Annotated in this window: 48 protein-coding genes (1 of these 48 only partly in view); 35 read left to right on the top strand and 13 right to left on the bottom strand. The window is 50.4% G+C overall.

Translation table 11 applies throughout. From position 1 onward, the window contains the following. The 16 genes from ACTS3T_RS02535 to ACTS3T_RS02460 all read left to right on the top strand — a co-directional run. Positions 1-1,850: the 3' portion of a calcium-binding protein gene (locus tag ACTS3T_RS02535; RefSeq protein ID WP_462934720.1), read on the top strand. The gene continues 259 nt to the left of window position 1, outside the view; 1,850 of the gene's 2,109 nt are visible here — the last part of the coding sequence; its start codon lies off the left edge, out of view; it ends in the stop codon at positions 1,848-1,850. A 605-nt stretch (positions 1,851-2,455) separates the two neighbouring features. Next, a complete protein-coding gene (hemF, locus tag ACTS3T_RS02530) occupies positions 2,456-3,454 on the top strand; it encodes an oxygen-dependent coproporphyrinogen oxidase (RefSeq protein ID WP_377964574.1) in 999 nt (332 codons plus the stop codon). Between the two features lie 375 nt (positions 3,455-3,829). Beyond that, complete coding sequence (locus ACTS3T_RS02525; RefSeq protein ID WP_377964576.1) at positions 3,830-4,450, top strand: helix-turn-helix domain-containing protein; 621 nt, start codon at positions 3,830-3,832, stop codon at positions 4,448-4,450. A 104-nt stretch (positions 4,451-4,554) separates the two neighbouring features. Next, a complete protein-coding gene (locus ACTS3T_RS02520) occupies positions 4,555-6,138 on the top strand; it encodes an FAD-binding protein (RefSeq protein ID WP_377964578.1) in 1,584 nt (527 codons plus the stop codon). Between the two features lie 133 nt (positions 6,139-6,271). Next, entirely contained in the window at positions 6,272-7,585 is a 1,314-nt protein-coding gene (locus ACTS3T_RS02515; protein WP_377964655.1) for a glutamyl-tRNA reductase, read from the top strand. A gap of 43 nt (positions 7,586-7,628) precedes the next feature. Next, positions 7,629-8,708 (top strand): aromatic ring-hydroxylating dioxygenase subunit alpha, encoded by a 1,080-nt coding sequence (locus ACTS3T_RS02510; protein WP_377964580.1) that lies wholly within the window; start codon positions 7,629-7,631, stop codon positions 8,706-8,708. A 37-nt stretch (positions 8,709-8,745) separates the two neighbouring features. Continuing rightward, the gene (locus ACTS3T_RS02505) at positions 8,746-9,825 is read left to right on the top strand and encodes an aromatic ring-hydroxylating dioxygenase subunit alpha (protein ID WP_377964582.1); all 1,080 of its coding nucleotides are present in this window, start codon (positions 8,746-8,748) and stop codon (positions 9,823-9,825) included. Positions 9,826-9,918: 93 nt separating this feature from the next. After that, on the top strand, positions 9,919-10,971 hold the full coding sequence (hemE, locus tag ACTS3T_RS02500; protein ID WP_377964584.1) for a uroporphyrinogen decarboxylase: 1,053 nt from the start codon (positions 9,919-9,921) through the stop codon (positions 10,969-10,971). A gap of 5 nt (positions 10,972-10,976) precedes the next feature. Beyond that, a complete protein-coding gene (gene hemC, locus ACTS3T_RS02495; RefSeq protein WP_462934719.1) occupies positions 10,977-11,963 on the top strand; it encodes a hydroxymethylbilane synthase in 987 nt (328 codons plus the stop codon). A gap of 6 nt (positions 11,964-11,969) precedes the next feature. After that, positions 11,970-12,962, top strand: coding sequence for a porphobilinogen synthase (gene hemB / locus ACTS3T_RS02490; protein ID WP_377964588.1), 993 nt, complete (start codon positions 11,970-11,972; stop codon positions 12,960-12,962). Positions 12,963-13,079: 117 nt separating this feature from the next. Beyond that, positions 13,080-14,120, top strand: a complete 1,041-nt coding sequence (gene hemF, locus ACTS3T_RS02485; protein ID WP_377964589.1) for an oxygen-dependent coproporphyrinogen oxidase — start codon at positions 13,080-13,082, stop codon at positions 14,118-14,120. Between the two features lie 60 nt (positions 14,121-14,180). Further along, the gene (locus ACTS3T_RS02480; RefSeq protein ID WP_377964591.1) at positions 14,181-15,383 is read left to right on the top strand and encodes an ABC exporter membrane fusion protein; all 1,203 of its coding nucleotides are present in this window, start codon (positions 14,181-14,183) and stop codon (positions 15,381-15,383) included. Between the two features lie 21 nt (positions 15,384-15,404). Continuing rightward, positions 15,405-16,571 carry an ABC transporter permease DevC gene (gene devC / locus ACTS3T_RS02475; RefSeq protein ID WP_377964593.1) on the top strand — a complete coding sequence of 389 codons (1,167 nt, stop codon included), beginning with the start codon at positions 15,405-15,407 and terminating at the stop codon, positions 16,569-16,571. Positions 16,572-16,598: 27 nt separating this feature from the next. After that, entirely contained in the window at positions 16,599-17,336 is a 738-nt protein-coding gene (locus ACTS3T_RS02470; RefSeq protein WP_377964595.1) for a DevA family ABC transporter ATP-binding protein, read from the top strand. 57 nt (positions 17,337-17,393) lie between these two features. Further along, positions 17,394-17,837 (top strand): SRPBCC family protein, encoded by a 444-nt coding sequence (locus tag ACTS3T_RS02465; protein WP_377964597.1) that lies wholly within the window; start codon positions 17,394-17,396, stop codon positions 17,835-17,837. Positions 17,838-18,026: 189 nt separating this feature from the next. Then, on the top strand, positions 18,027-18,305 hold the full coding sequence (locus tag ACTS3T_RS02460; protein ID WP_377964599.1) for a hypothetical protein: 279 nt from the start codon (positions 18,027-18,029) through the stop codon (positions 18,303-18,305). Between the two features lie 5 nt (positions 18,306-18,310). Here ACTS3T_RS02460 and ACTS3T_RS02455 read toward each other — a convergent pair whose 3' ends face one another. Then, positions 18,311-24,949, bottom strand: a complete 6,639-nt coding sequence (locus tag ACTS3T_RS02455) for an ATP-binding sensor histidine kinase (RefSeq protein WP_377964601.1) — start codon at positions 24,947-24,949, stop codon at positions 18,311-18,313. Between the two features lie 615 nt (positions 24,950-25,564). Beyond that, on the bottom strand, positions 25,565-26,083 hold the full coding sequence (locus ACTS3T_RS02450) for a DUF411 domain-containing protein (protein WP_377964603.1): 519 nt from the start codon (positions 26,081-26,083) through the stop codon (positions 25,565-25,567). Here ACTS3T_RS02450 and ACTS3T_RS02445 point away from each other — a divergent pair. Together ACTS3T_RS02445 and trpD are read left to right on the top strand one after the other, a co-directional pair. After that, entirely contained in the window at positions 26,078-26,287 is a 210-nt protein-coding gene (locus tag ACTS3T_RS02445) for a hypothetical protein (RefSeq protein WP_377964605.1), read from the top strand. The genes ACTS3T_RS02450 and ACTS3T_RS02445 overlap by 6 nt on opposite strands. 5 nt (positions 26,288-26,292) lie before the next feature. Next, entirely contained in the window at positions 26,293-27,372 is a 1,080-nt protein-coding gene (gene trpD, locus ACTS3T_RS02440) for an anthranilate phosphoribosyltransferase (protein WP_377964607.1), read from the top strand. Positions 27,373-27,443: 71 nt separating this feature from the next. Here the strand turns inward: trpD and ACTS3T_RS02435 are convergent, their stop codons facing one another. After that, positions 27,444-28,358, bottom strand: a complete 915-nt coding sequence (locus tag ACTS3T_RS02435) for a retropepsin-like aspartic protease family protein (protein WP_377964609.1) — start codon at positions 28,356-28,358, stop codon at positions 27,444-27,446. 298 nt (positions 28,359-28,656) lie between these two features. Continuing rightward, the gene (locus ACTS3T_RS02430; protein WP_377964611.1) at positions 28,657-29,565 is read right to left on the bottom strand and encodes a retropepsin-like aspartic protease family protein; all 909 of its coding nucleotides are present in this window, start codon (positions 29,563-29,565) and stop codon (positions 28,657-28,659) included. Between the two features lie 69 nt (positions 29,566-29,634). Here ACTS3T_RS02430 and carA point away from each other — a divergent pair, with 69 nt between their 5' ends. The 5 genes from carA (at position 29,635) to ACTS3T_RS02405 (ending at position 33,426) form a co-directional block, all read left to right on the top strand. Then, on the top strand, positions 29,635-30,804 hold the full coding sequence (carA, locus tag ACTS3T_RS02425; protein ID WP_377964613.1) for a glutamine-hydrolyzing carbamoyl-phosphate synthase small subunit: 1,170 nt from the start codon (positions 29,635-29,637) through the stop codon (positions 30,802-30,804). 261 nt (positions 30,805-31,065) lie between these two features. Further along, complete coding sequence (locus ACTS3T_RS02420; protein WP_377964657.1) at positions 31,066-31,440, top strand: STAS domain-containing protein; 375 nt, start codon at positions 31,066-31,068, stop codon at positions 31,438-31,440. Between the two features lie 157 nt (positions 31,441-31,597). Further along, the gene (locus ACTS3T_RS02415) at positions 31,598-32,059 is read left to right on the top strand and encodes a Mini-ribonuclease 3 (protein ID WP_377964615.1); all 462 of its coding nucleotides are present in this window, start codon (positions 31,598-31,600) and stop codon (positions 32,057-32,059) included. A gap of 52 nt (positions 32,060-32,111) precedes the next feature. After that, on the top strand, positions 32,112-33,071 hold the full coding sequence (gene rlmB, locus ACTS3T_RS02410; protein ID WP_377964617.1) for a 23S rRNA (guanosine(2251)-2'-O)-methyltransferase RlmB: 960 nt from the start codon (positions 32,112-32,114) through the stop codon (positions 33,069-33,071). Positions 33,072-33,150: 79 nt separating this feature from the next. Further along, positions 33,151-33,426 carry a DUF1816 domain-containing protein gene (locus tag ACTS3T_RS02405; RefSeq protein WP_377964619.1) on the top strand — a complete coding sequence of 92 codons (276 nt, stop codon included), beginning with the start codon at positions 33,151-33,153 and terminating at the stop codon, positions 33,424-33,426. 192 nt (positions 33,427-33,618) lie between these two features. Here the strand turns inward: ACTS3T_RS02405 and ACTS3T_RS02400 are convergent, their stop codons facing one another. Together ACTS3T_RS02400 and ACTS3T_RS02395 are read right to left on the bottom strand one after the other, a co-directional pair. Further along, on the bottom strand, positions 33,619-34,449 hold the full coding sequence (locus ACTS3T_RS02400) for an alpha/beta fold hydrolase (RefSeq protein ID WP_377964621.1): 831 nt from the start codon (positions 34,447-34,449) through the stop codon (positions 33,619-33,621). Then, positions 34,450-35,424, bottom strand: a complete 975-nt coding sequence (locus ACTS3T_RS02395; protein WP_377964623.1) for an ABC transporter ATP-binding protein — start codon at positions 35,422-35,424, stop codon at positions 34,450-34,452. A gap of 67 nt (positions 35,425-35,491) precedes the next feature. Between ACTS3T_RS02395 and ACTS3T_RS02390 the strand changes: the two genes are divergently transcribed. Further along, on the top strand, positions 35,492-35,710 hold the full coding sequence (locus ACTS3T_RS02390) for a hypothetical protein (protein WP_377964625.1): 219 nt from the start codon (positions 35,492-35,494) through the stop codon (positions 35,708-35,710). Here ACTS3T_RS02390 and ACTS3T_RS02385 read toward each other — a convergent pair. From ACTS3T_RS02385 to ACTS3T_RS02365, 5 genes are all read right to left on the bottom strand, one after another. Then, on the bottom strand, positions 35,681-37,210 hold the full coding sequence (locus tag ACTS3T_RS02385; RefSeq protein ID WP_377964627.1) for a YcjF family protein: 1,530 nt from the start codon (positions 37,208-37,210) through the stop codon (positions 35,681-35,683). The two genes, ACTS3T_RS02390 and ACTS3T_RS02385, sit on opposite strands and share 30 nt — an antisense overlap. A gap of 149 nt (positions 37,211-37,359) precedes the next feature. After that, positions 37,360-37,644 carry an RNA recognition motif domain-containing protein gene (locus ACTS3T_RS02380; RefSeq protein WP_377964628.1) on the bottom strand — a complete coding sequence of 95 codons (285 nt, stop codon included), beginning with the start codon at positions 37,642-37,644 and terminating at the stop codon, positions 37,360-37,362. A gap of 199 nt (positions 37,645-37,843) precedes the next feature. After that, on the bottom strand, positions 37,844-40,450 hold the full coding sequence (locus ACTS3T_RS02375; RefSeq protein WP_377964659.1) for a chloride channel protein: 2,607 nt from the start codon (positions 40,448-40,450) through the stop codon (positions 37,844-37,846). Positions 40,451-40,496: 46 nt separating this feature from the next. Continuing rightward, positions 40,497-41,801 carry a TldD/PmbA family protein gene (locus ACTS3T_RS02370; RefSeq protein ID WP_377964630.1) on the bottom strand — a complete coding sequence of 435 codons (1,305 nt, stop codon included), beginning with the start codon at positions 41,799-41,801 and terminating at the stop codon, positions 40,497-40,499. A 124-nt stretch (positions 41,802-41,925) separates the two neighbouring features. Further along, positions 41,926-42,750 (bottom strand): tetratricopeptide repeat protein, encoded by an 825-nt coding sequence (locus ACTS3T_RS02365; RefSeq protein WP_377964632.1) that lies wholly within the window; start codon positions 42,748-42,750, stop codon positions 41,926-41,928. Positions 42,751-42,922: 172 nt separating this feature from the next. On the opposite strand from ACTS3T_RS02365, the gene ACTS3T_RS02360 reads away from it, so the two are divergent. Together ACTS3T_RS02360 and ACTS3T_RS02355 are read left to right on the top strand one after the other, a co-directional pair. After that, positions 42,923-44,335: an aspartate ammonia-lyase gene (locus tag ACTS3T_RS02360; protein ID WP_377964634.1), complete on the top strand. Its 1,413-nt coding sequence runs from the start codon at positions 42,923-42,925 to the stop codon at positions 44,333-44,335. A gap of 243 nt (positions 44,336-44,578) precedes the next feature. Then, positions 44,579-45,406, top strand: coding sequence for an SWIM zinc finger family protein (locus ACTS3T_RS02355; protein WP_377964636.1), 828 nt, complete (start codon positions 44,579-44,581; stop codon positions 45,404-45,406). 19 nt (positions 45,407-45,425) lie between these two features. Here ACTS3T_RS02355 and hpsJ-B read toward each other — a convergent pair whose 3' ends face one another. Next, positions 45,426-46,208 (bottom strand): hormogonium polysaccharide biosynthesis protein HpsJ, encoded by a 783-nt coding sequence (hpsJ-B, locus tag ACTS3T_RS02350; RefSeq protein ID WP_377964638.1) that lies wholly within the window; start codon positions 46,206-46,208, stop codon positions 45,426-45,428. 360 nt (positions 46,209-46,568) lie between these two features. Here hpsJ-B and pgl point away from each other — a divergent pair, with 360 nt between their 5' ends. The 9 genes from pgl to ACTS3T_RS02305 all read left to right on the top strand — a co-directional run bounded on the left by pgl (position 46,569) and on the right by ACTS3T_RS02305 (position 57,293). After that, a complete protein-coding gene (pgl, locus tag ACTS3T_RS02345; RefSeq protein WP_377964640.1) occupies positions 46,569-47,300 on the top strand; it encodes a 6-phosphogluconolactonase in 732 nt (243 codons plus the stop codon). A gap of 114 nt (positions 47,301-47,414) precedes the next feature. Further along, the gene (locus ACTS3T_RS02340; protein ID WP_377964642.1) at positions 47,415-48,134 is read left to right on the top strand and encodes an FHA domain-containing protein; all 720 of its coding nucleotides are present in this window, start codon (positions 47,415-47,417) and stop codon (positions 48,132-48,134) included. Between the two features lie 55 nt (positions 48,135-48,189). After that, positions 48,190-48,687, top strand: a complete 498-nt coding sequence (locus ACTS3T_RS02335) for an FHA domain-containing protein (RefSeq protein ID WP_377964661.1) — start codon at positions 48,190-48,192, stop codon at positions 48,685-48,687. Positions 48,688-48,696: 9 nt separating this feature from the next. Then, positions 48,697-49,380, top strand: coding sequence for a lecithin retinol acyltransferase family protein (locus ACTS3T_RS02330; protein WP_377964644.1), 684 nt, complete (start codon positions 48,697-48,699; stop codon positions 49,378-49,380). A gap of 86 nt (positions 49,381-49,466) precedes the next feature. Then, positions 49,467-51,830, top strand: a complete 2,364-nt coding sequence (locus tag ACTS3T_RS02325; protein ID WP_377964646.1) for a PAS domain S-box protein — start codon at positions 49,467-49,469, stop codon at positions 51,828-51,830. Between the two features lie 412 nt (positions 51,831-52,242). Continuing rightward, entirely contained in the window at positions 52,243-52,695 is a 453-nt protein-coding gene (locus tag ACTS3T_RS02320) for a response regulator (protein WP_377964648.1), read from the top strand. Positions 52,696-52,746: 51 nt separating this feature from the next. After that, positions 52,747-54,246, top strand: coding sequence for an ATP-binding protein (locus ACTS3T_RS02315; protein WP_377964650.1), 1,500 nt, complete (start codon positions 52,747-52,749; stop codon positions 54,244-54,246). Positions 54,247-54,407: 161 nt separating this feature from the next. Next, a complete protein-coding gene (locus tag ACTS3T_RS02310; protein WP_377964652.1) occupies positions 54,408-56,411 on the top strand; it encodes a response regulator in 2,004 nt (667 codons plus the stop codon). 456 nt (positions 56,412-56,867) lie between these two features. Further along, positions 56,868-57,293, top strand: a complete 426-nt coding sequence (locus tag ACTS3T_RS02305; RefSeq protein ID WP_377964654.1) for a hypothetical protein — start codon at positions 56,868-56,870, stop codon at positions 57,291-57,293. An 18-nt stretch (positions 57,294-57,311) separates the two neighbouring features. Here ACTS3T_RS02305 and ACTS3T_RS02300 read toward each other — a convergent pair. Further along, a partial coding sequence (locus ACTS3T_RS02300) for a tetratricopeptide repeat protein (protein ID WP_462934718.1) occupies positions 57,312-57,671 on the bottom strand: 360 nt, incomplete at its 5' end.

Here is a 57,671-nt window from a genome sequence, read left to right as displayed (position 1 = left end):
AAGCAGGACAAGCGCCCAGCGTTCCCATCTCAGGTAACGACACCCTCATCGGCGGCTGGGGCAATGACTTGCTCTTTGGTGGCTTGGGTAATGACTTGCTCTTGGGCGGTTTGGGTAACGATACCCTGTTTGGCCAAGCGGGCGACGACATTCTGGAGGGCAATCAAGGAGATGACTACCTCAACAGCGGCAATGGTGATGATGTCATTAGCGGCGGTGCGGGTAACGATCGCTTCTTTGCAGGCCCCGGTAATGACCAGTTGTTTGGCGATGCTGGAGATGACCGCCTCAATGGGGATGAAGGTGATGACTTCATCAGCGGTGGCAGCGGTGATGACATTGTTTTGGGTGAAGCTGGCAATGACCAGCTTTGGGGCAATGCCGGAGATGACGAGCTAATTGGCTTTGCGGGCAATGACGTTCTTGATGGCGGCAAGGGACGCGATCGCCTCACAGGTGCTAATCCCATCCCAGGCCCCCCCGACTTCAGCAGTGAGCAAGATGTTCTCACAGGCGGTCGAGGTGCAGACACCTTTGTCTTGGGGGCAGGCCCCTTTGCCTTCTACAGCAGCCAGGGCAACAGCGACTATGCCCTAATTACTGACTTTTCGCTGGCAGAAGATGTGATTGAGCTACCGGGTTTTGCCCCAGGTACTTACACGTTGGGGGTAGCGCCTGACGGGGTACCTCAAGGCGCAGGTATCTTCTTTAACAACGACTTGGTAGCTGTTTTAGCAGAGGTTGACCCAGAGCAACTTAATCTTAACAGCGCTAATTTTGTTTTCAATCCAGACCTCAACGGGGGACAGCCTATCTCCTCACGAGCTTTGACCTTGGTGCCGAGTGTTGAGGATGACAACCTGTTTGGCAGCTTTGACGATGACGTTATTGATGCCCTTGCCGGAGACGACATTGTCATCGCTCTGGCAGGTAACGACACCGTCTTTGGTGGCCTGGGCAATGACCTGATTTTCGGCGTAGAAGGAGATGACGTTCTCATCGGTGGCTTAGGGGATGACCAACTCGTCGGTGACTTCGACCTGCTCTTTGGCGCACCCGAAGCAGGACAAGCGCCCAGCGTTCCCATCTCAGGTAACGACACCCTCATCGGCGGCTGGGGCAATGACTTGCTCTTTGGTGGCTTGGGTAATGACTTGCTCTTGGGCGGTTTGGGTAACGATACCCTGTTTGGCCAAGCGGGCGACGACATTCTGGAGGGCAATCAAGGAGATGACTACCTCAACAGCGGCAATGGTGATGATGTCATTAGCGGCGGTGCGGGTAACGATCGCTTCTTTGCAGGCCCCGGTAATGACCAGTTGTTTGGCGATGCTGGAGATGACCGCCTCAATGGGGATGAAGGTGATGACTTCATCAGCGGTGGCAGCGGTGATGACATTGTTTTGGGTGAAGCTGGCAATGACCAGCTTTGGGGCAATGCCGGAGATGACGAGCTAATTGGCTTTGCGGGCAATGACGTTCTTGATGGCGGCAAGGGACGCGATCGCCTCACAGGTGCTAATCCCATCCCAGGCCCCCCCGACTTCAGCAGTGAGCAAGATGTTCTCACAGGCGGTCGAGGTGCAGACACCTTTGTCTTGGGGGCAGGCCCCTTTGCCTTCTACAGCAGCCAGGGCAACAGCGACTATGCCCTAATTACTGACTTTTCGCTGGCAGAAGATGTGATTGAGCTACCGGGTTTTGCCCCAGGTACTTACACGTTGGGGGTAGCGCCTGACGGGGTACCTCAAGGCGCAGGTATCTTCTTTAACAACGACTTGGTAGCTGTTTTAGCAGAGGTTGACCCAGAACAACTCAATCTTAACAGCGCTAATTTTAGCTTTGTCTAATTCTTTACCTAAACTTTCTGGCAAAAATGACCCAAAAACTTATGACTTTCAAATGGCTGTTTTCAATGAGTCATCGAGTCTTTGAAGGTAAACAATTCATTTTTATACGGTCATGCATGTGTGACCTTTTTTAACACGCTTAGATAAGTAGATCGTAAAACGGTTTAAGCAGTTTTACGGAGACAAAAACGTTCTACTTACTAACTAATTATCTGTCAATAAGAGGTGTTACTACCGATGACCTGAAAAATCAATGTAGCCAAATTATTTTAGACATTCGTAAATACCCTCTAAAGGTAAAAAGGTAGCGTTCTTTAAATCACGCTAACTAACTTTACTGTTGTTGATTTAGCCTCAGACTTTTGTATCTCCCAGCTACATTTATCAATTGGTTCCCGCAAAAACAAAATTTTTATTATTTTTCCCAAAAGCTTGACACGCACTATGAATAAAAGATAGAACTTTGCATATAGACGCTATAAGAAATTATCTTGAATTCATTTTCTAGTCGCTGCTAGAGTTCTAAAATCGGCAGTTTATTTAGGCTTAAAAAATTTTGCCTATTGTCTTCTAAACAATTATCGACTCCGACGAGGATGAAGATTATGCTCACAACCCTAGAGCCTAAACAGCAACAAGAAAATTTGCTCAAAGCCACAAAAAGTGTATTCAGACAAATGTTTGATGATACATGTCAGGCGATTGAGCAGTTAGATGGTACAGCCTTCACTGAGCAACCCTGGACTCGTGAAAATAATACTTGGGTTATGGGAGAGAGCAAAGGAGACTCAATATATATTGATCGAGCCTTACTAGGGGGTACAGTTTTTGAAAAAATTGGCGTTAACTACGTCGCTATCAATGGTGAACTTCCTCCCGGAATGACCTTTCAAAAAGCCGGGGCACTGGCGACTGACGAAGCTGACCAAATTGATAGTGAAAAAGGCACCCCCTTCTTTGCAACGGGTACTAGCTTTGTCATTCATCCCCGCAATCCGATGGTGCCAATTGTTCACTGTAACTATCGTTACTTTCAGGTCGGCAAAATTTCTGAACCCCAGTATTGGTGGTTTGGCGGTGGAGCAGATCTAACCCCGGCCTATCTTTTTGAGGAAGATGCTGTACATTTCCACAAAGCTCACAAAGCCGTTTGTGATCAGTATGATGTCGCTTATTATCCACGCTTTAAGAAGTGGTGCGATGACTATTTCCACATTTCTCACCGGGGAGAAAGCAGAGGCATTGGTGGTATCTTTTTCGATCAGTTAAATCACCTTCCGGCTGAGCAATTGCTTGAATTTGTGACCGACTGCACCAAGGTATTTCCTCAAGCTTATTTACCGATTGTTGAGCGGTGTAAGGATATGAGCTTCACTGAAGAAAACAAACAGTGGCAGCGTATTGTCCGAGGTCGTTATGTAGAGTTTATTTTGACTTCTGATCGAGGCGCTCGCTTTGGTTTAGCCAGCGGCATGGTTAACCATCAAAGCATTTTTAATTGTATGCCACCCGCTGCTTCTTGGACGTATGACGATCAACCTAATCTAGGTAGCCAAGAAGCTAGCCTCAGAGCGGTTTTGAAGCAGCCCAGAGAGTGGGTATAAAGCGGCTGACAACTGCAATCTGGCAGCTATTAAGCCCAGCATGATTAACCCCCGCAAATCAGTGACATTGGTGCCATGAAAAAAACGCAACTGCTAACCCTGAAAGGAATGAGAGCTAGGAACAATTTCATGCATCGATTCAAAATCAACAGAAAGTTGCTGTCTGTCATAGAAAATCATGGCAGTTTTGGGCAGGCTGGAAAACTTAAGCGGATTGCTAGAAGACGAGAAGTTGACATTGTATTGGGGTATTGCAATGTCCTGAGATACATTGCGCTAGTGGTTATTTTGTCTTACTTGTTCTCTAGCAAATAAGGCTGTTAAAGGTTGATGGCGGTTAGCTGCACTAAAGCGTGTTGAGAGTAAGGAGCAAACATGGAGGAGAAAAGGGGGCAAGGCGATCTACGCATCGAAGACATCTTGACCTTTGATGAATCGAAAGCTAACAGCCTGTTTAGAAAGCGATTCGTTCGGTACCAGAAATTAGCAGCCGAGATCGGAGATGACGCTGCTTATGAAGCGATGCTTGAAAAGTATCCGGCTCAGCAAAAAGCGCTTATGGGAACATTTATTGACCATGCTCCTTTAGCTGAAGGGTTTAGTAAGGCAGTGCCGCTTTTAGCTTTGATGGGCTTTCAAACAGAAGTGGTGGATGTTTCCCAAAATGGCATTGATGCCACGTTAGAAATTCAGCGGGTCTGCCCTTTTTTGGGGCTGGATAAAGAGTATGGGTTTGAAACACCCTGCCGACTTTTTTGTGAGATGGAGCAGGAAGCGGCTAGACGGGCTTTCCCAGGGTTAAAAGCTGAGATTTTAAGCAAAAAAGCTGAAGGAGCCTGTGTCTGCGTCTTTAAATACGAAAGAGCGGCTCAAACTATGACAGCACCCGCTACAACTGCGCCGAATCTGATTGCTCGCCTGGTTGGTTTTGTCCGCTTGGTGCCTAGTTTGATTCAGGTTGGCATCAGAATGCTGAAGATGCGCTTCTCAAGCTAGAAATATTTTGCCAAAGCTCAGTTTCTCGGCGATCGCGATTGAGAAAAAAGAGCGTTTCAACTGGTTTCTACCAGGTTTGCCCAGGTAATTTACCAAGGTTTTGTATGAAGAGTGTTGTATCGGATTTAAAGCCGATAATTGCGGGTGAAGTCAGCAGTGCGGCAGACGATCTAGCCGCCGTTTCTCGCGATTTTGGTGGAGTTGCTTATAAACAGCCTCAGGTCGTTGTTCGACCTCAAAGTTCGTCTGATGTGGCTCAAGTCGTTAAGTATGCAGCGGCGCAAGGATTGACCATTGCATCGCGTGCTGCCGGACATTCGCTCAACGGCCAGGCTCTCAGCGAAGGGGGCATTTTGCTCGATATGAGAAGCCTGAATCAACTCCATGAGCTACAGGCAGATCACTTGTGGTTTAAAGCCGATGCCGGAGCCACCTGGCAGCAAATTGTGGAGGCTTCTTTGCCAGCAGGCGTGGTTCCTCCGGTATTGACCAACAATTTGGACGTGACGTTAGGTGGCACGCACTCTGCGGCTGGTTTGGGGCAAAACTCATTTCGCTATGGTTCTCAAGCCGATAACTGCTTGGGTTTAGAAGTGGTGACGGCTACAGGTGATGTGGTCTGGTGTTCGCCAACCGAAAATAGCGAGTTGTTTAACCACGTTTTGTGTGGGTTTGGGCAGTTTGGCATTATTACTCAAGTACAGCACCGCCTGAGAAAATATCGATCGCGGACGCGCACTTACTTTTTGTGTTATGACGATTTAGATTTAGCGCTTCAAGATCAGCGATCGCTGGTTCAAGCCGAGCAGGTCGATGCTTTGCTAACGCTATTTTCGCCTTGTGTGCTGGGCTTTTCTAGAGCGGGGGGAGGCATTCGACCGCTGATTCAATGGTTTTATCGCATCCAGGCGACCTTTGAATTTGAGTCTGAAGATGAAATCAAAGAAGATGCTTTTTTCGCTGATCTCAACTTTTACCGCCATATTCACACCGAAGATTTGGCCTTTACCCAATATGTGCAGCCTTTAATGCAGGTTCCCCATCCGGTGGAAACTGCGAATCCGTGGCTAGATGTGTTGCTACCCGCCTCGGCAGCCAAAGAGTTTTTTGAAACGGCGCTGAATCTGGTTCCTTCATTTATTGACTTTCGCACGACTCCAATGGGGTCGTTTAGTTTATTGTCTCGCAACACCCACATGCCGATGTTTTCTCTGCCCCAAGCGGAGCTAATTCTGGCTTTTGGCATGTATCCAACCGTGCCCAAAGCTCGGCTGGAACCCGTACTGAAGCAGCTAGATCATCTCACCGAGGTTGGTTTCCAAAAAGGCGGAAAGCGCTATCTGGTGAGTTGGGTAGATTTTGAACGCGCTCAGTGGCAAAAACAGTTTGGCGAGTATTGGCCTCAGGTCAACGCCATGAAGCAGAAATATGATCCCCAAGGTCTGTTCAACCCTGGTTTTATTCAATACGAAGCGGCGATCGCGGCTAACTTTAACCAGCCTTTACCGCTAGCCGTTAGCGCTGACCCCTTGCCAGCCGCAGCGCCCCAAGCGGCGATCGCTAATACCGCCAATCGCGGCAAGCTGCCAGCTAAGGCGATCGCTTTGACGACCGTGTTAATGATTTTGCTTTTCCTGATCTTGGGCGAATTTTCGTTTGACTTTGCTTTTTTGGGGGGAACTCCCTAAAGAGCGCTTGGCCAACCCTTTTGAGGCAAGCGACTCCAAGTGGCGCAAACGCGATGTCCTCGCCAAGATCACCAACCCTGACTCGACTGAAGTTACGTCTAGCTGTGAGAAGGACAACCTCAAGGAAGGAGACATGACCGTTGTCATTGTGGGCTTGAGTCATAAGACTGCGCCCGTAGAAGTGCGCGAAAAGCTCAGCATTGCAGAGCCACAAATAGAAGCGGCGATCGCTTATCTGTGCAGCTACCCTCATATCCAAGAGGCCGCAATTCTGAGCACCTGTAACCGTCTTGAAATATACGTGGCCGTTTTGGCTCTAGAGCGGGCGACACAAGAAGTCATTGAGTTTATGTGTCAGTACAGCCAACTGTCTGCACCAGAGCTGCAAGAACACCTTTTTACCCTGTCTCAACAAGAAGCCGTTTGCCATCTCATGCAGGTTGCTTCTGGGCTAGACAGTTTGGTACTAGGCGAAGGGCAAATTCTGGCGCAAGTCAAACGGGCTTATCAAATGGCTCAAGCCTGCAAAGGCATCAAACTGGTGCTCAACCAGCTCTTTAAGCAAGCCATTACGATCGCCAAACGCGTTCGGACGGAAACTTCAATTTGCACCGGGGCTATTTCGGTCAGTGCCGCCGCTGTAGAGCTAGCCGCCATCAAAACCGAAGATTTGTCTAGCCGTCGGATCACGATTGTCGGGGCAGGCAAGATGGCTCAGCTCTTAGTTAAGCACCTGATTGCTAAAGGCGTTCAGCAAATTGCTGTGGTCAATCGTTCACGCGAGCGGGCTGAAGAATTTGCCCACCAATTTGATCAAGCTCAAATACACTGCCACAGCTTAAACGACCTGATGGCGGTCGTCGCCGCCTCTGATATTGTTTTTACCAGCACAGCGGCAACCGAACCGTTAATCAATCAAGCCCAACTGCAAGCGGTTTTAGAACCTCAGCAGTTGTTGATGCTAATTGACATTTCAGTACCGCGAAACGTCGCGGCTGATGTCAACCAGTTAATTGGCGTCTACGTTTTCAACGTTGATGATTTAAAGAGCGTCCTGGCGCAAAACCAAGAAAGCCGTCGCCAAGCGGCTCTAGAAGCTCAACAACTGATTGCCGCAGAAGCCGAAACATTTCGCAACTGGCTGCGATCGCGAGAGGCAGTTTCAACCATTAGCTGCCTGCGGGAAAAAGTAGAAACAATTCGCGCTCAAGAACTCGAAAAAGCCTTATCGCGGCTTGGTTCAGAGTTTGGCAAAAAGCAAAAAGATGTCATCGAAGCCCTCACCCGAGGCATCGTCAACAAAATTTTGCACGATCCCATGGTGCAGCTACGAGCCCAACGCGACATCGAATCCCAGCGACTTGAGATTCAAACCCTACAGCGGTTGTTCAACCTAGAAACCGCAGAACAACCCAGCCCAACGGCTAAAACCCCTTCTAAGGTTTAACCTTCAACCCCCTGCAAAAATTCTCTATTGCTGGAGTGTAAGCATGTTAAAAAACTTCTGGTACGCCTGTGAATTCAGCTCAGCCGTGAGCGATCAGCCCAAACCAATCAAAATGCTAGGGCAAAATTTTGTGCTTTACCGCGATGCCCAAGGACAAGTTGCTGTGCTAAGCGATCGCTGTCCTCACCGAGGAGCCGCCCTTTCTTTAGGTTGGGTCGAAGACAATTGCATTCGCTGCCCCTATCACGGCTGGAAGTTTCAAGCAGACGGCCAATGCATCGACATTCCGGCCAACGGTCAAGATCATCCCATTCCGAAAAAGGCTCAAACCGCCTCCTATCCAGTTCAAGAAAAATACGGCTTTATCTGGATGTTCTATGGCGACTTGCCCGCAGCCGAGCGCCCGCCTATTCCGCCCTTACCAGAATACGACGACCCTAACTTTCACCCCATCTTTGTAGAAGTTAAGTTCAACGCTCACTACACCCGCGTGATCGAAAACGCCCTTTGCCCAGCCCACATGGCTACGGTACATGCCAAGTCATTTGGGGCTGGCTTTGCTCAAGATCCACGGGTTGCGCCCTACGAAGTAAAAGAAGAAAACTGGGGGATTAGCGCCAAGTTAAAGTACGCCAACTTTACCCAGCCCAAAGGCATTTTCAAACTCTTTTTCCGCCCTTCGCGCACGGAGCTTAACGCCAAAACCACCTTTTATTTACCCAACATCACCATCGTAGAAAGTGACTTTGTCCGCGGCAAAATGGTGAACTATGCCATTCACGTACCCGTAGACGAAACCACAACCATCAGCAAGCGAATTCAGTTTCGCAGTGTCTTCAAACAAAAGTGGGCTGATCCTCTCTTCGTCAAGTTTCACTACAAAGTTTGTGAAGAAGATCGCGGCGTCAGCGAATCCCAATATCCCCCCGTCATTCCTGACAGCTTTACCGCAGAAGTGCACACCCCTTCAGATGCTTTGCCGCTGGCTTACCGTAAACTGCGGCAAAAATGTATGGCTATGGGCTGGGGGCTTAACGCTAAACCAACCGCTGCCGACTTCTCTTTGCCAACCAACGGTCATACAACGCCGACGGCTGAACTCACCTCAAGTTCAGTCCACTAAAACCCGCTTATCACCATCGCTGCAACGAGAAGTCAACATGTTGAAAAACTTTTGGTACGCCTGCGAGTTTAGCTCTGCTGTCACCAGCCAACCCAAGCAGGTGCAGATGCTAAACCAGAGATTTGTGCTTTACCGCCACAGCCAAGGGCAGGTGATTGCTCTACAAGACCAGTGCCCTCATCGTGGCGCGGCGCTGTCTTTAGGCTCCGTCAAAGACGATTGCCTCCACTGCCCCTATCATGGCTGGAAGTTTCAAGCCAATGGCCGCTGCATCAACATTCCCTCCAATGGGCCAGACCTGCCCATTCCCCCCCAAGCGCAGGTTAAGACCTATCCGGTTCAAGAAAAGTATGGCTATGTCTGGCTGTTTTACGGCGACCTACCCGAAGCAGAACGCCATCCACTGCCAACGTTTCCAGCCGACCTAGCTGGTATGCATCCGGTGGAACATGAAGCGATCGAACATGCCAGCTATACCCGGCTAATGCAGGCCAATATCGACTTTGCCCATGTCATTGCTATTCATAAAAAGTCGTTCGGGCAGCGCATTCCCCTGCATACCGTCATTCGCTATCCGGTAGAGTCGGATGCTTGGAGTGCGGTAGCCTCGGTCAAATATGCGTCGCTGAGCAATTCCAAAAGTACGCTGAACACGCTGCTGGGCAAACGCCCCGATCTCACCACGCGCCTCAGCTTTTATTTGCCCAATGTCACCCTGGCAGAAATCAGCATCGGTAAAGGGGCAAAGTCGGATATTCGCTTCGGTATTTTGGTCGCTTTCGTCCCGATTGACGACCACACAACCTGTGCTAAGCGGATGCTGTATCGCAACGTCTTGCCGCTCCCCCTATTGGATGGGTGGGTGAAAAAGCTGGACTACAAACTGGCTTACGAAGACACCCTTGTGGTAGAGACTATCCCCGACCAAGTTTTGCCGCGCATTTCGGCAGAACAACACGTCGCCGCTGATGCCCTGGATTTGACCTTCCGCAAGCTACGGCAAAAATATTTAGCGATGGGCTGGGGTTTAGGTGCTCAAGCCCCAGCCGCCCCTGAAGCTGAGTTGCTGACAGCCGCCAACGGCCAATCAGCCGTTCCTTCGCTATTGGCGCATTAAAGATGGGGCAAGGGGGCAAACCCGCAACCAAAATTGCCAGTGGCTTTGTCGCTGGACTTGAATGTATAAAACTTGCTGATGGAGAGAGCCTGTATGGAGAACACAAAACTGCTGCAAGCGGCCAGAGGGGAAGCGGTAGACCGCCCTCCGGTTTGGATGATGCGTCAGGCCGGACGCTATATGAAGGTTTACCGAGACTTACGGCAGAAATATCCTTCCTTTCGCGAACGCTCTGAAAATCCTGATTTGGCAGTAGAAATTTCTCTTCAGCCTTTCCAAGCTTTTCGGCCTGATGGGGTGATTATGTTTTCAGACATTCTCACACCGTTACCCGGCATAGGCATTCCGTTTGACATTGTAGAAAGCAAAGGGCCAATCTTTGAAAAGCCAATTCGCACTCAGGCGCAACTAGATGCTTTAACGCCTCTAGATCCCTATACGTCTTTGCCCTTTGTGCATCAGATTTTACAAACGCTGCGGCATGAGGTGCAGGCAGAAGCTACGGTTCTAGGGTTTGTGGGCGCTCCCTGGACGCTGGCGGCTTATGCCATTGAAGGTAAAAGTTCAAAAGATTACGCCGTGATCAAGCAGATGGCCTATGCGCAGCCCGCGATGTTGCATCAGTTTTTAGACAAGCTAGCAACAGCGATCGCTACTTATGCGTGCTACCAGATTGAGTCGGGGGCGCAGGTTGTGCAGCTATTTGACTCTTGGGCCGGACAGCTCAGCCCCAGCGATTTTAAAACGTTTTCTTTGCCTTATTTGCAGCAGGTGGTGCGGCAGGTCAAAGCTACCTATCCAGATACGCCGCTGATTTTATACATCAACCACAGCGCTGGCATTTTAGAGTTTATGGCTGAGTCGGGCGTTGATATTGTCAGCGTTGACTGGACAGTCGATATGACCACGGCGCGGCAACGCCTCGGCCGCAAGCTAGGGGTGCAAGGCAACATGGATCCCTGTGTATTGTTTGGCCCTCAAGAGTTTATCCGCCAGACCATTCTTGAGACGATTCGGCAGGCGGGTCGGCAAAAACACATTATGAATCTCGGTCATGGGGTGTTGCAAAACACGCCAGAAGAGAACGTGGCCTTTTTCTTTGAAACTGTTAAGCAGTTTAGCTATTCTTCTGCAGATTTGAACTAATGGCGATGACCCCACCCAATTCAGCTACGCTTACCCTGTCGCGCCCGACCCGTACTATCCGTATTGGCTCTCGCAAAAGTCAGCTAGCGCTGGTGCAAACCGAGTGGATTTGCCAGCAGCTACAGCGTCACTTTCCAGAGCGGGTTTTTGAGGTTCATACCCTGTCTACCCAGGGCGACAAAATTTTAGATGTGGCACTGGCCAAAATTGGTGACAAGGGCCTTTTCACCAAAGAACTAGAACTGGCCATGTTGCAACAGGAGATTGACCTGGCGGTGCATTCGCTGAAGGACTTGCCCACTCAGCTTCCCACTGGGCTGACTTTAGCAGCCATCACCGAACGCGAAAATCCGGCAGATGCTCTGGTTTTAAATGCTCAGCACCAAGGCAAACAAATTGATACGCTCCCAGTAGGCGCAGTGATTGGCACCTCGTCGTTGCGGCGCTTGGCTCAGTTGCGGCATCGCTTTCCTCGCTATCAGTTCAAAGATGTGCGCGGCAATGTCAACTCTCGTTTAGCCAAGCTAGATGCGGGCGATTATGATGCTTTGATTCTGGCGGTGGCCGGGTTGCAGCGGTTGGGATTAAGCGATCGCATTGACCAGGTCTTACCGCTAGATCTGTCTCTTTACGCCGTTGGCCAGGGTGCTTTGGGCATTGAGTGTCGGGCGGATGATGCAGAGGTGATTGATTTGCTTCAGACGATTGAGCATATCCCGACTCGCGATCGCACGTTGGCGGAGCGAGCCTTTTTGCGATCGCTCGAAGGGGGCTGTCAGGTACCCATTGGGGTTCATTCGCAGCTAGCGGGCGATCGCCTCACCTTAAAAGGCGTTGTAGCTAGTTTGCAGGGCGATCGCTTGATTAAAGATGAAGTCACCGGAGCCGCGATCGCAGCCGAAGCTTTAGGGCAACAACTGGCTCAAAAGCTACGCCAGCAGGGTGCCCAAGCCATTTTAGACGAAATTTTTACAGCGGTTCAGCGGAGTTAAGCGACTATGTTTCCAACTCATCGACCGCGGCGTTTGCGCAGCGGAGCCACCATGCGACGCCTCGTGCGGGAAACGGTTTTAACCGTTAACGACTTGATCTATCCCTTATTTGCCGTGCCGGGGGCTAGCATTGCCCAGCCCGTCAAGTCCATGCCAGGGGTTTATCAGCTTTCCGTCGATAAAATCGTGGAGGAAGCCAAAGCCGTTTACGACCTCGGCATTCCTGCCATTATTTTGTTTGGCATTCCGGAAACCAAAGACTTAGAAGCCACTGGCGCGTGGCACGACTGCGGCATTGTTCAAAAAGCAGCCGCAGCGGTTAAGCAAGCTGTGCCAGGGCTGATCGTCATCGCCGATACCTGTCTGTGTGAATATACCCGTCATGGACACTGCGGCTATTTAGACGTCAACGACCTCAGCGGTCGGGTTTTGAATGATCCGACCCTGGCACTACTGCAAAAAACAGCCGTTTCTCAAGCTCAAGCTGGCGTAGATATTATTGCCCCCTCTGGCATGATGGACGGGTTTGTGCAGGCAATTCGCGCTGGGTTAGACGACGCTGGTTTTGCCGAAACGCCTATTCTTTCTTATGCGGCCAAGTATGCTTCTGCCTACTACGGGCCTTTTCGCGATGCGGCTGACTCGGCACCGCAATTTGGCGATCGCCGAACCTATCAAATGGATCCTGGCAACGCCCGCGAAGCCCTCAAAGAAGTTGAGCTAGACATTGCCGAAGGGGCAGACATGCTAATGGTGAAGCCAGCTTTGGCTTATATGGACATTATCTGGCAGGTTAAGCAAGCTACCCGCCTGCCCGTTGCTGCCTATAACGTGTCGGGTGAATATTCGATGGTTAAAGCGGCGGCGCTCAACGGCTGGATTGATGAAAAACAGGTGGTCATAGAAACCCTGACCAGCTTCAAGCGAGCCGGAGCCGATTTAATTTTGACCTACCACGCCAAAGAGGCCGCCCAGTGGTTGGCTCAGGCCGGGGATTAGCCCCCCGCCACCCACCTCTTTTGCCAGAAAAACCGCCGCTAGCAGCGCTGTCTGCCAAGCAGCCCTGTTTCAGCCCAGCCTGAAATTGCCAGCACTTTTGTTAAGGAGATCTCAGCGATGATCACAGCCGCTTCAACCCCTCAAGCAACCCTATCTCCCTCGCTACCGCCACCAGCGGCTAAAGCCCAAGTTAGCCAGTGGATGCAGCAGCTACAAGACCAAATTTGCCACGCCTTGCAGCGTCTAGACGGCGAGGGGCAATTTCAAGAAGATACCTGGGAGCGTCCGGAAGGCGGCGGTGGGCGATCGCGAGTGATGCGGGGCGGCACGGTTTTTGAGCAAGGCGGTGTCAACTTTTCTGAAGTTTGGGGCGATCATTTGCCTGCCTCAATTTTGACCCAACGCCCCGAAGCGGCAGGACATCGATTTTACGCTACGGGTACTTCGCTGGTACTGCACCCGCACAATCCCTATGTACCGACCGTTCATCTCAACTACCGCTATTTTGAAGCTGGCCCGGTGTGGTGGTTTGGCGGAGGAGCCGATTTGACCCCCTACTACCCCTTTGCAGAAGATGCGGCTCACTTTCACACCACTTTTAAGCAGAGCTGCGATCGCCATCAGCCTGAGTACTACCCGGTATTTAAGCGCTGGTGTGATGAGTATTTTTATCTCAAACACCGCCAGGAAACACGGGGAGTTGGGGGGGTGTTTTTTGACTACCAAGACGGCCAAGGCGCGTTGTATCGTGGTCCTCAGCCAGAAGGCACTGCCGCCGCCTACAGCGCCCAAGTGGGTGAGTTGCCGCCGCGCAGTTGGGAGCAAATTTTTGCCTTTGTCCAAAGCTGCGGTGAAGCCTTTTTACCGGCCTACTTACCCATTGTCGAACGTCGTCAAGCAATGGCTTACAGCGATCGCCAGCGTCATTTTCAGCTTTATCGGCGTGGTCGTTATGTTGAATTCAACTTGGTGTACGACCGGGGCACCATCTTTGGGTTGCAAACCAATGGCCGCACCGAATCTATTTTGATGTCTTTACCTCCCCTGGTGCGCTGGGAATATGGCTACCAGCCCGAACCCGACTCTCCCGAAGCCGAACTGTACCGCACCTTCTTAAAGCCGCAAGACTGGGCTAACTGGTCAACAACTGCCGCTTAAGCTGTCTGGCTGAAAACAGCCCCTCAACTGAACCGTTTGCTATTGGTTAGCTATTCCCCCATGAACTTTCAAACGCTGGCTAAGCCTAATTATCGCTGGATCCTGATATTAATCGCGATCGCGACCGCTGTTTCTGGAGCAATTGCCCTTTATGGCATTGCTCAACTCAGGCAACCCAGCCAGCCCCCAGCCCCTGCCGAGGCCAAAGCTGATGTCGTTGAGCAAGTCACGGCTTTAGGACGGCTAGAACCTGCTACTGAAGTGATTCAAGTGTCTGTTCCGGCTACCTTAGGCAACGACCGCGTTGCGGAACTGCAAGTGGAGCAAGGCGATCGCGTTGAAGTCGGCCAGGTCATTGCGGTGCTAGAGTCTCGCGATCGCCTGCAAAACGCCGTGCTAGAAGCTGAAGCCCAGGTAGGGGTTGCCCAGGCAGAGCTAGCCAGAGTGCAAGCGGGCGCAAAAGTAGGAGAAATTGCGGCTCAAGAAGCTGAAATTATGCGGCTACAGCGAGAGCTAACAGGCGATATTGCTACCCAACAGGCCACCATTGCGCGGCGGCAGGCAGAACTTAAAACGGCTGAAGCCGAATACAATCGCTACCGCTCGCTGTATCAGTCGGGGGCGATTTCCGCATCGGAGCTAGCGCAAAGACAACTGACGCTAGATACCAGTCAAGCCCAACTCAACGAAGCCAGAGCCACGCAAAGCCGCAGTCAAGCCAGCCTGCAAGAGCAAATCAAACAAGCTCAGGCGACCCTTGCTCAAATTGCCGAAGTTCGTCCGGTGGATGTACAAGCCGCCCAAGCAGAAGTCGAACGGGCGATCGCCGCTGTTAAAAGGGCTGAAGCCGATCTGGCGGAAGTCTACATTCGTGCCCCTATTGCTGGCCGTATCCTCAATATTTATACGCGCCCTGGCGAAGTGGTAGCGGGCAACGGCATTGTCGAACTCGGCGAGACTGACCAAATGCAGGTCGTCGCTGAAGTCTATCAAACAGACATTAGCAAAATTCGAGAAGGTCAAACGGCTCTCATCACCAGCGAATCTTTTACAGGTGAATTACGCGGTGTGGTTCGTCTGATTGGCTTACAAGTGCTGCAACAAGAAGTCACCAGTGGCGAACCCGGTGAAAATCTCGATCGCAAGGTGATTCAAGTCAAAATTCGCCTTAATCCAGCGGATAGCCAACGGGTAGCCAATCTCACCAACCTGCAAGTGCAGGTAGATTTACCTGTCGAAACATCCGTCCTTAGCTTGCCATAAACCTTCTCATTAGAATGATTCATGTTGGGTAATTTCTTTCGCAAAACGCCCTTAGCATGGCTACAAATGAGCCGTCAAAAAACGCGCCTTTTAGCCGCCATTGCCGGGATTACGTTTGCCGATTTTTTGATGTTTTTTCAACTGGGGGTTCGAGATGCCCTGTTTGATTCGCAGGTCAGCCCTTACACAACGTTGCAAGGGGATTTGTTTTTAATTAATCGGTTGTCAGACAATCTGGCTTCGGTTAAAAGTTTTTCGCGAGATGACCTGTATCGCGCGGCGGGTGTCGAGGGAGTGGGTTCTATCAGTCCGCTCTACATTGGTCAGGCCACCTGGCGCAATCCCGATAATGGCGCTAGTCGGCAAATTTTTGTTTATGGCATTGACCCGATTCGGCCAGCTTTTGATTCACCTGAAATCAATCAAAATCTGGCTAAACTGAAGCTTTTAAACCGGGCACTTTTTGATCGCGGTAGTCTGCCCCAACTGGGTGGCGTGGCCAAATTGCTGGAAACGGACAACTCTCTGGCGGTGCAAGTTAACGACTTGCAAATTCAAGTTGTTGGCCTCTTTTTGCTGGGGTCTTCTTTCTCAGCCGAAGGTAATTTAGTTACTAGTAACTCTACGTTTTTACGCTTGTTTCCCCAACGCCAAGCCGCTGAGATTGATGTCGGGGTTATTCGTCTAGAACCGGGTGCCAATATTGCCGACGTGCAAGCGACGTTACAGGCAACGTTGCCAGAAAAAATATTGGTTTTAACCTTAGAAGAATTTGAAACCCGTGAGCGGATTTATTGGGAAACAGGCTCGGCAATCGGTTTTACGTTTGGCTTAGGCGTCGCTGTCGGTTTTTTGGTGGGCGCAGTGATTGTTTATCAAATTCTCTATACCGATGTATCTGATCATTTGCCTGAATATGCCACTCTCAAGGCAATGGGCTATAGCGATCGCTATTTAGTCAGCATTATTGTGCAAGAGGCTTTATTTTTAGCCATTTTGGGGTTTATCCCTGGCTTTTTGCTGGCTAATGGGTTGTATACCCTGTTTAAGTCAGCTACTTTGCTGCCCATTGGCATGAAGTTTAGTCGGGCGACAACGGTGCTGATATTGACCATCATTATGTGTGTTGGCTCTGGCGCGATCGCCATGCGCAAGCTACGCGCGGCTGATCCGGCTGATATTTTTTAGGCAAACTCTAAGCGTGGCTCAAACTGTATGTTGCCAGACACTTTAAATCTGACTCACAACCCAAAACCAGAAACGCCTCTTTCAAAGCCTGCGCCAGCGATCGCAGCCACTCAGCTTGATCACTACTTTGGTAAAAACGAACTGCGCAAGCAAATTTTATTTGATATCAATTTAGAAATTTACACTGGCGAAATTGTGATTATGACCGGGCCGTCAGGTTCGGGTAAAACCACATTGCTCACCCTGATTGGCGGGTTGCGATCGATGCAGGCAGGTAGCCTCAAAATTTTGGGGCAAGAGATGCACAAAGCCAGCAAACGACAAATGATGCAAGTCCGGCAACAAATTGGCTATATCTTTCAGTCGCACAATTTGCTGTCTTTTCTAACGGCTAAGCAAAACGTCCGCATGTCTTTAGAACTGCATCCTCAATTTTTTAATCAAGACATCAATCAAATCGCCAGCGATATTTTAGCGACGGTTGGCTTAGGCGATCGCGTCGATTACTATGCCGACAGTCTTTCGGGTGGGCAAAAACAGCGGGTGGCGATCGCGCGGGCATTAGCTAGCCGTCCCAAAATTGTTTTAGCCGATGAGCCAACCGCCTCGCTAGACAAAAAAACGGGGCGAGACATCGTCGATATTTTGCAACGCCTCGCCAAAGAGCAAGGCTGTACCATTTTGCTGGTCACGCACGACAATCGCATTCTCGATATTGCCGATCGAATTGTGCAGATGGAAGACGGACGCCTGATCCAGGCGTAAGCAATTTTTGGCCTCACCCCTTTCCCCTTAATGGCGCTATTGCTGTAGGAATGAGCAATGATCAAAGCTGAATCAAAAACGGTAATCAACCGCCCCATTGACCAGGTTTACCAATACGTTGCCACTAATTTCTTTGAAAATCATCCCAAGTGGGAATCAACGGTTTTACACCTAGAAAAAACGTCGCCCGAAACAGTGGGTCTAGGGACTACTGGTAAACAAGTTCGTAACGATGGAGGCCGACGAGCCGAATCGACCTTTCACGTTACCGAGTACGATTGCGATCGCAGGTTTGCGATTACCAGCACAGGCAAACCCTATTTTAAAAATAGCTACGTGTTTGAGCCTACTGACGACGGCACTCAGCTCACCTACCAGTTTGAGCTAAAGCTAGAAGGACTTGGCAAACTCCTAGAACCGTTGATTGCAGGTTCAGCCCAACAAGGCAGCCAAAATGTGGTTGACAACCTGAAGCACCTGCTGGAAGCCTCTAGAGGTTGACATCTGTACCTAACGGCAGAGGGTAGCAAGTTAAGGATTTCAATCGCGCTAGTGGCTACAGCTAGAAGTAATCTAAAAGCTATTTTTAGCGACAACTAGCCGTTAGATACAGGCCGCTCAGTCAGCAAAAATCCTAAAATTTCTACATCTCTGCCCCAGACGGCAGGTTTAGGATTAAGCACAGCTAGCATGACGCAAAACACTTTATTTGATCGCACGTTTCGAGATGACGAGGGCAATCTTGCGATCGCCCAAAAGCCCAACCTGCCTATTTTGGTGTGGCTGGCCGCAACGCTCCTCAAGCAATTACCCACAAACGACAATCTGCAAGTGGTCTTGGCCGCGATCGCCTTTGGCGCTTTGTTTACCTGGGCCTGGATGGAGCTTTTTCAGGGAGTTAACTATTTCCGGCGATCGCTGGGGTTAATGGCGCTACTGGCCGCGATCGCTTCTCAACTACAGGGGTAAGCCCCTCAGTCTGACATCGGCAGACGAATGATAAAGGCTGATCCCTGGCCGATTTCAGACTGCACCTCTAAACTCCCTGCATGGGTTTCAGTTACAATCTGACGGGCGATCGCCAACCCCAGCCCCGTCCCTTTACCCACACCTTTGGTCGTAAACAAATGGTCAAAAACTCTGGCCTGTACCGCTGCTGACATGCCCTTGCCATTGTCGCAAATGCGAATTTCGACCGCGTTTTGCTCAGCGCGCACCGCAGTTTGAATCGTAATAATCTGCGGATTAGCTTCTAAGGTGGCGTAGGTTGATTGCTCAGCAGCTTCGTCAAACACGTCAATGGCGTTGGCCAAAATATTCATAAAGACCTGGTTGAGCTGTCCTGGAAAACACTCAACTTTGGGCAGTTCAGCATAATCCTGCACGACTTGAATAGCAGGGCGATTTTGGTTGGCCTTGAGGCGATATTTTAAAATCAATAGTGTGCTGTCTAACCCTTCATGCAGGTTGGTGCTGACTTTAGAGTCGGTATCAGCGCGAGAGAACGTGCGCAAACTGGTGCTGATAGACTTAATCCGATCGGTTGCACTTTGCATCGACTCCATCAGCTTGGGCAGGTCTTGGCTCAAAAATTCTAAATCAATGGCGTCGGCATGGGCTTGTACGGGGTCAGCCGCATCGGCATGATGTTGCTGATAAAGCTCTAGGTGATCAAAGAGGTCTTGCACGTAGTCTTTGGCATTGAGGATACTGCCGTTAAGAAAGCCAATAGGGTTGTTGATTTCATGAGCAACTCCCGCTACCAGATTCCCCAAAGAAGCCATCTTTTCGTTTTGCACAATTTGGAGTTGAGCATTTTGCAAATTTGCGAGGGCTTGCTCAAGCTCTTGAGATTTTTGCAACACAGCGGCTTCTGCCCGCTGGCGTTCGCGCAGGGCAGCTTGGCGTTCGCTGATGTCTTGAATACTGGCAATAATGACTTCTTTATTGTCTAGCGTGATTTTGTTCAAAACAATTTCAGTGTCAAATACAAAGCGATCGCCCGGTCGATGGCTTTTCCATTCAAAACGAACCATTTCGCCCGCCAAAGCCCTGTCCCATAGCAGTGGTACCTGATCAAACGGATTGTCTGGCCCGGAATAATCTAAAGCTGAAAGGGTGAGGGCTTGCTCACGGCTTTCAACCTGGTACATCTCTAGCATCCGATTGTTGACATCTAGCAAGGTGCCATCGACATCATGCACAAAGATGGCGCTATTAGAGTTGTCAAAAATGGCGCGCAGATTTTTTTCAGAAACGCGCAGCGCGGCTTCAGCCGCTTTGACGTTGCTAATGTCGCGGATGATGGTGGAAAAATACTCAACTTCGCCGTGGTTAGATTTGTGAGCCAGAATCACCTGAGAAACCGGAATTTCACTCCCGGCTTTGTCAAGAATGGCTGTTTCACCAATCCAAAGGCCAGCCCGTCTGGCTTCGGGTAATGCCTGATTCACCACAATTTCTAAAGCCCAGTCTGGATGAAACTGCGAGATGTTCGTCTGGCTTAACTCTTCCTGTTCACCCAGTTCTAAAAGATTGCGCCAGGTGCGATTGAGATACAGGCTCTTACCGTCAGGTGCGGCTGTCCCCACTAAGTCAGAAGTACTTTCTAAAATATCTAACAACCGCTTTTGCTCGGCTTCAATCTGTTTGCGATCGGTGATGTCAATCAAAATGCCATCCCAAACAAGTTCGCCATCTGCCTTGCGTTCGGGTTGGGAGGCTGCCTTGACCCACTTCACCGCACCCCTAGGGGTAATAATTCGCCATTCGTGCCGAAAGGGGGTTAAATTTTTAGCCGATGCAGCGACTGCCTGCAAAACCCCAGCTTGATCATCAGGGTGTTCAAAATCGCGTAGGCTACATTTGCCCGACATCAGATCTTCGGCGGCTATCTCATAGAGGCTTTGACAACCCGAACTCACGTAGGGCATCGAAGCTGAACCGTCGGTTTTGATCCGAATTTGATAAATTAAACCCGGAACGTTATCGGCCAGCTTTTGAAAGCGAGTTTCACTCACCCGCAGCTTTTCTAGAGATTGCTCTAACTGACGGGCGTAGGTTTGAGAAGCCTGATAAAGCCGAGCATTTTCTAGAGAGATGGCTGCTTGCGTACACAAGAAGTTGAGAACAAGAATGTGGTTTTTAGTAAAAGCTCCCCTTACAGACTGATTCTTGAGATACAAAATACCTAATAATTTGCCTTGATTGAGAATCGGCAAACAGAGAATACTTTGGGGTTGCTGCTGCTGCAGATAGGCATCAATGATCGGTAAATCAGTTTTGAAATCGTCAATAACCACCATTTCTTGGGTGTTTTTGACATATTGAATCAGCTTGACGGGTAGGTTAGGGTTGTTCTCTAACGGTTCTGAACAAAGGTCGGTCGTTTCTGGGGTGGCGATCGCTTCTACACACCAAACCCCTTCTTGATTGGGTAAAATTAACGCACAGCGATCGCCGCCAGAGTTTTGCAAAATAATTTGAGCCAGTTGGTGCAGCAAATTATCTAGCTGCATCGTTCTAGAAAGGCTTTGGGAAGCTCTTAGTACCGTGGCAAAATCTAGAATGCTATTGATGGTATCCGTAGAATGGCTACCCGTAACCGTGGCAGGTGTAGAAAAATTCGTAGCAGCAATCGTAGCCAAGCTATCGAACGGACTGAGGCTTTGAGTGACTGACTGCAGAATCGGACGCAGCAAGTTAGGGTATCTATTTTCAAGCTCAGCAGCTTTGGCTTTAGCTCCCCAACGAGCATAGCCATAATAAGCTTCCTGCATATAGCCTGCAGCAACTTTCTCTTTATCCCAGGCTAAATAAAATTTAGCCGCCAATTCATTAGCTAACGCTTCTTCTTGAAGGTAGCCGTTTTTTCTGGCGGCTAAAATAGCTTCTTCGTACTGCTCAATGGCCTCAGCTTTTTGCCCCAAAATTCGATACTTTTCAGCTTTAATTAAATTGACTTTATGCTGATAGTTCATCGGAGCATAGTTTGCCCAAAATTGTTGTAACTGGATTTGGTTTTCTTCAACCCGTTGAAGCAATTGCAGGCGATTTTCAGAGACCGAACTCAACTGAGCCAGCGCGATCAACGCTTCATAGAAATAAAAGATTGGTTCCAGTACTTTGCCATTGATGGCAGAAAAATAGCGCCTGAACTCAACAGCGTGTTGATGAGCCAACTCAATTTCGCCAAACCAATAGCAAAGCATCAGCTTCGCCAGATGGAAGCACCCTAGCCCATACCAGTCGCGGGCAGCCGTCATCTGAGGTAAAAACTGAGCTGCTTGAAGCGCCTTGCCAGATAGCTCAGTCGGCTGCTCCCCAGCCTTGAGCAGATTTAATACCGTCTGCCAGTGAATGCAGCACCATTGATGGGCCATTAATTGATTGAACTGCTTCAATCCCTGGCAGTAGGCTTTGATTGACTGTTCTAGAGGCGCTAGCGGTTGCCCCACCCAAAAAGCGTGCAGGCAAAAGGCTTCGGCATTGTGGCCAGCCATTTCTTGATTACCAACTTCTAGAGCCGCGATATACCCTGCTTGCAGGGGCAGCAGCGTTTCTCGAAGGTGAGATTTACGGTGCAAGGTAAATAAACTCACAACAGGCAGTATTTCTGGCTGAACGGCTTTGGCTTCCAGTTTGGCAACCAGGTTAAGCGCCAACTGGCCAAACTTGACCCCGGTTTCAATATCGCGCAAAAAGTTGCAGGTTAAAATGCCGTAGGTAGCATAAGCCGCCGCTGAAGCCGCCGTGTTGCCAGATTGGACGGAAAGTTTGACTGACAAAGCCACCAGCAGAGGCGTCAAGGGCGATCCCGAAAAAGCTGCTGCTGGAATGATGCTATTGGCAATTTGCACAATGGCGATCTTGCTTTGATCGCTCATCATAGGCAGATCGAGTAAATCTTCAACCGCCCTGTCGCCTATGAGTTCAGCAATTTCAGCAATAGCAAGCTGTATGTCTGCCGGGGTTGGAGCCGTTGGAAACGTAATCCCCAATTGCTGCAAAAACGATTGGGCAATGGCGATCGCGGCTGTGAATTTGGCTTGAGAAACGTTGAACTGAATCCTCACGCGGTAAACATTGACTTGTTCGAGTAAGTTTTGAGTCTGAAGCAAGACAGTTTCAATTAGCTGCTCCATGGCTACGGCATCGCCACAAAGCGCCGCTAGGTCGGCGGCTAGTTCGTGCAGTTCAAGACTCATTTTGTACTGTCGTTGCCAGCCCTGGCTGCCTAATAGCAAAATTCCGGTGCTAGAAAAGGTTCGCCCCGCCTGATAAGCGGTGGTGCTTCTGGCTTTGCGACAGGCCATCAGATTCAGTTGAGCGAGCTGGTCACGTTCGGCGAGTTGAGTAACTAAAGCAATTCCATGATTAAGCTGATTGACCAGTTCAAAAATGCGATCGCCTTGTGTTTCGAGCGGCAGCTTTTGCAGCAATAACTGCCCCAGGTGATAGTGAGTCGCTTGTTTTTGCTCATCAGCGATTAGCGAGTACGCCGCTTGTTGTACCCGATCATGTAGAAATCGATAGCTCGGATTGGCGTCGCTGGCTAAGTCATTTTTTTCTGAGCTTTCAACTTGAAAGAATTTGTAAACTTGGCTAGTCGGTAAAACAAAGCCAGACTGCAATGCTGGCCATAAATTTGCTGCTACGACGGCGGCAGGAGATTCAGAAACAATAGCCAGAGTTTCTAGATCAAACGGGTTACCGACACAGGCTGCGACTTTAAGCAATGTCTGCGTAGCCTGCGGCAGCTTCTGTAACTGTACCGCCATAAATTCAACCACATCGGCTGTGAGGGCAGCAGTCTGAATTTGAGCAATATCACACTGCCAGTAGCCCAATTGTGAATTGAAGGTTATTAGCTGATCGTGGTATAGCCCCTTAAGAAATTGGGTTGCAAAAAATGGATTGCCCTGGGTTTTTTGCATTACTAATGCGGTCAAGGGTTGGGCTAATGCCGTTGAACAATGCAGGGTGTTAGCAATCAGTTTGGCTAAACTTTTCTGGCTTAACGGCTGTAGCGTGAGGGTGTTCACAGTAGCGGCTGATTTTTCTGTAATAGCATCAAGCGTTAGCATCAATGGATGGGCTGCAAACACTTCGTTGTGGCGATAGGCAGCAATCACTAACAAATATTCAGCTTCTAAAATTAACAGCTTCATCAGGTGTAGAGAAGCCGTATCAGCCCACTGCAAATCGTCTAGAAACAGTACGAGAGGATGGGCTGGTGTGGTAAAAACTCTAACAAACTTTTGAAAAAGCAAGTTGAAGCGATTTTGAGCTGCCAGACCGGATAAGTCTGGAGCGGCGGGCTGTTTACCTATAATTTGCTCTAGCTCAGGAATGACTTCAATCATGACTTGAGCATTACTGCCTAAAGCTTGGCAAATCTTTGTTCTCCAGATTTGGAGTTGAGCATCTGATTCAGACAGCAGTTGCCCGATCAAATCGCGCAAAGCTTGAAAAAAAGCAGAGAATGGCAGGCTGCGATTGAACTGATCGAATTTGCCGCTGATAAAGTAGCCGTGCTGGCGAGTAATGGGTTTATGAACTTCATTTACTACAGCAGTTTTGCCAATGCCAGAAAACCCCGCTACCAGCATCAGTTCAGCTTTACCCTGAGCAACTCGTTCAAAAGCTGCTAACAGGGTTTCAACTTCGGCATCTCGGCCATAAAGTTTTTCAGAAATCAAAAAGCGATCGCAGATATCTCGCGTCGCGATCGCAAAGTTTTCAATTTTGTCTGTTTCGCAGAGCTGCTCTAAACAAATACGCAGGTCATGGCTCAATCCCAAAGCGCTTTGATAGCGATCTTCAGCGTTTTTTGCCATTAGCTTATTGACAATTTTTGCCAGCACACCAGGCACGGACGGAGCTAAATCAGATACAGCCGCAGGCTGTTTAGCCAGATGACAATGAACCAGTTCGCTTGGGTCAACCGTTGGAAAGGGCAATTGTCCTGTTAACAGTTCAAACAGGGTCACACCCAGCGCATAAAAGTCAGCCCGATAATCAATCCCCCGATTCATCCGACCGCTTTGTTCAGGGGCTAAATAAGCCAGCGTTCCTTCTAAGCCGTTGGGATTTGTAATGTCAACGGACTCTTTGGGCAAACGCGAAGCGATGCTAAAATCAATTAGCTTAATCTGCTGTGACTGAGGACGAATCAAGATATTAGCAGGCTTAATATCTTTGTGAACGATGCCAGCTTGATGCAGATCGTGTAGCGTTTCAGCTAACTTTAGAGCGATCGCTAATATCTCTAACAATGTGAGCGAATGTTCTCGCCTATATTGAGATAGCGAAATGCCGCCCCAGTCTTCCATCACTAAAGCGTAGCTGTTACCGCAAACCTCTAGGCGGTAGGGACGAATAATACCTGGTATATCTAGATCTTTAACCAGCGTATATTGATTGCGAAACTGTAACAATTCATTAAAGCTGGGATACGCCTGCTGTAACAGCTTAATGACTACCGACTGCTGACTTGTCGTTTCTACAGCCCGATAAACAACTGTTCGAGTACCTTTATAGAGTTGTTCAACAACGCAGTAACCAGAAATAGCGGGAAAGGAATTAGAACAGGTGCCTGCTGTCGGGGACATAGCATCAGGTAGGCTTTTAGTTTGTCAGAACCAATTCTAGAATTCCCTAGATCCTGGGAGAGTGCAAAAAAGTTTGTGTAAATAACAGCCGTGAACTCCATTATTTCAAGTGAATTCAAATGAATTTGTGGCGTGGGATCACATTTTTTAATTATTCAAGCCCACGAACAGTTCCGGGTTAAGTCAAGCTGTTATGAAAACTGGCAAAATATGAGTCCTCTCTATGAGAACTCATTCAGATAATCAATTGTTATTTTTAAGTTTGTCAAGCGCTTAACGCCTGATTTTTTTACGTCAATTAGCTTGTTTTGCGCTCAGCACAGCTCTACAAGCTGACGACGACATGATTGAACCAGATTCGAGCGTAGGCGATCGCCCAGTGTCGCTAAAGGCGGCAGAAAACTAAGGGCAGATAGTAGCAGGAAAGCGTTTCGGTCAGCGGCTTTTTGCAATTGAAGTGCCCCAACTCCTGCGCGATCGCGGCTTTGAGCCGGACGCTAAAACAACCGTTCCGTCTCTTTCAGCCGACTTAATCTTTACTAAATAAACTAGAAAGCTAAGGCGTATTTCTTAACAATCCCCTCCCCCGTCCAAGTCAGGCTTGGGGCAAGTGCATCAGAAATTGTGGACTTGAAAAACAGTTGTTTGACCCGTTTCATCAAAAGTTAAAACTGTGTAGGGATCGTTACCTGTATCCATACCAGGCGCACTCATAGGCATACCGGGTGCGGTCAACCCCTGTACGTCAGGCTGCTCTGCCAAAAGCCGTTGAACATCGTCAGCCGGAACGTGCCCTTCAATGACGTAGCCCCCAATCAGCGCGGTATGGCAAGATTCTAAGTCTGCTGGCACACCGTAACGCTGCTTGATCGTTGCCATCTCGGTAGTTAAGTGATCTGCCACTTCAAAACCCTGCGCTTCTAAATGTTCAATCCAACCTGCACAGCAGTTGCAGTTAGGGCTACGGTAAACCGTAGCTGTTAGCGCTGGCTGGCTAGCCCCAATAGCGATCGCCGATTGTCTTAACGGAGCCGCCATCGCCCCACCACTGAGGATGACAAAGCCGCACACAATAAGGGCGATCGCCAAACCTCTAAGCCACAGGCGAAGATTAATGCTTGCTGAGTCATGCATGGTCGCACCTGCCAACAGTATCTGAAGATTTTAACCAATTCTCTCCCGTCTCATGTCTGCTGCGATTCCACCTTTACTCAGCCTCCCCTGAGAGATGGCCTCAACCAGCGGGATGGTAGCGACGCATCCGGGATCTACTATCCCGCCACCATTGACGAGACTCAGATACCGCTGTATATCAATCGAGTAATGCAAATCAGTTAAGCGTCGTGGTACACCCTTCCTCTGCCTCTAGTTCTGTTGATCCCAATTGGCCTGAGATACTGCAGCAACTTATCGATAAGCAATCTTTGTCTACCCAGCAAGCCGAATTACTCATGCGGGGCTGGCTGACTGAGGCGATCGCCCCAGCCCTCTCAGGAGCTATTCTCGCCGCCATTCAGGCTAAAGGTGTTTCGGCTGAGGAGCTAGCAGGTATGGCACGAGTGCTACAAGCGCAGTCCTTGGGGGGAGCCTCTGCTGATCCCAACAGACCCCAACCCATGATTGACACCTGCGGTACGGGAGGAGATGGCGCTCAAACCTTTAATATTTCGACGGCTGTGGCTTTTGTTGTCTCTGCGGCGGGCGTCGCTGTCGCCAAACATGGCAACCGTTCAGCCTCTAGCAAAGTGGGTTCAGCCGATGTGTTAGAAGCGCTAGGCGTCAACCTCAGCGCTGACCCAGAGAGAGTCAAAGCAGCGGTGCAGCAAGTGGGAATTACCTTTTTGTTTGCTAGGGGCTGGCACCCAGCGATGAAAGCCGTTGCCCCCTTGAGAGGTACACTAAAAGTTAGAACTGTGTTCAACTTGTTAGGCCCTTTGGTCAACCCGCTACGCCCCACGGGGCAGGTTATTGGTGTTTTTGATCCAACCGTGTTGGAGCCGATGGCCGAAGCTTTAAACAAGCTCAGTCTACCGCAGGCAATCGTGCTGCATGGGCGAGAAAAGCTGGATGAAGCTGGACTCGCCGACAAAACTGACCTGGCTGTTTTAGCAAAGGGGCGGGTGCGCTCCGTGGTTTTAGATCCAGTCGAGCTAGGGTTAACCCCAGCCCCGACGACAGCACTGCGCGGCGGTGAAGTTGCTGAAAACGCTAGTATTTTGCGTAACTTGCTTCAGGGCAAAGGCACTCAAGCCCATCAAGACGTTGTAGCGCTCAATGCGGCTTTGGCATTGCAGGTAGCAGGAGCCATTAGCGGCTCGGACGATCTAGACACCTACCGCCAAGGCATTCAACAAGCCAAAGCAATTCTCAGCAGCGGCGCGGGCTGGCAAAAGTTAGAGCAATTAGTAGACTTTTTGCGGTAAGTAGGGTTTGGCTTCACCAAACTTTACCGATTTTTTCGAAAAAATGGCTTTCTGCTAAGCGGAATTAGGCTTTAGCGAGCCTGAAACTCAATGACTTCTTGGCGAATGGTGACATCGTAGTCGCCAAAAATATCGTGGCCGAGCAAGCCAACAGTTTGCTCTGGCCCCGCGATCGCCACCAGCACATTCTGAGCCAGAATATCCCCTACCTGCAAAGACGGCACATATCCCACCGGAAACACAACGTCCGTCGCACTGGCTGTCGTGATTCGGGCTTGACCAATGGGGGTGATCCCCAAGTCTGTTGCCATCTTCTGAGTAATCAGTGTGCCGCTCGCGCCCGTATCGACCACCATGTCATAGTGCCTGGATTGATTAAAGCTAACCGAAACAACTGGCGTGCGCCCCAAGCGACGCACAATTGGCACTGAGTGGCGATCGCTTTTGCCCCCGGCAGGCTCGGAAGTGGCTGGTGAGGCGGCTGTCGTTTCTCGGTTGGGGGGAGTGGCCGCAGGAGCAGTGGGTTCTGGCTGACGAGTTGACAACGCAGGCGAGGCGATCGCCGTTGGCTCTAAAAAGCGATCGCGCTGTCGCTGCGCGTAACCTAAATTTTGGCGATACAGGCTGAGATTACTTTGAATGGTTGCCGCCTCGACGGCATTAGCTGACAGCGTTTCCAACAGGTCAACGGCTTGCTGCCAGTAGTTAACTACCAATTGCCAGTCATCGGCAGAATAGGCATTTTGACTAAGGCTAAGGGCGCTAGCCGCATAATCAAGCGCTTGGGTATAAGCGACGGACTGCGTTGCTGCCGTTTCCTTCAGGTTGAGCGTGCCGACTGCAACCGTAGCTATTGCGGCTGTTAGCTTAAGGCGGGGAGCGATCGCCTCTACCGCCAGACGCTGAGACGGGCGACAGCCTACCAGAGCCAAACTGCTCAGCAGTAGAGCCAGACTTGAGGCGGGTGTAAACAAAAAGCCGCGCATAGAGGCAAAAACGTGCGATCGCCCCTCATTCTAGCGGACTGTTTTGGCCATCGTCATAGCGAAAGGCGGAAGGCGGAAGGCTGAGGGTCGCAGGAAAGCGTTTCTATCAAAGGCTTTCAGCCGTTGAAGTGCCTCAGTGCTTGGGGCTACAGCTATACATAAGCAGACAACCCCGAACCCAAAAACTGGATAGTGCAGAAAGGGCAAAAACTTAAAGACACTCATTGGCTTCGGTGTCTGTTGCTGCTTTCTCTATCGCCACCCCTGACTTGATCAATCCAACTGCGGCAGCAACTCTCTAGTAAAGCGCAATACTGTCTTGCCCAATCGAAAGGCCATAAGCGCCGTAAAAGTCTTGACCCAGTAGCCCCACATCGCCACCAATCGCCACCGTAACTGACGCTTTACGCAGCCCGCCAGCTTCGACAAAATCTACATAGCCAATCGGCAAAGCGACAACACTGCCATCGGCGATGGAAACCCGCGCTTCCCCCACAATCACAACCCCAAGGGCATTAGCCATCGCTGGGGTAATCAGGGTGCCGCTTGCGCCTGTATCAAAAAGCATTTCAAAGGTTTGTTTTCCTTTTTGCCCCTGCATCGATACCGACACCACTGGAATGCCACCCCGACGACCCACAATTGGAATTGTCGCCTTGCGCCCGTCGGCGGCTACGCTAGCAGCAATACGAATCTCAGGACTCTCAACCTTTCCGGCGGCACTGGCTTCTGCATGGGTCAAATGCTGCTGATACTCTTTGATTTTCTGCTGGGCTGTGCCATAGTTGGCGCTCTCGGTCGGTACATTTTGTAAATAGGCGATCGCTTTTTGCCAGCGGGCGACGGCTAGCTTCCAATCGTCTTGAGACTGAGCCGTTTGGCCAATTGAAACTGCACTGGTTGCCGCGTTGACCCCTTCACGAAAATAATCGCGCTGAGGTTGAGCTTGGGAAACTGAATCTTGAGAGGCTGTTGCTACCGTTTCCCCTCCCTCGACGCTGTTGATGGCCATCGTTTCGGCTGTCGCTGCTGTTTCTGGTGAAGGCTCGGTTTCTAGCTCTGCCGTCACCTCTGAGCCAGCACAGCCAGCCAAACCCGTCATTACACTTCCGGCTAGCAGTACACCCAAAGCGGTAGGGGCATAAGAACGCATGGTTGTCACCAAACTCTCATCTAGAAGCTGAAATAGAGCTACAGTTCTGGTCAAAGTTTTCCCGAACGGCATAGGATAGTATGCTAATGCGCTTCATCTTTGCGATTTCTTGAGAAAAGTTCTATGGCTGTTTCCACTGCTCAACCTGCCCTTCTCGTTTTAGCGGATGGCTCTGTCTACCAAGGCTGGTCTTTTGGAGCCTCAGGTACCGTTATGGGCGAGGTTGTTTTCAATACGGGCATGACGGGTTATCAAGAGGTATTGACCGATCCTAGCTACCGGGGTCAAATCATAACATTTACCTATCCAGAGTTGGGTAACACGGGCGTCAACCCAGATGATGAAGAATCGAGTCACCCCCATGCTAAGGGAGCGATCGCCCGCAATATTTGTGAGCGTCCTAGCAACTGGCGATCGACGCAGTCACTGCCTGACTATCTCAAACAACACCGCATTCCAGGTATCTATGGCGTTGATACGCGGGCGTTAACTCGCAAAATTCGTAGTGTAGGAGCCATGAATGGAGCCATCTCAAACGAAATTCTGGATGCGGATGAACTGCTGCGGCAGCTACAAGAAGCTCCCAGCATGGAAGGACTGAACCTCGTCAAAGACGTGACGACGCCGACCATCTACGAGTGGACAGAAAAGACCAACGGCGCTTGGGAATTTGCCCCTCGCTCAGCCACAGAGGATGAACTGTTCACCGTGGTTGCCATTGATTTTGGCATTAAACGAAATATTTTACGCCGACTGGCTAGCTATGGTTGCCGGGTAATTGTCGTTCCGGTCGATACCCCTGCTGAAACCATTTTGAATTACCAACCAGACGGTATTTTTCTCTCCAACGGCCCCGGCGATCCCGCCGCTGTCAAAGAAGCTCCCCAGATTATTCGCGCTTTGATGGAAAGCCAGTTGCCCACGTTTGGCATCTGTATGGGGCATCAAATCTTAGGCTTGTCGCTAGGTGCAGAAACCTTCAAGCTCAAGTTTGGGCACCGAGGTTTAAACCAGCCTTGCGGACTCAAACGCCAGGTCGAAATCACCAGCCAAAACCACGGTTTTGCCCTCAACGCTGACTCCGTTTCGGAGGCTCAAGTTGAAGTCACCCATCTCAACCTCAATGATCGTACTGTGGCAGGTATTCGTCACAAAAGTTTGCCAATCTTCTCAGTACAGTATCACCCCGAAGCTAGCCCAGGGCCACACGATGCGGATTATCTGTTTGCTCAATTTGTAGACTCTATGCGCCAGCATCGGCAGCAGAAGGGAATCCAGCTCAATTTGACTTAAAGATTTTTACGACTTTGCCAACTTTATGCTCAATCTTTTGGGTCTTGCTTACGATAAGATAACTTCTCTGTTTTCTGTCAGGGGACTTAGGGGGACAGCCACTAGAGCAAGCAATTAATAATTTTCAAACGCTAGCTCCGGCAAAGTCGCTGAAAATTGCCTAAAATTAAATCTTGAAAATGGGCAGCAGTCCCTTGCAGTCACACAAAGACTAACTTATACTGTAGCGGCCAATTATGTCAGAGATTGTAGGAGGTTCCCATAGCTGAGCCACTGAACCTAACTGTTAGTTTGAGAGGCACACGCGAAGTTAGGGGAACATGTCAAATATTCCGCCTCACGGGTTTGCTCGACGCCTTCTCAGAGCCAACCTTTCGTAAAGTTTTGGCTAGTTGTATCGACAGCGGCCCTGCTCACATCATTTTGGATCTGTCCGGTATCGATTTTGTCGATAGTTCAGGTTTGGGAGCGATGGTGCAGATGGTTAAAAAGGCTCAAACAGCCGGCGGAAGTCTTCAAGTTGTTTCCAATCCGCGAGTTACTCAAACAGTCAAGCTTGTTCGGCTTGAAAAGTTTTTGTCACTTCAACCTTCGGTTGATGCCGCAGTTGAGAGCTTGAGCAATTCTTCTAATTAGAACTGCTAGCTGAATTTGAGCCTTTAGCGGCTGGATAGGGTCAAGCACTGCCAGCCTGAAGCTCTGCATAGGGGCAGTTATTCAAGCGGGGTGGGAGGCACAAGCGCCAAGTCTCTCCCGGAGGGCAGATGTGCTCAATCGTAGTTTGGGGTAGCTTATGACGTCTGCGGCGGATGAGCCAAAGTCTCCGGCAGGGGGGTGGGATGAGGTTTGGCTAAAAACCTCCCGCCGTTTTTCCGCGTCTTTTTCTGTTTCGGTTGAGCGTCTTTCTCCTGCTGCCCTTGCTTATCTCGGAGATGCGGTCTACGAACTCTACATGCGAACCTTTTATCTGGTTCCGCCCTGCCGAATTCAAACCTTCCACCGATATGTCGTAGCTCAGGTACGGGCTGAGGCTCAAGCTCAGCAATTACAGTCTTTAGAGAAGCATTTGACAGAGCCAGAAAAAGAAATTTTGCGCCGAGGGCGCAATGCCGCCCCCCGGCGTAAAAGTCGAGCCGCTCCTGAGGTTTATCAGCAAGCCACCAGCTTTGAGACTTTGCTGGGCTATCTTTACCTCACCGATAGGCATCGTCTTGAGGCGGTGCTGGCTTTGCTGGATCTGCCTCCTTCTGAATAAACTTGCCAACGCTGCTCAATAGCTCATCACAAATTATTTATTTTTTCTCAACATGGCTTACAACCGCAAATCCGATCGTCGTTCTTCTGGTTCGGAGCGCCCTCGGCTGAAGCGATCGCCTCAGCCCCAGCAGCGCCAGCGATCAGCTCAGCCCCAACGCCACATTGCTCCTCCCAAACGGGTTGCGGCTGACGAGCCTCAAACGGTTAGCCTTGAAACCACTGATGATCAGCCGGACGAGGCAGAATTAATCTATGGTCGTCATGCTGTAGAGGCCGCGATCGCCAGCGATCGCACGCTCAATCGCCTTTGGATTAACTCTAAACTGCGCTATGACGCTCGCTTCCATCCCTTACTGAATGACGCCAAAGCCAATGGCACAGTGATTGACGAAGTGGATCATCGCCGCCTGAGTCAAATTACCCAGGGGGCTAACCACCAGGGGATCGTTGCCCAGGTTGCTTCCTATGACTATATCGATCTAGCGGTTTTAATCGAACAGGCCAAAGCTAAAGTGCAGCGGCCTGTGATCTTAGCCGCCGATAGCATTACCGATCCCCATAATCTGGGGGCAATCATTCGCACGGCTGAAGCAATGGGCGCGCAAGGACTGGTGATTCCGCAAAGACGAGCTGCTGGGATTACGGCAACCGTTGCTAAAGTAGCCGCTGGCGCGTTAGAGCATTTTGCGGTAGCTCGCGTTGTCAACTTAGGCCGAGCGCTAGAAACGCTCAAAGCAGCAGGCTTCTGGATTTATGGCACTGCTACAGAAGCCAGTCAGACGGTTCACACCACTGAGTTTACAATGCCAACTGTGTTGGTGATTGGCGCAGAAGACAAGGGACTGAGCTTGTCGATTCAGCATACCTGTGATGTGCTGATGTCTATCCCTTTACAGGGGCATACGCCTAGCTTGAATGCTTCCGTCGCCACGGGTATGGCTTTATACGAAATTTATCGTCAGGAATGGGGAAAAAGGCATAATTTAAGCTCTTTGCAAAAAGAAAAGTAACAGAGTATAACAAAACTTGAGATTAAAACATTTAACGTATCTCTATACCCGCAAACACAGTTAGCAAATCAGGAGTCTTATGAAAAATCTACTCAATGGCATTCTCAATCTGCTGGTAGGCGAGTGGTGGATCGAAATCGTAACGCAAGCGCCCAAGTGTACGTATTACTTTGGCCCTTTTGCCTCTGAAGAGGAAGCTGAGATCGCCAAAACTGGCTACATTGAGGATTTAGAGCAAGAAGGCGCAACCCAGATCTTGGCGACTATTCAGCGCTGCAATCGTCCTGATGAGTTAACTATTGATGAATCTACCGACAGCATGGGGGGCATGACTTCTCCGGCATTGGGTATCTAAGTTTTTTTGAGTACGCTAAACATTAGCAGCGGCATAAGGCTCTGCTGCGTTTCCAGGCAGAGCCTTGGGCAAAAGCACCTGAATAATAGGCTAGTTTATAGCTAAAGGCAGAAGTTAGAGGGTAAAGGGCAGCAGGGAAGGTTTTCTGTAAAAGGCTTTCAGCCATTTAAGTATTACAACTTCTGAACCAGTCTACGAAATTGAGGGCGATCGCGTTGTCTCAGCTTGTTCCGTGAGCCAGCCGTCGATCGCTTGTAGCACTTGTTGAGGATATTCCCAGGGAAACAGGTGAGCCGCCTGAGTGTATCGATGAAATTGGCAGTTAGGCAGTTGGGCTGCGGTTTCTAGACTGGCGGCGGCGGTAATATGGCGATCGCAATCGCCAAACAGCATGAGACAAGGGGCTTGAATATTTTCTAAATCATTCAAGCGGTTGTAGCCCTGACGCATGGCCTGGTTTAGGGCTTGGGTAGCGTAGCGAGAAGTTTGGAGATAAGCGGGTAACCCGGCCAAAGCTAGCTGCCGATAGGCAAATGCTGTGTGCTGCTGTAGCAGATAGTGATAAAGCGATCGCTTGCCAAACGTTTCAATATTCCATTGCCACGCCGGAGCCAGATAATTCACCCCAGAGGCGATCGCGGTGTAGAGATTATCTTGCCAGGTGACGGCAGGGTGGTTGCTGCGAGGTCGAGCGGCAGTGGCAATTAAAATCAGCCCTTGAACGCGCTGAGGGCAGCGCAGCGCTAGCTCCATTGCCAGAATTCCGCCTAAAGACCAACCTAGCAGCCAACAGCGGTCGATATGCTGCTGGTCGAGCAGCTCAGTCAAATCCTGGAGATGAGCGGTCATGGTAAAAGGGTGGCGCGTTTGACTAGCCCCATAGCCGCGTAAATCTGGGGCTAGGGTGAGAAAGCGCTGGCTCAGGTGTTGGGTAAAAACGCTCATGCTCTGCCCCGATCCGGGATGACCATGCAAACACAACACCGGAAAACCGGATCCCTCGATTTGAACGGCTAGCTGCATTTAGGTCTCAGCCCGCTGGCGAATCTTTTCAACAAAGAATTCTTCTAACGAGGGTCGCGAAAGCTGCAGCGTCGCTAGCTTACCCCCCATCAGACGAACGCTGGAGAGAAAATCGTAAGGCTCTCCTTGCAAGTAGCCTTGCCAGTAACCTCCTTGAAATTCTAAGTTGGTCATCCATTTTTTCAGCACGTCTAGGCTGCCACCACGCCCTTTAACAAAGTAGCGATTAGGGCTACCCAGTAAATCCATCAGGCTACCGCTACAGATCAGTTCGCCGCGATCGAGGATAGCAATGCGATCGCAGATTAATTCCACATCGGAAAGAACGTGGCTATTAAAAAAAATTGTCTTCCCCTGAGCTTTGAGCGACAAAATAATTTCGCGCACCCGGTAGCGTCCTAAGGGATCTAGCCCCGACATGGGTTCATCTAGAAACACCACTTCTGGATTGTTGATCAGCGCCTGAGCCATGCCAATGCGCTGTAGCATCCCCTTAGAGTACTGGCGTAGCTGCTTTTTTTTGGCCGTCGCTTGGGCTAGGCCGACTAGATCCAACAGCTCTGGAATGCGCTGACGCTGGACGGAACGAGAAACGCCAAAAAGTCCGGCTGTGTAGCGCAAAAATTCCCACCCCGTGAGAAAGTCATAAAAGTAAGCATTTTCGGGCAGATAGCCAACCCGTTGCTTGACGCTGCGATCGCCGACAGGCTGCCGGAGCAAAAACGCTTTGCCAGCGGTGGGTCGGATAATGCCGAGCAAAATTTTCAACAGGGTGGTTTTGCCAGCCCCGTTTGGCCCCAACAGACCAAAGGTTTCTCCCTGGTAAACGGATAAAGAGCAGTCTTGCAAAGGAGTGACCTTTTGGGTGAGCCAAAATCCGGTACGATAAACTTTTTTGAGACCGCTGGTTTGGACAACCAAAGGGCGATCGCTGGCGGCTGATTCATCAGCTGGCAGTATAGAAACCTCGCTCATACCTTATGAAGTTTTGTGTCACGCTAGAGTAGGCTAGAAAAGATATTGACAGGGCTGACCCAAACCTATGGATCGATCGAAAGTTGTTGCCATTATCACAGGCGTATTGTCCCTGCTGCTAGCGGTAGGATACCTCTTACTGGTACAAATTTTAGACTTTCGCGGCGAGATGATTCCAGCGCCGCAACCTGATCGAGTTGGCTACCAGCGATCGCCGATTCAAATTCAAGCTGTCTGGGCGGAAAAAGTGGCTATTTCACCGCGCCCCGGTTCGCGGTTCGTCTAAACTGTCTTTGAGTGGCGCAACCACTTTGGCGATCGCCTCTTGCACAAAAGCCCTAATAAAAGCTTCACGGCGATTAAGCTGGAACTGTCGCTGCACCACTTCGCCCATGCCACCATCCCCCCAGTCCTGGTTTTGGCGAAAATATTCAATAAAGCTTTTGCCAGCAATGCGGGTTAGATAGGCTGCACTCGCCCCTTGAATCGCCCGACTCGCTAGCGCCGTGGCAATGTTTACCTGCAGGCCGACTGAAAGTAGCTGCATGGCTCCTTTGACAATGCCTAAGCTGGTGAGGGTTTTAGCTAACGATAACGCCAGCACTTTGCCCTCGGCCAGCGTAACGTCGCAGCCATAAATTCTGCCTAGCTCTACTACCATTTGAGCATTGACAGCCGCCGTTGCCAGCAGATCAATCCCCGGTAGCGGCATGGCGGCAATCACCCCCGCTCCTAACCACTGATAGCGATCGACAACTGCCTCGGCTTGCGTTTGCCGCTGTTGTTCAATGAGCTGACGGGCTTCATCGCTGAGCCGCTGAGCCTGGAGCAAAATATTATCAGCCATGAGATTGGCACCTTCCGCCTGTAGCAGCGCGGCTAAGCGCTGTAGCAACGGCCAAATTTCAGGTTCCGGCTGCCAGAGGCTACCGTCTTCTAGACGAAAAGATTGGGGATTGGCTGCGATCGCAATCAAATCTTCCGAGGCGACAATGCCCTGTAGCCGATGGCGCAGTCGAGCTAGAATCTGGGCTAAGTCGGCGGCGGCATAGCGATCGATTTTATTGAAAACCAGCAACAGGCGTTTGCCAATTTCAGCCAGCGATCGCAGTAGCTCAAACTCAGACTGGCGCAAATCATCATCAATTACAAACAGCAGCAAATCCGCTTCAGCGGCCAGTTGTTTGGCTTGCTGCTCTCGCTCAGTGCCTACTACGCCTACCTCCAGCAGGCCAGGGGTATCGGTTAACCATACCTGCCACTCACTCTCTGGGATCGTCCACTGATAAGTAGCCCCAACGGGGGTTGTGCCCATGGGTGCCCCTACTGAGCCGGCTATTTCGCCCAGCAGAGCATTGACCAGCGAAGTTTTACCCGCTGAGCCAGTGCCAAAGACAACCAGGCGAAAGTCTCCCTGAGCCAGCGCGGCTGAGATAACCTGCGATCGCTCTAAGATGGCTTGTCTAGCAACTTCGTCTTGAATTTGAGCCACCTGTTGCTGCACGGCTTTGAGAGAAACACCCACCGCTTCTGCTTTGGTGCGGGGGGCGGGGGCAGCTAAGCGCGATCGCCGCGCCGGACGCAAAAATAAATAGCCGTAGTAAATCAGCCCACCTAGAGCCAGCAATAACAGCAGCAGCAAAATGCCCAGCACCCAATTGGCGAGTAGCGGTGACCATAACGCTATCCCGCCATAAAGCCGAGAAAAGCTCTCTACTAGCCAGAGCAGCATCCCCAAAACCAGGATGACGCTAACAATAATTAGAGCAAAACGAAGACTGCGCATTAGTTTTAATATCTAACACAAAAGCCGCAGCGACGCTGCGGCTTCATCAAACGCTGAAATTTCGTCATCGAATGGGGCCCTCAACTGAGTTAGCATCCCACAGGTTCAGACAATCAGCTGACAACTAGCCGTTGTGCTAGTTTTAGTGATTAAGGTAGGGGATTTCTAGAGAAGTTTGAATTCCGGCTATTTTCACGAGGCTTGGCTTTATTAACCCGCAGCTCTCGTCCTAACCATTCAGCTCCATCAAGTTCAGAAATAGCCAAGTCTTCTTTTGACTCGTCCGCCATTTCAACGAACGCAAAACCTCGCTTCCGACCAGTTTCTCGATCTACGGGTAAGCTAATACGAACCACTTCACCATACTCGGTGAAGACATCCCTTAAGTCATCTTCACTTGCTTGAAAAGATAAGTTTCCAATATAAATTGTCATGATCCTCTCCAAACTGAGCATCGACCTGAAGACATCCGGAGAGAACTTTGAGCAATGCTAAAACAGTCACTTGCAAACATCCATCTACCGAACCTTCGCTGCCATCATATCCGATCTATTGCGGCTGTGCAGTAGCTAAAGATCACATCTAACCTCAGTAGCTTGACAATCTGCTAATTTTACAAATGCTGCTTTTTTTTCATTTCAGCATTTCCCAATCGGCTGCGATCGCCCGTCTCACTAGCAAGATATGACAGTTGCTATGCTGCGCAATTTCAACTGGAATATTGCCTTTTAAGACATGACTTAGCAGTCCTTCACGACTGGCTCCTAATAAGATGGCATCGCTTTTGTAAGTTTGAGCCAGTTGAATAATAGCCGTCGCAATAAAATCATGTTGGACGGTTACCGTTTCGACAGAAGCGCGTAGCTGAATTTTGAGCTTACGAGCAATTTGGCTGAGTTGAGGTAGCAAATAGCGCGATCGCCCTGCTTGAGGGGTTGAAATATGACAGAGGCATACTTGCGGTTTTCCTAATTCAGCTAAAGCGGGTAATAGCTGTAGGGCTTTTTGAGCATTTGGCCCCCCGGCCAAAGGCAGCAGCCACCGATTAAACTGCGGTGATACCCCTGGCCGAAAGACAACCACATGACAGGGGGCTTGGCGCACAATTGTATCGACGACCGTACCTAAAATGCGCCCTGGGGTGTTGGTGCGGCGCTGCCACTCCATCAAAATCAAATCGATATGGCGATCTTTGATAATTTCTAACAGCGTATGGGGTACTTCGTGGGCGACCCGGATTTGCGTGTGCAGCGGCAGATGGTAGCGATCGCTGACTTGCTTGGCTAACAGCAGGAGTCGATGGCTTGCCGTTAAATCGACAGCTACTGCCGCTGGCGACAAACTGCGCTGCACCAAAATAACATGCACACACTCCAGTTCGTAGTGGTACTGACGCGCCATTGAAGCGGCTAGTTCTAAAAGCTGAGGCACCGCTTGAGAATCGATTAGCGGTACCAGCAGCCGCCCGCTACCGACTGCTGGCGATCGCGTTTGGTAGGCTAAATAGGACGGTTCTGACTGGGGGCCGGGTTCTGTTTCTTTGCCACTGACTTGATCAGACTCCGCCCGAATGATGTCGCCGCGCGTAATAATGCCAACCAGTTTCAGTTCGTCTACCACAGGAAGCCGACTGACTTTGAGGCGATTGAGCAAGTGCAGCACATGGGTTAAAGACGCCTCTGGATTGACTGTAACCGGATCGGGCGTCATGATGTCTGCCAAACGCAGCGAAGTATCTAAACTATTGCCTACTTTGCTCAAATCAGTTTGCGTCACAATTCCGACTAAACGCCCCCGGTGAGTAACCGGAAAGCCGCGATGATGCGATCGCGAAAATGCCTGCATTACCTCAGCTAAGGGCAGATGGCTAGAGAGGGTTTCTACCCGTTGCTGCATCAGATCCGCAGCTTTTAAATTGGCCCAGGGGTTACTGTCAGAAGGCGCTTGCTCTAGCCGAATGCCCTGACTTTCTAGCAGACGGGTATAAATAGAGCCGGAATCTACCTGATCAGAAATCAAATAGGCGATCGCTGCGCCAATCATCAGCGGCAACACCAGATTAAAGTCGGTGGTGATTTCAAACACAATGACAATCGCAGTAATAGGCACCCGCGTTACCGCGCTAAAAAAAGCGCCCATCCCCGTCAGCGCATAAGTTGTGGTGCTGGCAAGTTCACTAAAGCCAGCGAGAGACTGTAAAGTTTGCGCCAGAAAGCTGATTAAACACCCCAGCGCCGACCCCAACACCAAGGCAGGGGCAAAGATACCACCTGCTGCCCCAGAACCATAGGCCAGCAGCGTTAGGCAAAATTTGGCAACAAACGCGATCGCAATTAGTTGCCAGGTCGCCGATCCGGTCACTAAAAACTCCCGTAGCCCGGTGTTGTCTTCAGCCGCGACTGGCAACAGCAAACCTACCAGCCCCGTTGCCAGCCCCGCCAAGCCCACTCGCCAAGCCAACGACACCCCCCGCAACTGTCGATAAAAGCTCAGGCTCAAAAAAATGCCCCGACGAAACAAAGCCCCCAATAAACCAGACAACAGCCCCAACAACACTAGAAACGGTAAATCTTGCAGCGTCAAGGACACTTGAAACGTAGACATACTGAGGTTAAGCCCCTGTCCCCCCAGCAGCCGCGAAACCACAGCCCCAATAAACGAAGCCAGAATAGCGGTGCCCAGCGTTAGATCGGAAAAATCTTGCAGCAGTTCTTCTACTACAAACAAAATGCCAGCAATGGGTGCATTGAACCCAGCGGCTAACCCAGCCGCCGCCCCAGCCGCAATGAGCTGTTGACGATACTCTGGCGAAGTTGGGATCCAACGACTAAACTGAGCTGCCAAAGCAGCCCCAATCTGAACGGTGGGCCCTTGCCGCCCCAAAGAAAGCCCCGAACCCAAGGCCAACACTGTACTGAGCAATTTAACAACCGCCACACGCAGGTTCAGGGGAATGCTCACATATCCCAAGACCGCCTTCACCTGAGGAATCCCGCTGCCTGTTGCTTCCGGCGCTAGCCAGGTAATCAACCAACCCGCCAGCCAACCGCCAGCTAATCCCATACTGGGCAACAGATACCAGGCTTGCTCAATCTGCGCCGTTCGCCAGTCGGTTAGCCAGCTAATTCCCTGCTTGAGAAAAACAGCCGCTAGTCCCGATACCAGCCCAATTATGCAGGCTTCCGCAATGGCAATCCGCTTTGGCCCCAGCAAACGTCGGATTCCTTTGGCAAACAGCATGATTGAGAGAAAACTACTTTTGGCGCGACTCAGCGAAGCCTGGACACTATCGACCTGTGGTTGAAAGCCCTTCAACAATTAAAGAAGGAGTATAGCAAGCGCCATTCCAGTCTCCATCTCCCCCCAGGGCAACCAGGTTGTTTAAGGCGTTGTAAACATTACCAGCTACCATCGTGTCTTTGACTCGGCCCAGCACCGTTCCTTGGCCGACACAGTAACCCAATTCTACATTGATGGAAAACTCGCCTGAAATTCCGGCTCCCCCGCCCAAAATCTGATCGACGATAATGCCTTGATCTAACGTTTGAATCAGCGCCGATAGCGGCTTTTTGCCCGGTTTAATCAAGGTGTTAAATAGGCTGGGGGTGGGATAGCTCCCCAGGCCAGGGCGAAAGCCATTACCCGTTGATCCACCCCCCAATTTACGGCCAATCGTGCGATCGGTATAGAACAACCGCAAAACGCCGTCTTCAATAAAGGTCAGTGGCTGCGTAGGTAGCCCTTCATCATCGAAGGGGCAGCTAAAAGGCCCTTTTTCAGGGTGCTGGGTCAGCGTTAAGGCCGAAGAGGTCACCTGCTCGCCTAAGCGATCGCTCCAGGGAGACGATCGCTCGATTACCCGCTTGCCACTCAGCGCCGCTTGCACCGTTCCCCAAAGCATGTCTGCCGCTTTAGCTGTAAACAAAACGGGAACGCGTCCTGACGGTGCCGTCACATTGCGTTTGGCCCAGTCTAACCTTTGCAAAATTTGCTTGACCAGTTGTTCAGGATCCAAGCGATCGCGACAAATTTGGCCATCCCCAACGCTCAAGAAATCGTCGCCGCGAATCCACTCTGCCGCTAGATAGCAACTAAGGGTGGTATCGCTATAGCCATAATCGACGCCTTGAGAATTCACCAGACGCGTCATTTCCAGATCGCACTCTAGCTCAGCTTCACAAATCACATCGGGGTAGGCTTGCCGTACCCGCTCAATTGCCTCTTGTCCCCACTCCAGCAGTTGATCGATCGATACAGCTTGGCCAAGATCAGGATAGAACAAGCGGGAACCCGAAGTTAGCTCAATCGCTTCTGGTTCGTTAAGCTGACTTAGCGCGATCGCGCGATCGACCAGCACCTGAGGTTCGATAGCCCCATACGCAACGGCTAATCCTGGACGTCCCTTGTACCAGAGCCGTAAGGCCGTTCCTTCGATTTCACTGCTCTCTAGCTGCTTCAGCCGATTGGCTTCAAAAAAAACGGGCCGCGAATAGGAGCGAGACTGAAAAACTTCAGCAGCCTCAGCTCCACAACCAATTGCAATTTCTAAAAGCTGCTCAGGTAACTGTTCCTGAGAACTGCCAAACCCCATGCGTCTAGTGCGTCTCTGTATGGAACTAAGACTTGGAAAATTAAGACTCTTCCCACTATCTTCCGGGATCGAGTACATTTACGCCAGCTTTCAAAACCCGGTTTTGCGGCTGAGCCAAAATTTTCTAGAGCAATAGCGCTTGTAAGCCCGCATCACCGCGAATCGGATCAAAGCTAGGATCTGTCTTGGCCATAACCCGGTAAAGATTGGGGCTTAAATCAATCGCTTCGCGTAGATTTTCGACAGACTGAACCGCATCCCCTTGCAGCGCATAGGTAATCGCTCGCCCATACCAGGCATTGGGGTTCGGCGTCCGATACTGGAGGGCTTTGTCAAAACTGAGCAACGCTTCTTCGTAACGCTGCATTTTGTTGAGCACCAAACCGCGATAGTTCCAGGCGTAATAACAGTCTTGCTTAAGGGTAACTGTGGTTTCTAAGCTGTGAACCGCTTCTGGGTAGCGACGCAAAGCAGCTAGGGCTAAGGCTCGGTTGTACCAAGCGCGGTGACTTTCGGGCTTGAGATCAAGGGCGCGATCGAAACTGCTAATCGCCTCTCGGTAACGGTTTAGCCGAATCAGAGCATTGCCGTGGTTGTACCAGGCTTTGGCATCCTCCGGATCAAACCTGAGCGCCTGATTAAAACTGTCTAGGGCGGCTTCATAATCACCTAGCTTTGCCTGAGCGACGCCTAAGCCGTGCCAAGCCAGTGAATTTTTAGGCTGAATTTGCAGCGCAGATTGAAAGCTCTCGATCGCCAGACTATAGGCTTTGAGTTCTTGCAGGGCATAGCCTCGACGCAGCCACGCTTCCCAGTTGCGTGGATCTTCGCTGAGAACTTTATCAAATTTAGCAATGGCCGCCTCGTAGCAACCCACATCATACAGAGCGTTGCCTTGACCGTACCAGGTTGCCGAATCTAAGTTTTGACTATCGGAGGAGATATACACCGGGTAACTGTTGCCACAGATACTTAAGGTTTCTGAGTCGCTGTTTACGTACTCTCTCAGGGTTTAGCGTACCCAAATACTACGCATAAGCAATAAGAACCCTATGCTTGAGAGCACTGATTATCGCTTAACCTAGAGAGTGAGATCTCGTTAATATCTAGCAATTTTATCTATGACCAGTGATTCGGCAGCGTATCGGGTTGAAAAAGATTCAATGGGGGAACGTCAAATTCCCGCCAGCGCCTATTACGGCATTCAAACCCTGCGAGCTGTCGAAAATTTTCCTATCAGCGGCTTGCGACCTTTAGCAACCTATGTAGATGCCTGCGTCCTGGTTAAAAAAGCTACTGCGATCGCCAATCGAGAACTGGGATGCCTACCTGAGGATATTAGTCATGCAATCGTTAAAGCTGCTGACGAAATTTTGGCAGGTCGGTTCCGCGATCAGTTTGTCGTAGATGTTTACCAGGCTGGGGCAGGCACGTCTCATCACATGAACGTCAATGAGGTGCTGGCTAATCGTGCTTTAGAAATTTTGGGTGCTAGCAAGGGTGATTATAGCCGTATCAGCCCTAATGACCACGTCAATTATGGTCAGTCAACCAATGACGTTATTCCTACTGCTATTCGGATTGGTGGTCTGCTGGCGTTAGAGCGCAGTCTTTATCCAGCTTTATCGAACGCGATCGCCGCCCTTGATAACCAGGCAGAAACCTTCAAAACAGTCGTGCGCTCGGGTCGGACTCACTTGCAAGACGCCGTCCCCGTTCGCTTAGGGGAAAACTTCAGAGCTTGGGCGCAGATCTTATCAGAACACCTGATCCGGATTGAAACTGCTTCTGGCGATCTCACCCTACTAGGCTTAGGAGGTAGCGCCGCCGGAACCGGACTCAACACCCATCCAGACTACCGCCATCGGGTGGCGCAAATTCTGGCAGCCTTAATCGACCAACCCCTGCGTTCGGCACCCCACTTAATGGCGGCGATGCAAAGTATGGCTCCTTTTGTTGCTGTTTCTGGGGCGCTGCGCAATTTAGCCCAAGACTGTGTCAAACTCTCTCATGACCTGCGGCTGCTAGATTCTGGCCCCAAAACTGGGTTTAAAGAAATTCAGCTTCCGCCTGTGCAACCTGGATCTTCGATTATGCCAGGAAAGTACAACCCGGTGATGGCTGAAATGACCTCTATGGTTTGCTTTCAGGTAATGGGTTACGACAGCGCTATTGCCCTGGCGGCTCAAGCGGGTCAGCTCGAACTCAACGTGATGATGCCGCTGATTGCTTACAATCTCATCCATAGTATTGAGATTTTGGGCAATACGCTGGCAGCACTGACGCAGCGCTGCCTAAAGGGCATTCAGGCCAATCGCGATCGCTGCTATGACTATGCCGAAGGCAGCCTAGCACTGGTTACTGCCCTCAATCCGCACATTGGCTATTTGAAGGCCGCCGCGATCGCCAAAGAATCGCTGGAAACTGGCAAATCCCTGCGGCAAATTGTGACTGAGCAGGGTTTGATGGATCCAGAAGCACTGGCTCAAGTCTTAGACTTGGAAAAAATGAGCCAGATGCCAGACGGCCACTAAAACAGCGGCAGAGAGGCGTTCAGCGGAACAGCCTAAACACAACAGCGGGCGTTTGGTGCTTCAGCCGCTCTCTGGGCAAACCCACCAGCGACTTAACCAACCGTATCGAGCAGCAGCACGCCAGAAAAGGTAGGAACCGTTGAGCCATTGGCCATTCACTCCCCTGCAAGGCAAAATGGACTGCCCAATCAGCCCTACCCCAAAAGATGATCGATTCAATAGATTGCTACCAAACGAATCACCATGACTAGCTACCAACCGACCCAAGCTGCTGACTACAACATGGAAGAAGAAGCCTGGTGGGTGCAGCAGTGGGTAGACTTGCTCAATTCTTACCGCTTCAAAAAGCGGCTGGAGCGGGGTCGCCGCTACGCCAGAGAAGGCCACATTTTAAGCCTCGACTTTGCCGGAGCCAAGGTTTCTGCCAAAGTACAGGGAACCGCCCCAGAACCTTACGATCTCTCCATCTGGATTGATCCCTTTACTGAAGAAGATTGGAACTACGTAGTCGATACCCTGGCGGAAAAAGCTATTTTCTCGGCTCAGTTGTTAGCGGGAGAAATGCCGCTTAACATTGAAGCAGTCTTTACGGCTAACGGGCTTAATCTCTTTCCTTTCTCGCTGTCAGACGTTCATTCTCGCTGTAGCTGTCCTGATCCCAAAAATCCGTGTAAGCATATTGCCGCTGTTTATTACCAGCTAGGGGATTTCTTTCGGGAAGATCCTTTTGTCATTTTTCAGCTCCGTGGACGAACCAAAGCCCAAATTTTGGAAGCTCTGCGGCAACGGCGGCGGCAAACAGCGACAGAGGTTTCTGCCGAAACTCCTGCCCACGACGATAGGCAAAAAATGGCGGTTCCTGACGCCCAACCCCTTGAGCTTGATCAGTTTTGGCAGTACAACCAGCCGCTGGATCCTTCAATGGTGGTGATTACCCCCGCAGAAAGCACCGTTTTAGAGAACTTAGGAACCATTCCACTGCCAGCGGGTGAAGCTCAAGCGGTTATGGCTTATCTGCGGGGCGTTTATCAGAGCGTGGCTCAACAGGCGATGATGAAGGCATTGAGCTAATAGACTGGGCTAATGACGCTTAGGCAGTGCGGCTCATGGCCAAAAGCCGACGCAACCCTAACCAGCCAATAACGGTGTAGCCGATGGCTAACAGTAGGCTACTGGTGGCGACTCTAAAGCCAGATTTTAGCGCTTCCCGGCGAATTTGCTGCTCTGCTTCTTGGCGACGGCTACCAATTTGAGTTTGCGCTTGTTGTCTAGCCTGACCCAGCTGCTGTTCTAAGAAATCGTCTAGAGCTGCGGGATCGTTGCGGAACTGCTCGACAAAGGCGAGTTGCTCTTGAGTGAGTTGGCCTTGTTCAACCGCCTGCTGTAGCTGATCTTCATTTTGCAAGAGCGAGCCAAGTTGAGTTCGCTGCTGGTCAAATCGCTGCTCTATCTGGCTGGTGACTTGCCCGACTTCAGTATCGACTCGCTCTAGCGCCTGCCTGCTGGTAAGACGCACGTTGTTAGGGTGCAGTACCGTCAGGACGACAAAGAGTAGCCCTAGAAAGCTTGATAGCAAACAGACCCAGAATCGAGCGTCTACTAGCAAGCTGCGGCTACGGCTAAGCACACCGACGTTGCTGTCGATCCAGGCACCTGTCAAAACCAAAGCAATACCCACCAGCGGAACAATGCCGCGATCGACGAGTTGGGTCGTCGTTGCTAGCTGCCATTGGGCATCTAGAAAGTTGGGCGGAATAATTAGAATTAAAAAATCAATTAACGCTGCAATGATGGTGATTGCACCGACAAGCTTCAAGGAAATTGCAGCCAGTGGGGATGCCACGGCTTTACCCGTTGTGTTTGCAGAACTCATAAAAAACTCGCAAAATGCCTCAGTAGACTATTCTGCCGTGTGATTTGTAAAAAACTGCACATTTTTTGATAAAAATATCCAGCCGCAGCAGGCAATGTTGGGTATATGCCCTTCACCGTCGTCAGGCAGTTGCGGGTTGACCCCACCAAAAACCCGTTTAGATGCAGGAATGCCTAAAGTATAAACGCTCTTGGGTTCGGTTCTGGTGGTTTAGGCAGATGTTGGCAAGGGTGTTGGTCGGGGTGGTTTTTCATCGGCTAGCGATAGGGGTTGCTGAGTTCACAATTCGACAGATTGAGGATTAACAGCCATAGTAAAAGCTGAAACCGTTCAGTGTGCAGTTAGCCCCCGATAGATGCAATGCAGCCAACTATAGAAGTTTTGCCCGATAAGGCTCAGTTGATTGAGCGATCGCAGGCTCTTATTGTCGAAAAGATTCAAAATGCGATCGCTCAGCAAGGTCGCTGTACGCTCGCCCTAGCAGGCGGCAGCACGCCCAAACCTATTTATGCGGCGATCGCTCAGCAAAGTTTGCCGTGGGAGCAGCTATTTATTTTTTGGGGCGATGAACGCTACGTTCCTAGCGACCACCCCGATAGCAACGAGGGCATGGCTCGGTCGGTTTGGCTAGACCAAGTACCGATTCCGGCTGAAAATATTTTTCCTATGCCAACGGGCGCGGCTAGTCCTAGCGCCGCCGCTGAAAGCTACGAACAAACGCTAAAAGCCTTTTTTCAAGTTTCCGGTAGTGAGATCCCCCGTCTTGATATGGTGCTGCTGGGGTTAGGGGATGATGCTCATACGGCTTCTCTGTTTCCCCAGACCGAGGCGCTGCAGGTACGCGATCGCTGGGTTACAGTCGGTAATAAATCAGGTGAGCCACGACTGACCCTCACCGTACCGCTGATTAACCAGGCCAATTCAGTCATCTTTATTGTCTCAGGGGCTAACAAACAAACTGCCCTAGCCCATGTTTTTGCTGCTGAAGCAGAAGACAGCGCTTATCCGGCTCGACTCATTCAACCCCACGGAGAGTTATGGTGGTTGTTAGATACTGCTGCTGGCGCTAATTTAAGTCTTCTTACGGGTTAACCATTGTTTTTGCATTCGTTGATAGAACCGAGGAGTATTAAAATTTCCAGTAGGGTTTAATCAACTCTTGCTACTTAATTGATTTCCCCTGGTTGCAGCTGAAGGAAATAACCCATGATTGTCTGTCCGAACTGCAGTCACCAAAACCCTGATGGGGCGGTTCAGTGTGAGGCTTGCTATACTCCCTTACCGAGTATGATGGCTTGTCCGAGCTGCGGCGCTACTGTTCAATCTGATGCTAGCTTTTGTGGTCAGTGTGGCTTTGACTTGAGAGCCGCCACATCGCCAGCGTCAGCTCAAGCCAGTCCTGACCCGGTTGAGATTCCTCAGCTCGATCCCCCCGATCCGCTGATTTCGCTGGATCCTATTACCGTTGATCCCTCCGCTACCGCTAACGTTACCGCTGCGGCCACGGTCGAAGCGGCCGAGCCGTCTAGCCCACCTGACGGGGCTGCAATTGCTAATGCCGCCAGTCCAAGCAGCGAAAAGTCTACTCGCCTACAGGTTTCGCAAACTCGGCTGCTGCATATTCAAACCGATACAGCGCTTGAACTGCCGCCGACGCTTTCGTTAATTCGGATTGGTAAGCCCAACGATCGGGTGCCGCCTGATATTGATGTTTCTGGATTCCCCGATTCAGAAATTGTTTCTCGCGTTCATGCAAACATTCGCGTCGAAGGAGACATCTACTATATTGAGGATGTAGGCAGCTCCAACGGTACCTACGTCAATAACATGCCCCTACCCTATGGCAATCGACATCGGCTGCGTCCAGGCGATCGCATTGCTTTAGGAAAAGGCGATAAGGTATCCTTCATTTTCCAAGCTTCATAGTTTGCCGTAGCCCGATTACCATTCGCTGATATCCCTAATTCGATGCTTGAGTAATGTGATTACGCTGTCTTTACTACACCCTCTCAATAAAAATCCCTTACAGCACTGGACTTTTGAAAAAGAATCAGTGGTTCGAATTGGTCGCTCTACGGATAACGACGTGATTCTCTATAGTGCTGTGGTTTCGCGTCATCACGTTGAGCTAAGGCGCACTGATAAAGGCTGGGAAATTACCAGCTTGGGAACTAACGGTACTTACTTAGAAGGTAAGCGCATTACCCAGGTGCCCGTTGAAGATGGGATTGTCATTCGCTTGGCTCGTTCTGGCCCTAATATTCAGATTCGGGTCGGGGCTGACGGCCATGAAGTGATTAAGTCTAATTTGTTCAATCGAGCCGCATCGCCCCCAGCCGCCGAGCAGGTGCCGCCTGCAACCCATCCCAGTGAAGATACGCTGGGCAAGCCTGGAAAACTTGCCGATGAGAGCGCTTCCTCCTCTAGCGTGGTTTCTGGTTTACCTTATTCGGCTAAAAATTATCCCTCACGTTCATAAACATCCACTATGGCCAGGGGCGACCAGATCTATGCAATGCGGCAACTGATGGGGCTGGCTGGGGTTTATGAACATCACGGCATTGACTGCGGTGACGGGACGGTGATTCATTACCGCAAATTGCAAGAAGCGGTGATCAGCCGCACCGACTACCGGGCGTTTGCTCAGGGTACGGCTGTCTTTACCCGGCATCAGCCTGTGGCGTTTATTCCAGATGTGGTTATTGAGCGGGCTGAAAGTCGGCTGGGTGAGCGCCGCTACGACCTTTTGACCAATAACTGTGAGCATTTTGCGACCTGGTGCAAAACCGGACGTAGCGAAAGTGCTCAACTGACCAACTTTGGCTGGCATCTCGATCGCTTTAAGACGCCTGAACTGCGGCAAACGATCAATCAAGTGGCTCAAGGCAACGCCTCTAAAACTTCTTTAGAACTGATCCAGTCGGCTTTAGGCAATATTGCGATCGCCCAACAAACCATTGCGCCTCAGTCTCAGCAAGCCCAGCGTGAGATCGAAACCTGGCACCGGGTTGCTCAACTAGCGGTTAAACAAGGTCGAGACGATTTAGCCAGAGCGGCCTTGCACCGCAAAGTTGCGGCTAAACGGCAGCAGGCTGATCTGCAATCGCAGCTTGATCAGCTACTCGACTTGCAGACGACGTTACAAAATAATCAGCAGTTAACTCAGTCATAGCTGAATTCAAAAAAATTAAACAGGCTGAAGGATGCGCCGCCGGAGGACGTTAGGATAAAGGCAACTGAGCTGGATGGAAGCTCTTTATGCTAAGACAGGCGAATTCTCAACTGCGTCGCTACGCGATCGCCGCAGGCTCAGTCTTAATCGGTTTGCTCCTGAGCTATGGGCTTAGTCAGTTAGCGACGTTTGATCGTCCTTTTTTGTTGTTTTTAGCCGCCATCCTGGTGAGTAGCTGGTATGGCGATCGCCAGACTGGTTTGCTGAGCCTCGGCTTAACGCTGGGCTTAAGTGGGCTGCAAATTTGGTGGCCTTTGAGCTGGCTCATTTTTCCGCCCTTAGCTAGCCTGTCAACTGCTGTTTTTGTGTTAGAAGGGGTCGCGGGTAGTCACCTGATCCATTCCCTCAAACACCAAGCTGATCAGGCTCAGCAAAAACTCAGAGTTAGCCAAGGAGAATATAACCGCTTTTTAGACATTGCCAACGAAGGTGTTTGGGCGATCGATCGCCACCAAAAAACAACTTACGTTAATCAGCGGATGGCCGAAATGCTGGGCTACCCGGTGAAAGAAATGCTTGGTCGTCCCATTGCTGACTTTATGGATGCGGCTGGCCGCGCCGCTGCTCAACCGCACCTGATTAACCGCCAGCAAGGGTTGCGCGAACAGTATGATTTTCGCTGGGTTCGGCAAGATGGATCGGATTTGTGGAGCTTGATGTCGGCTAGCCCAATTATGAGCGCAACGGGGCAGTTTGAAGGGGCGATCGCCATGGTGACCGATATCAGCGATCGCAAACAGATCGAAACCGAGCTAAAAGAAAGCGAAGCCAGCTTTCGGCGGGCAGTGGTGAATGCGCCCTTTCCGATTATGATTCACGCTGAAGATGGCGAAATTTTGCAAATTAGCAACGCCTTAACCGAAATTACTGGCTACACGTTTGCAGACCTTCCTACCATTCAGCATTGGGTACAGCTAGCCTATCGCGATCGCAGTCAGCAAGTTCGGCTCGATATCAGCAAACTTTTTGGGCTAGCGCAGCGCGTTGATGAAGGCGAATACAAAGTTCAGATTAAAAACGGTGAGTTTCGCATTTGGGAGTTTAGTTCAGCGCCGCTGAATCGCCTAGCAGATGGTCGGCGCGTCGTTATTTCAATGGCTTCTGACGTGACTGAGCGCAAACAGGCCGAAACGGCGCTAACCAAACGCTTAAAACAACAAGCCGCGATCGCCCAGCTTAGCCAGCAAGCCCTGATCAAATCCGACCTAGACAACCTGTTTGATCAAACCACTCAGTTGCTGGCTCAGAGCCTAGAAATAGACTTTGTCAAAGTTTCAGAATTGCTGCCAGAGGGCGATCGCTTACGGTTACGGGCAGGGGTGGGCTGGCGGGCGGGCTTGATCGGCCAAGCTACCCTTAGCGCCAATCGCAACTCTCAAGCAGGCTACACCCTAAGCGTAAAACAGCCTGTCGTCGTTCAAGACCTCCGCCACGAAACCCGCTTTACGGGATCTGACCTGCTGATCAATCACCACGTTATTAGCGGCATCAGCGTCCTGATTGAAGGGGTTGCGCATCGACCTTTTGGCGTTTTGGGCGTCCACACTACTCAGCCTCGCACCTTTACCCAAGACGACATCAACTTTGTTCAAACCGTAGCCAATGTGCTGGCTAGTGCCTTAGAACGACACCACAACGAAAAGAAAATTCAGCAGCTCAACGTCAGCCTAGAAGAGCGCGTCTCGCTACGCACCCAACAGCTAGAAGAACTCAACCAAGAACTGCAAGCCTTTACCTACAGCGTGTCTCATGATCTACGCGCTCCCCTAAGAGCCATGCAAGGATTTTCTCAGGCTCTATTAGAAGATAACCACGAGCAGCTCGACAGCTTAGGGAAAGAATACGTCACCCGCATTGAGCAGGCCGCCGCCTCTCTAGATCAATTAATTCAAGATTTACTGACCTACAGCCGTTTAGGCCGCACTGATATTTGTCTGCAACCGATTGACTTGAATCAAATTGTAGAAGAGGTGACCCAACTGTTAGCGGCAGACCTGCAAACCACCCAAACCCATCTGGTGCTTAAAAAGCCGTTTCCGTCAGTTCTTGGCAGCTACCGCATTTTGGTGCAGGTTTTGGCTAACCTGCTGAGTAATGCCATTAAGTTTGTAGCCCCCGACGTTAACCCAGTTGTTCAGGTTTGGGGAGAATCCTACGGCGATCGCTGCCGACTTTGGATCTCAGACAATGGCATTGGCATTGCCTTGCAGCACCAGACCCGAATCTTTAGCCCCTTTGAGCGACTGCATGGGGTCGAAAGTTATCCCGGTACAGGTATTGGCTTAGCGATCGTCAAGCGGGGAGTAGAGCGGCTTCAAGGTCAGGTTGGGCTGGAGTCTCAGCTAGGGCAGGGCAGTCGCTTTTGGCTGGAGCTACCCCTAGCTCACTGAAAATTTCTCTAGCTGATATGATTAAAACAATCAGCAAAGAGCCTCACTGAGGAGGCAAGGGGACTAAGGTTATTTGAGTGACTGGCTTACTCCCATAGCTGTGATAGCTCAAGGCAGAAGTCTAAAACCAGAAGGCAGAATGGCAAATTTTCTGCTAGCGGCTTTCTGCAATTGCAGGGTCTCAACGCTAGGGGCTACAGCCCTATCTAACCCTAAATTGAGGGTTCAGTTTTCCCAGTCTAGATCAGCCCTAGCCGACGATTGATGTTTGGCGTTGACCAACTGTCAAAGTTGCTAAGCTAAATTACGCTAAAGCTTGTCAGCAAATTTTTTAGATAGGCTAGAGGCGCTTCAATCAGCTACAAAAATTAAAGCCATTTAGTCAGCTAACTAATTCCCCCATCCAGCAGTAATGACTATAGAAAAATACGACATCCTGTTAATTGAGGATGATGCAAATGACATTTTTCTGATCAAAAGAGCCTTTCGACTGGCTAACCTCAACAATGCTATTTATACCGCCAAAGATGGAGATGCCGCTGTTCAGTATCTTAGAGGAGAAAACGCCTATGCTGACAGATTGCAGTATCCAATACCGGGTTTGGTGATTTTAGATTTAAAGCTGCCTAAACGCTCAGGTTTAGAAGTTTTAGCCTGGATGCGGCAGCAGCCCGTGATTAAACGTATTCCGGTTGTGGTATTGACGTCTTCTAATCAGCATGTAGATGTTGATCAAGCTTACGAGGCGGGGGTCAACTCTTACCTGGTCAAACCTGTCGCTTTTGATGCGCTGATTTCAATGGTTAGCGCTATTAATGATTATTGGATCAGATTTAATAAGTATCCCTCTATTGAGGTGGCTTAGTGTGAAGCCACTAGACTCTACGTTTGCCTACTTTAGGATGCAATTTTATTGATGAAACCGCTATGTCGAATTTTATTAGTAGATGATAATCCGAACGATCGCTTACTGGTTAAACGAGAACTAAAGCGAGAATTTGTAGACTTAGAAATTAACGAAATTATTGATCAGGCTGGACTTAAGCAAGCCTTACAAACCTATCCGTTTGACCTGGTAATTACTGATTATCAGCTCCAGTGGATGACCGGGCTAGAGGTGCTCAAAGCTGTGAAGGCAGCTAATGCTAACTGCCCGGTGATTATGTTTACCAATACAGGCACGCAAGAAACCGCTGTAGCCGCCATGAAAGCGGGTTTAGATGACTATGTCGTCAAGTCGCCGCAGCATTTTGTTCGCCTTTCGGCTTCTGTACGACTGGTGTGGGAGCAGATGCAAACCCGGTTGCGAGCGACCGCGCTAGAAACGCGATTACAGTCGTTGCTTAATCGTTTAAACGTCGGATTATTTGAGCTAGACAGGCAAGGTCATCTGCTTGAGGTAAATCAGGCTTTGCTGACGCTTTTGGGGCTTAGCTCTGCTGAAGCGGCTCAGCAAGGCATTCATCATCAGCTACAGCCACGGCTTGATATCGCGGCGGCCTTGCCCCAAAAGCGAGAAGTGCAAATTCAAACCCAGGGGGCTGACCTCAAATGGCTACGGGTGCGCGAAACGCGATCGCCTGACAAAGGTGAAGCCATCATTGAAGGACTCGTCGAAGATATTACCGCCCAAAAGCAGGCCGAACTAGCCTTACAGCAACTTAACCAGCGTTTAGAAAGCCAGGTTACCGAACGAACCAATCAGCTTAAAGCCACCAATCAAGAATTAGAGCTATTTGCCTACTCGGTTTCGCATGATCTGCGATCGCCTATTCGCCAAATTAACGGCTTTGCCAGACTGCTAAGCGACCATTTGCAAAACGTTTTACACGAAGACGAAACCGCCCAGCATTATTTGGAGGTGATTTCGAGTCTGTCGGTCGAAACGGGCGAAATGATAGAAGATTTGCTGGCTTTTTCGCGTACGGGCAAAGTCAAGCTGGAATTTAGCCCGGTAGATACCAATCAGCTAGTCGGTGCAATTATTGAGCGCCTGAAAACCGAAACGGGCGATCGCTCCATTCGCTGGGTGGTGCAGCCTCTGCCAATCGTGTGGGCAGATGCTAATTTGCTGCGTACCGTCTTTCAAAACCTGATTGAAAATGCCGTCAAGTTTACCCGGCTAGAGGCCATCGCCGAAATTACGATTGGGGCTGAGGAGCCAGCTGAAGAAACTATTTTTTGGGTCAAAGACAACGGCATCGGTTTGGATATGAGCTATAGCGATCGCCTGTTTGGGATTTTTCAGCGCGGTCATAGCCAGAGCGAATTTGAAGGCACAGGCATTGGTTTAGCCAACGTTAGACGGATTATTCATCGCCACGGTGGCCGCGTTTGGTTTGAAGGCGTTATCAATGCTGGGGCGACTTTTTACTTTGCCCTGCCTCGGTCTGAAGATAGGGCTGACTTCGAGTAACTTTGCAGCAGCAACCCATCGTTAGTTTGGCGAAATCTATCTCAGCGATGCAGCTATTGGTGGATGCATTTTAAGCAGCCTGCCCACATACTTCTTCATGAAAGAGAAAAAATACACACACTGATTGGGTCGCCTTGCTGACCCAACTCACAGATTTGACAATGCTGCAGGTTTTAGTACTAGAAGACGACGTCCGAGATCTAGAGCTAATGCAACAAATGCTCAATAGTGAAGAGTTACGCTGCCAGTTTGTCAATGTCGTCACCCAAGCCGACTTTGTGCAAGCGCTGCAAACTCAAACATTTGAGCTAATTTTGGCAGACTATGCCTTACCCGGTTTTGACGGTTTAGCGGCGCTTACCATCGCCAAACAAACTCACCCCTTTGTTCCCTTTATCTTGGTTTCGGGTGTGTTAGGGGAAGAACAAGCGATCGAAGCCCTGCAAAAAGGGGCTACCGACTACGTCCTCAAGCAACGACTAGATCGGCTGCTCCCGGCCACCCGTCGCGCCTTACGAGAAACCGAAAATAGGGCTGAACGTTTACGGGCGGAACAAGCTTTGCGAGAAAGCGAAGAACGGTTTCGCACTTCTGTGGAAACCATGGTGGATTGCTTTGGTATTTATTTAACTCAGCGCAACCCCAATCGCCAGGTGACAGACTTTCAGATTGAGTACGTCAACCAGGCAGCTTGTCAGTATCTCAAAACGCATTTAGAGCAGTTGATCAATCAACCCCTGAAGCAAGCCATGCCCTTTGTGCATGAGACACCTTTGTTTGCAGATTTGTGCCAGGTGCTAGAAACGGGGCAAGCGCTCAATCAAGAGTATTTGCTGTCATCAGTGGAGGAGGCAACTCCGGTGGCGATTGACGTGCGGGCGGCTAAACTGCGCGATGGTCTGGTAGTCACCTGGCGCGATGTCAGCGAACGCAAGCAAACCGAGGCCGAACGGGAACAGCTTATTTACCGAGAACAGTCTGCCCGCGCCGAAGCCGAAGCCGCTAATCGCCTCAAAGATGAGTTTATTGCTACGCTCTCCCACGAATTGCGAACGCCTCTCAACGCTATTCAAGGCTGGGTGCAACTGCTTTCTATGCGCCGTTTAGATGACAACACGTTTGAGCGCGGGCTAGAAACAATTCAGCGCAATACGCGATCGCTCTCTCAGCTTGTCGAAGATATCTTAGACGTCTCGCGCATTGTCCGCGACCAAATGCAGCTCAACTTGACGTTGTTGAAGACAGCTGATCTGGTCGCCGTCATTCGAGCGACAGTAGAAACGGTGCAGCCCCAAGCCAGCGAGAAAAAAATTCAGCTCAAAACTGACTTTGCCCCTTTTGAAGGGGCGATCTTAGGCGATTCCGATCGCTTGCAGCAAGTGTTGCTTAATTTGCTGTCGAACGCGATCAAATTTACCCCAGAAGACGGGCAGGTACAGATTAGCTTGCATCCAGGGGGCGATCGCGTGCAAATTCGCGTCACTGACACTGGTCAGGGGATTGCCCCAGACGTTTTGCCGCATATTTTTGAACGGTTTCGGCAGGCTGATAGCTCAACCACGCGATCGCAGCGGGGGTTAGGGCTGGGGTTGGCGATTGTACATTACATTACGGAAGCGCACGACGGCCATGTCAGCGCGGCGAGTGCAGGGTTGGGCAAAGGGGCAACCTTTACGGTAGAAATACCGACAATTCAAATTGAAGGACAGCTAGAGCCAACGCCAGAAATCAGATCTTCGCTGCTAGCCAAACCCCCCAAACCTTATGAACTTAACCATCTCAAAATTTTAGTCGTTGAAGATGTCGCCGATACCCGCAAGCTTTACAAAGCTATCTTGCAGCAATATGGCGCTAATGTTCAAACCGTCGCCAACGCCGAAGAGGGGTTAAAAGCTTTTACAGCTAACCCGCCCCAGGTTTTAATTAGCGACATCAGTATGCCTGGAGAAGATGGTTATTCGTTAATTGGCAAAGTTCGAGAGCTAGAAGCTCATAATGATCACAAAACGCCTGCGATCGCGCTAACTGCCCACAGCAGAGCCGTAGACCAAAGCCAGATTCTAGCAGCCGGGTTTCAGGCTCATCTAGCCAAACCCATCGATGTTCAGCAGCTAATTCGCCTGATTCAATCGCTGGTTCAGCCTCGCTCTTTAGAGGGTGTTTGAAAAGTCAAGGGTTGTGATTTTAGGCACTCATCGATCCCCCTTAGCCACCCTTAAAAAGGGGGAGATTTGGCTCGGAAGTCCCCCTTAAAAAGGGGGATTTAGGGGGATCTAAACCGTTTTGCTACGCAGCAGATATCTTTTCAAACATCCTTTTAGATCGCCTCAGCCAAGGGTTGTGATTTTAGGCACTCATCGATCCCCCCTAGCCACCCTTAAAAAGGGGGGAATTGGCTTGGAAGTCTCTCTTTTTAAGGGGGATTTAGGGGGATCTAAACATGTTCTCTCTAGGGTTTGGCAATGATAGCGGTAGTCGCTAGGGTTGAACAAACCCCTTCTATTGCTTCTGAAAGGAGCATTTCTACTCTGCGAATTCTATTCATCTGTCTGTAATATGGCTTCGCTACCAGACTTGAGATAAATTTAAGACGAAAGGATACTTAAGGTGCTAGCGGCCTTATGAAACTAACAACGGCTGAACTGGCTCATATTCAAACCCAACTACAAGCTTATGCCCCAGCGCAACGGGGGGTAAACAGGCTAATTGAGCATCAGGGGCAGCTTGAGGCGGCGCTAGATGATCTGCTGGTGGAGACTTATGGCGCTCCGGCTGAGTTTGGTAAGCCGTCGCTGTGGCAGGTAACGCGGGATGTGCTGCGGCAGGAGTTGTGCAGTGATGAGGGCTTTCGCGGGCGTATTCGGGCCTATGTGGAAAAGCCGCAGCAGGCTACTTTTTTGACGGGGGCGATTATTTACCTGGTGGAGCAGGTGGCGCTGCCGTTTACGCTTAGTCCGTCGCTGGCGGCGCTGATTGTGCTGTATGTGTCTAAGGTGGGGCTGGATATTTTTTGCCGCTATACGGAGCCAGCGCCGCCGGAAGCTTAGTAGAAGGTTCTAGCTTGGCTAAGACTCGGCCAGTGTTTCAAAAAGCTGCTTTAGCTGGTTTGGGGGGGTGCTGAGGATTTGGGCAGCGGCGGTGAGCAGGGCTGGATCTTGCGTGGTTTGGTGAAAACGGGCAAGATTGCGCAATGAAATGCCCAACCCGTGTTCATCGTTGAATTCAACCGTGATGCTTAAGTCTTCTAGAAAGTAGGCTTTGGCATTCTCAACATCGTTTGTCTCTTGAGCAACCTTGCCAAGCTGATAGTAAGTGCTAGCCTGACTATAGCGATCGCCAAACTCGATATAGATGTCTAAGGCCTGTTGCAAGTACTGCTGCGCCTGAGGGTAGTTTCGCTGCTCCTGGGCCACGATGCCCATCTG

This window comes from Almyronema sp. (genome assembly GCF_052168255.1).
GTDB classification, from domain to species: domain Bacteria; phylum Cyanobacteriota; class Cyanobacteriia; order Phormidesmidales; family Phormidesmidaceae; genus Sphaerothrix; species Sphaerothrix epifaneia.
Note: the sequence above shows the minus strand (reverse complement) of the source record. Positions and strands in the feature narration are given on the sequence as shown.

Excerpts from the sequence above, each read along its gene's own strand:
- ACTS3T_RS02370 (WP_377964630.1), bottom strand. The coding sequence starts at position 41,801 with ATGGGGTTTGGCAGTTCTCAGGAACAGTTACCTGAGCAGCTTTTAGAA.
- ACTS3T_RS02505 (WP_377964582.1), top strand. The coding sequence starts at position 8,746 with ATGTTGAAAAACTTTTGGTACGCCTGCGAGTTTAGCTCTGCTGTCACC.
- ACTS3T_RS02375 (WP_377964659.1), bottom strand. The coding sequence starts at position 40,450 with ATGCTGTTTGCCAAAGGAATCCGACGTTTGCTGGGGCCAAAGCGGATT.
- ACTS3T_RS02305 (WP_377964654.1), top strand. The coding sequence starts at position 56,868 with ATGAAACTAACAACGGCTGAACTGGCTCATATTCAAACCCAACTACAA.
- ACTS3T_RS02330 (WP_377964644.1), top strand. The coding sequence starts at position 48,697 with ATGGCCAGGGGCGACCAGATCTATGCAATGCGGCAACTGATGGGGCTG.
- ACTS3T_RS02455 (WP_377964601.1), bottom strand. The coding sequence starts at position 24,949 with ATGTCCCCGACAGCAGGCACCTGTTCTAATTCCTTTCCCGCTATTTCT.
- carA (WP_377964613.1), top strand. The coding sequence starts at position 29,635 with ATGGCTGTTTCCACTGCTCAACCTGCCCTTCTCGTTTTAGCGGATGGC.
- ACTS3T_RS02355 (WP_377964636.1), top strand. The coding sequence starts at position 44,579 with ATGACTAGCTACCAACCGACCCAAGCTGCTGACTACAACATGGAAGAA.
- ACTS3T_RS02520 (WP_377964578.1), top strand. The coding sequence starts at position 4,555 with ATGAAGAGTGTTGTATCGGATTTAAAGCCGATAATTGCGGGTGAAGTC.
- ACTS3T_RS02470 (WP_377964595.1), top strand. The coding sequence starts at position 16,599 with ATGTTGCCAGACACTTTAAATCTGACTCACAACCCAAAACCAGAAACG.
- ACTS3T_RS02480 (WP_377964591.1), top strand. The coding sequence starts at position 14,181 with ATGAACTTTCAAACGCTGGCTAAGCCTAATTATCGCTGGATCCTGATA.
- hemE (WP_377964584.1), top strand. The coding sequence starts at position 9,919 with ATGGAGAACACAAAACTGCTGCAAGCGGCCAGAGGGGAAGCGGTAGAC.
- ACTS3T_RS02465 (WP_377964597.1), top strand. The coding sequence starts at position 17,394 with ATGATCAAAGCTGAATCAAAAACGGTAATCAACCGCCCCATTGACCAG.
- ACTS3T_RS02380 (WP_377964628.1), bottom strand. The coding sequence starts at position 37,644 with ATGACAATTTATATTGGAAACTTATCTTTTCAAGCAAGTGAAGATGAC.
- devC (WP_377964593.1), top strand. The coding sequence starts at position 15,405 with ATGTTGGGTAATTTCTTTCGCAAAACGCCCTTAGCATGGCTACAAATG.
- ACTS3T_RS02395 (WP_377964623.1), bottom strand. The coding sequence starts at position 35,424 with ATGAGCGAGGTTTCTATACTGCCAGCTGATGAATCAGCCGCCAGCGAT.
- hemB (WP_377964588.1), top strand. The coding sequence starts at position 11,970 with ATGTTTCCAACTCATCGACCGCGGCGTTTGCGCAGCGGAGCCACCATG.
- hemF (WP_377964589.1), top strand. The coding sequence starts at position 13,080 with ATGATCACAGCCGCTTCAACCCCTCAAGCAACCCTATCTCCCTCGCTA.
- ACTS3T_RS02525 (WP_377964576.1), top strand. The coding sequence starts at position 3,830 with ATGGAGGAGAAAAGGGGGCAAGGCGATCTACGCATCGAAGACATCTTG.
- hpsJ-B (WP_377964638.1), bottom strand. The coding sequence starts at position 46,208 with ATGAGTTCTGCAAACACAACGGGTAAAGCCGTGGCATCCCCACTGGCT.
- ACTS3T_RS02360 (WP_377964634.1), top strand. The coding sequence starts at position 42,923 with ATGACCAGTGATTCGGCAGCGTATCGGGTTGAAAAAGATTCAATGGGG.
- ACTS3T_RS02315 (WP_377964650.1), top strand. The coding sequence starts at position 52,747 with ATGAAACCGCTATGTCGAATTTTATTAGTAGATGATAATCCGAACGAT.
- ACTS3T_RS02445 (WP_377964605.1), top strand. The coding sequence starts at position 26,078 with ATGCATGGTCGCACCTGCCAACAGTATCTGAAGATTTTAACCAATTCT.
- ACTS3T_RS02435 (WP_377964609.1), bottom strand. The coding sequence starts at position 28,358 with ATGCGCGGCTTTTTGTTTACACCCGCCTCAAGTCTGGCTCTACTGCTG.
- ACTS3T_RS02340 (WP_377964642.1), top strand. The coding sequence starts at position 47,415 with ATGATTGTCTGTCCGAACTGCAGTCACCAAAACCCTGATGGGGCGGTT.
- rlmB (WP_377964617.1), top strand. The coding sequence starts at position 32,112 with ATGGCTTACAACCGCAAATCCGATCGTCGTTCTTCTGGTTCGGAGCGC.
- ACTS3T_RS02320 (WP_377964648.1), top strand. The coding sequence starts at position 52,243 with ATGACTATAGAAAAATACGACATCCTGTTAATTGAGGATGATGCAAAT.
- ACTS3T_RS02400 (WP_377964621.1), bottom strand. The coding sequence starts at position 34,449 with ATGCAGCTAGCCGTTCAAATCGAGGGATCCGGTTTTCCGGTGTTGTGT.
- ACTS3T_RS02385 (WP_377964627.1), bottom strand. The coding sequence starts at position 37,210 with ATGCGCAGTCTTCGTTTTGCTCTAATTATTGTTAGCGTCATCCTGGTT.
- pgl (WP_377964640.1), top strand. The coding sequence starts at position 46,569 with ATGCAGCCAACTATAGAAGTTTTGCCCGATAAGGCTCAGTTGATTGAG.
- ACTS3T_RS02415 (WP_377964615.1), top strand. The coding sequence starts at position 31,598 with ATGACGTCTGCGGCGGATGAGCCAAAGTCTCCGGCAGGGGGGTGGGAT.
- ACTS3T_RS02510 (WP_377964580.1), top strand. The coding sequence starts at position 7,629 with ATGTTAAAAAACTTCTGGTACGCCTGTGAATTCAGCTCAGCCGTGAGC.
- ACTS3T_RS02390 (WP_377964625.1), top strand. The coding sequence starts at position 35,492 with ATGGATCGATCGAAAGTTGTTGCCATTATCACAGGCGTATTGTCCCTG.
- ACTS3T_RS02460 (WP_377964599.1), top strand. The coding sequence starts at position 18,027 with ATGACGCAAAACACTTTATTTGATCGCACGTTTCGAGATGACGAGGGC.
- ACTS3T_RS02310 (WP_377964652.1), top strand. The coding sequence starts at position 54,408 with ATGCTGCAGGTTTTAGTACTAGAAGACGACGTCCGAGATCTAGAGCTA.
- ACTS3T_RS02405 (WP_377964619.1), top strand. The coding sequence starts at position 33,151 with ATGAAAAATCTACTCAATGGCATTCTCAATCTGCTGGTAGGCGAGTGG.
- hemC (WP_462934719.1), top strand. The coding sequence starts at position 10,977 with ATGACCCCACCCAATTCAGCTACGCTTACCCTGTCGCGCCCGACCCGT.
- ACTS3T_RS02515 (WP_377964655.1), top strand. The coding sequence starts at position 6,272 with ATGACCGTTGTCATTGTGGGCTTGAGTCATAAGACTGCGCCCGTAGAA.
- ACTS3T_RS02450 (WP_377964603.1), bottom strand. The coding sequence starts at position 26,083 with ATGCATGACTCAGCAAGCATTAATCTTCGCCTGTGGCTTAGAGGTTTG.
- ACTS3T_RS02325 (WP_377964646.1), top strand. The coding sequence starts at position 49,467 with ATGCTAAGACAGGCGAATTCTCAACTGCGTCGCTACGCGATCGCCGCA.
- hemF (WP_377964574.1), top strand. The coding sequence starts at position 2,456 with ATGCTCACAACCCTAGAGCCTAAACAGCAACAAGAAAATTTGCTCAAA.